The following is a 53016-nucleotide window of genomic DNA, read 5'->3' on the forward strand; positions in this document are numbered from 1 at the left end:
GGCAGCGCGGAACGCCCTCTTGAACATGTAAACGAGTCGAGGCCGGCCGGGCCGACCCCACCCGGCCCGCCATGCGGGCCACCCCTCCCCTCAAGGGGGAGGGATAGTCGAGCTAGCTCGACTTCGGCTCGGCGTCGTTGATCTCGACGGTGAAGGACCCGTCCTTGATCGCCTTTTCCTTCTCGGCGACCTTGGCCTTGACGTCGTCGGGCACCTTGCTCTCGAAGGTACCGAGAGGCGCCAGCGACGAGCCGCCGGCCTTCATGAAGGAATAGACGCCGTAGTCGTCGGCCTTGAAGGTGCCGGCCTTGACCTCGGCGATCGCCTTGTCAAGCGTCGGCTCGAAGTGCCACAGCGCCGACGCGACGACCGTTTCAGGATAGTCGGCCTGGGTGTCGATGACGTTGCCGATGGCGAGCACCTTCTTTTCCTTGGCCGCGTCGGACACCCCGAAACGCTCGGCGTAGAGCAGGTCAGCACCACCGTCGATCTGGGCGAAGGCGGTCTCCTTGGCCTTGGGCGGATCGAACCACGAGCCGATGAAGGCGACCTGGAACTTGGCATCGGGGGCCACTTCCTTCACGCCTGCCATGAAGGCGTTCATCAGGCGGTTGACCTCGGGGATCGGATAGCCGCCTACCATGCCGATGTTCTTCGACTTGGTCATGGCGCCGGCAACGAGGCCGGAGAGGTAGGAGGCGTCCTGGATGTAGTTGTCGAAGACCGAGAAATTCGGCACCGCCGCGTCGGGCTTGAAGCTCGAACCCATCAGGAAGGCGACGTCGGGATAGTCCTTGGCGACCGCGCGGGCGGCGTCCTCGACGCCGAAGACCTCGCCGAGGATCAGCTTGTGGCCGGCCTCGCAATATTCGCGCATGACCCGCTCATAGTCGTTGTTGGCGGTGTTTTCCGAATAGACATATTCGATGTCGCCACGGTCCTTGGCGGCGTTGGCCGCCTTGTGGATGCGGCTGACCCATTGCTGCTCGACCGGAACGGTGTAGACGGCCGCGACCTTGATCGGATCGGCGGCGAACAGACGGCCGGGGATGCCCACGGCCGCGACCGCAGCGGAGGCGCCGGCGGCCCTGATCAGGGTGCGTCTGGAAATGCCTGAACTGTTGGAATTGCTGTGCATTCGATCCACCTCTGGCTGGTTTTGGTCTTCTTTGGCGAAGGCGCGTTTTTTATCGTTTGGTCAACGGTATGCGAAATACGAAATCCCGGCAATCCGTAGGCGGTCTGCTGTCCACCGTCTCCTTGCGCGCCGCGACGACCGGTCCGTACATTTGCGGCACATGCACCGTTTCCCTTCGCCCGCAGGTGCTTTATATAGGCCCGCACGGGGGGCCGCGCCTCAAGGGACCCATTGATTTGTTTGGATTTTTTCGTCCGACGCAGAATCATCGCCTGATCTGGCGATTGCTGCGCGAGTCGTTCCGCCAGCATGCCCTCGGCTACGGTATCGCCATCATCGCCATGCTCGTGGTCGCCGGCATGACGGCGGCCAGCGCCTGGATCATGCAGGACATCACCAACGAGTTCGTCATCGGCAAGGACATCAACCGCGTCTACATGATCGCGGCGATGGTGGCGGGGATATTCATCCTCAAGGGCGTGGCGACCTTCGTCCAGGCCTTCTTCCTGAGCCGTGTCGGCAACTCAATCATCGCCGACCGCCAGCGCAAGATCTACGACCGCATCCTGGCCCAAGGCATCGCCTTCTACCATTCGATCCCGTCGTCGGACCTGATCACCCGCGTCACCCACAATGCACAGGCAGCGCGGACGGTGCTCGACGTCATCGTCACCTCCTTCGTGCGCGACCTGTTTTCGCTGATCGGCCTGGTTGCGGTGATGGTCTACCAGCAGCCTGTGCTGTCTCTGGTCGCCTTCATCGTCGGCCCGATCGCCATCTTCGGCGTCAACCAGATACTGCGCCGCGTGCGCAAGATCATGGAGGCGGAATTCATGTCGCTGGCCCAGATCGTGCAGGTGATGCAGGAAACGACGGTCGGCGTGCGCATCGTCAAATCCTTCAATCTCGAATCCCTGATGCGCAGCCGCATGCATCGTGCCGTCTCCGACGTCGAGCGGCGCGCCAACACCATCGCCGCGCTCGAAGCCGGCACCAGCCCGATCATGGAAACGCTGGCCGGCCTGGCCATCGCCGGGGTGGTGCTGGTCAGCGGCTATCTCGTCGTGCAGGGAGGGCAGACGCCTGGCAGCATCATGTCGTTCATCACGGCGCTGCTCCTGGCCTACGAGCCGGCCAAGCGGCTGGCACGGTTCCGCGTATCGCTGGAGGCCGGCCTGGTCGGCGTGCGCATGATGTTCGAACTGTCCGACCGGCCGCTGACGATTACCGAAAAGCCCGGCGCGGAGGCACTGTTGCCCGGACCGGGCAAGATCGAACTCAGGAATCTCAGCTTTTCCTATGCCGACGGCGAGCCGGTGCTGCGCAATCTCGACATGATCTTCCCGCCGGGCAAGATGACTGCGCTCGTCGGCCCGTCAGGCAGCGGCAAGTCGACGATCATGAACCTGATCATGCGCATGTACGATCCCGACAGCGGCGAGGTGCTGTTCGACGGACAGGACATATCGCACGCGACGCTGCATTCGGTGCGCGACCGCATCGCCTATGTCAGCCAGGACACCTTCCTGTTCACCGGCACGATCATGCACAACATCCGGCTCGGCCGCGAAGGCGCCAGCGACGAAGAAGTGATAGCAGCCGCCAAGGCCGCCAACGCGCACGACTTCATCATGGCGCTGAAGAACGGCTACGCCACCCAGGTCGGCGAGAACGGCGCGCTGCTTTCAGGCGGCCAGAAGCAGCGCCTGTCGATTGCCCGCGCCATCCTGCGCGATGCCAACGTGCTGTTGCTGGATGAAGCCACCAGCGCGCTCGACGCCGAATCCGAGGCGCTGTTCCGCGACGCGCTGGAAAAGCTGTCGGCGGGCCGCACGACGATTGCGATCGCGCATCGCCTGTCGACGGTCCACCAGGCCGACAACATCGTGGTGATGCAGGACGGCAAGGTCGCCGAACAGGGCCGCCATGCCGACCTTCTGGACGCCGGCGGGCTCTATCGCAGGCTCTACGAATTCCAGCTGATGCGCTGAGCGGCTCAAGGCCGCGCCCGCTTGCGGACGCGGCTTCGCGCTTGCCCGCCTGCCCGGGCTCAATCGATGCGGATGAAGACGCCCTTGGTGTTGAGATATTCGCCAAGGTGCTCGCCGCCGCCCTCGCGGCCGTAGCCGCTCATCTTGTAGCCGCCGAAGGGCACCGCCGGGTCGATGGCGTGATAGGTGTTGACCCACACCGACCCGGCCTGGAGCCGGCGCGACAGCTGGTGCGCGGTGGCCAGATCGCGCGTGAAGACACCGGCGGCCAGGCCATAGGGCGTGTCGTTGGCGCGTCTCACCGCCTCGTCCAGCGTGTCGAACGGCAGGGCCGAGATGACCGGGCCGAATATCTCCTCACGCGCGATGCGCATGGTGTCGGAGACCCCGGCAAAAACCGTCGGGGCAATGAAGTTGCCGGCTGCAAAAGCGCCATCCGACAGCCTGGTGCCGCCGGCAACGAGCCGAGCCCCCTCCTCCGACCCGGCGCGCAGATAGCCCTCGACGCGGTCGAGCTGGCGTTGCGAAATCAACGGGCCGATTTCCGTTTCAGGATCGATGCCGTTGCCGATGCGCAAGCTCGCGGCGTAGGCGGACAGGCGCTCGACGAATTCGTCATGGATCGAGCGCGCCACGAACAGGCGCGAGCCGGCGATGCAGATCTGGCCGGAATTGGCGAAGACCGACATGGCGGCGACCGGTACGGCGCGCTCCAGATCGGCATCGGCGCAGACGATGACCGGCGACTTGCCGCCGAGTTCGAGCGACACGCGCTTGAGATTGCCGGCCGATGCCCGGACGATGCTCTGGCCGGTCAAGGTCGAGCCGGTGAAGACGATCTTGTCGACGCCCATGTGCTCTGCCAGCGGCGCCCCGGCCTCCGCTCCGGTGCCGGTGACCACATTGACGACGCCGTCGGGCACCCCGGCCTCAGCCATCAGCTCGGCGATCAGCAGCGGCGTAAGCGGCGCCTCTTCCGACGGCTTCAGCACAACCGTGCAGCCGGTCGCCAGCGCAGGGCCGATCTTCCAGACCGAAGCGGCGGTCGGTGCATTCCACGGGATGATGGCGCCGACGACGCCGACCGGCTCCTTGCGCGTGAACGACACGATGTCGCCGGGCAACGAGTTCTCGATGGTCTCGCCATGCAGGGCGGTGGCCATGCCGGCGTAGTAGCGCAGCATGCCTAGGACGCGGTTGGCATTGCCCCGCGCCCTGGCGATGGGCAGCCCCATGTCGGTGGTGTCGGAGATGCAGATCTCCTCCCAATGGCGCTCGAACAGGTCGGCGATGCGCAGCAAAAGCTTCTGGCGTTCATGCGGCTTGAAGCGGCTCCACGGCCCGACGAAGGCATTGCGGGCGGCAGCGACTGCACGCTCGATGTCCTGCCGGCCGCCGCGCGGGACGGTGGCGATAACCTCGCCGGTGGCAGGGTTGCGCGTTTCGAAGGTCTGGCCGGAAGCGGCATCCACCCACAGGCCGCCGATGAACATCGGCCGACGGCGGCCATCGATGGGCTGGCGGATGGGGACGACGGTCATGGCTATGCTCCTCGCCGCGCGGTCACGGCGTGGCGCCGCTGCCTGGTCAGCGCGGCAAGGCTAGGCCGGACAGGCCACGCCATTCAAGCCATTGCGATGAGGCCAGCGGCCGATCGTCAGACCGTTCCAGTGCGTTCGAAATCGCCGGTAGTGCGGTCCATGACCCACAACTCGCCCGCCGAGATGTCGAACCAGGCGCCGAAGATTTCCAGCCGGCCCTTCTGCTCGAGTATCTGGACGCACGGAAAGGTGCGCAGATTGGCGATCGAATAGCGGATGGAGATGCGTTCCAGGGCCGTCTGCCGCTCGGACTTGGTCATCATGTCGTTGCCGGAGACCGTCTCGGCGGCGGGGCCGACGAGGCTCATCCACTTGCCGATGAAATCGCCGGGCGAAAGCGGCGTGGCATTGGGGTCGAGGGCAGCGCGGATGCCACCGCAGCGGCCATGGCCCATGACGACGATGTTCTTGACCTTGAGCGCCTGCACGGCGAATTCGAGCGCCGCCGAGGTGGAATGGAACTCGCCATCGGGCGAATAGGGCGGCACGAGATTGGCGACGTTGCGGAGCACGAACAGTTCGCCCGGGCCGGCGTCGAAGATGGTTTCAGGGGCCGCGCGGGAATCGCAACAGGCGATGACCAGCGTTTCGGGCGACTGGCCTTCGCGCGCCAGCGACTTGTAATGCTCGGTTTCGGCCGCGTAACGACCGTTCATGAAGTTGCGATAACCGGTGAGCAGCGCATCAGGCAAATTCGACATGGACTTGCCCATAAACGGAAATTGCCGTTGCGGCAAATGCAAATGAGCAGGTGCTACTACGTCACCGACCTCCTGTAACGTTGCCGCTCCCGCCGCTCAACCACAGGACGCAGAGCGAGGTGCTTTACGCCGGACGAGGTTGAGCTATGCTGCGGTCAACCCGCCCGGAAGCGCCTTCCCAGGCAAGGCACGCATGCCCCGTCCGGCAGCCGACACCAGCGGCGACGCCTAATCAACACGGCAAAGGAGAGTGAAATGCGCCTGCTCCTTTTCATCCTTTCGACCGCCAGCCTGCTGGCGGCAACCGGCGCCGGACCGATGCCCGTCTCGCCCGCGCAGGCCCAGGAATGCTCGGGCGAAAACTGCCCGCCGCCTAGCGGTCAGGGCAGCGGACGGGACTGCGAAAGCAAGAAGGAAAACACGGTCAGCTGACGCCACGGGCAGCAGGCATGTCATCGCCAGACCGGCAACACCGGCCCCTGCAAGGGCCGGCGTCGGCGCAGGCCAGCTACCCGCACCCGGGAGCGATAAAGCTCGGCATCACACGAAGACCAGGCTGAGCCAGGGGAACACCATCAGCACGATGGTGACCAGCAGCATCATGGCGGCAAAGGGCAGCGTGCCAATGAAGATGTCGTTCAATGTCGCCATGCCCGGAGGCAATGTGCCTTTGACGACATAGACCGACAAGCCGAATGGCGGCGTCAAAAGTCCGATCTCGACGGCGATCGTGGTGACGATGCCGAACCAGACAAGGTCGCCGCCAAGCGACGACACCACCGGCAGCATCAGCGGCAGCAGGATCAGCATGATCGAGACCGAGTCGAGGAACATGCCGAGCACGATCACGATCAACAGGTAGATCGCCAGGAACGCGGCCAGCCCGAAGCCGGCGGCGATGATCCATTCGGCAACGCCCTGGGGAATGTTGGTGAGCGTCAGCAAGCGGCTGTACAGGTTGGCCGCAACGATGAGGACGAGGACGGATGCCGAAATCTGGGCTGCCTCGACGAGGATCCGGGAGAATTTCTTCCAGTCGAGCGCGCCCTTGAGGACGGCTATGACCAGCCCGCCGGCAGCGCCGATCGCGCCCGACTCGGTCGGCGTGAAGAAGCCGGTGTAGATGCCGCCCAGGACGACGGCGATCAGGACCATAATCGGCATCATCTTCGACGAAAAATCCCGGAAGCTGACGCTGTCGTCCAGTTCGGCCGGCGATGCGCTGGCCTGCTGTCCGGCCGCGAAAATGAAGCTCGGCGAGAAGCGGGCCATACCCATGATGAGCCCGGCAAAGGCAACTGCCAGGAGCAACCCCGGCAACACGGCGGCAATGAACAGCTTGCCGACGGAGACTTCGGCAATGAGGCCGTAGACGATCAGCAGAAGGCTCGGCGGGATGAGCATGCCGAGAACCGAGCTTCCCGCGACGACGCCGACGGAGAACCGGGTCGAATAGCCATGCAGCATCATCTGCGGGGTGGCGACACGGGTGAACACGGCTGCCGATGCGATCGAGCTGCCGGTGATCGCTGCAAAGACGGCATTGGCAAAGACGGTGGCGATGCCGAGGCCACCTTTCAGCCGCCGCGCCAGACGGGCTGCGACTGCAAAGGCGTCGCGGCCGACATTGGCGATGTCCACGAACAGCCCCATCAGGATGAACAGCGGGATGACGCCGAAGCTGTAGGAGTTGATCGAGCCGGCCGCCGCGAGCACGAGCGAACGCGAGGCGATCTCGGGGTTGCCGCGCACCGCCCAGATGCCGATGAACGAAAGCAGGATCAAGCCCGTGGCGATGTGCACGCCGGCGAGAACCAGCAGCAGCATGCCGCCGATGGCGACGAAGCCCACGGTGATCGGCGACAGACCCGAACTGACCACGAGGTAGCCACCGGCCACCAGCACCGCGATGAAGGCCAATGCGGCGAACAGGCTGAGGGGATGCTGCCTGTCGCCGCGAACCTGCCAGAGCCGGATGGTCGAGGCGGTGGTCATCAGCCCGAACTGCAGCCCTGCCAGGCAGGCGCCGATGAAGATCGTTGCCAGGAAAGGCCAGACCGGCGCCGTGAACACGCCAACCGCGCCAAAGAACTCGGCCGTGCGCCAGGCCTCGGCCAGCTTGGGCCACAGGCCCGAGGCGATCTCGTAGAACACCCAGGTGCCGGCGAGGTTGAAGAAGCCTTCCAGCACCGCACCGGCGCGCGGATAGCGCTCCAGCACCGGTGCGTAGAGGAAATCAGCGCGCAGGAACCGGCCGGCGCGGATGGCGCTGGTGACGGCAAGGAAGACATAGCTCGGTACCGAATAGGCCACGATCTCCGGCACGCCCTGCAGCGGCTGGTTGAACAGCGACCGCATGACAATGTCGGCGCAGATCACGGCCATGATCACGAAGATCCAGATCGAACTGGTGGTCGCGAGCAGGTCCGAGCCAATTCTCAGGAACCGGTCCGGGACGTTGAGGAGCGGCGGGTGGTCGGACGATGTGGCGTCCGCAACATTGGAATTGGTGGTCATGGTGTGATCCGATTTGGGTCTGCGCGCGGCCGCATGAATTCTGGTTGTTGCCGTTTCAAGCGACCCGGCATCCCGTGCCTGTCGTTGCTGGCGGCCAGCTCGACGACATGAAGCATCGTGGGCATGGCCCACGATGCTTTCCTCGAATGATCAGAGTTCCTGATCCCAGTTGCGCAGCGGCTTGGCACCGCGTTCGCGCATTTCGTCCATGAACCGGACGACGATGTCGCGGGCCGGCAGCCCCGCCTTTTCGGCCGTCTCCACCCAGGTCTTGGAAAGAGCCGCCAGGCTGTCCACCCAGAGCTGGCGGTCCTGCGCCGGCAGCGGCTTGATCTGCGCGCCTTCCTTGGCCATGTCGGCAAGGGACTGGTCGTATCTTGCCATGACCTGCTTGGCGTGCACGTCGCTGTATTCGCGGCCGAGCTTGGTGAGCACGGCCTGGACATCCTTGGGAAGGGCGTTCCAGCTGTCCTGGTTCACCGCCAGGCCGCCAACGGTCGTCACGCCGATGTCGACGAGGGTGATGTGGGGCGCCACCTCGTGCAGCTTCAGCGAGAAGGAGCCGGTGGGCATGATGATGGCCCCGTCGGCGACACCGGACTGGATCTGCTGGTAGAAGCTCGGCAGGCCGCCGGCTACGAGCACGGCGCCCGTGCCTTCCAGCCAGGGGCCGAGCGAGGAGTTGCCGACGATCTTCTTGCCCTTGAGGTCGGCAAGGCTGTTCACCGGGAACTTGGTGAAGATGTGATAGGTGTCGTTGACGCTGGCGCCGAGGAACACCAGGTTGTGCCTGGTCCACTCCGCCTTCATTTCGGGAACGGTGTCGTTGAGTTCGTTCAGGACGTCGACCGCGATCGCCGGGTCGCTGGTCACGAAGGGCGTCGCAAAGGTGATGTTCTGCAGCGGCATCTTGGCCGGTTCCCACAGGGAGCCGACCCAGCCCATGTCGGCCATGCCACTCTCGATCGCCTCGAGCGAATCGTTGAAATCGTAGAGCGCACCGCCGAAGGCTTCCGTCCATTCGATGCGGTAGTTGGAACCCTGCTCCTCGAGCAGGCGGTTCGAATTGTCGACGACGTGGCTCTTCAGGGCCCCGACCCAGGCGACCGACGTCGGATGGCTCGATGCCATCGTCAGCCGAACCGTTTCGACCGCTTGCGCGGATGCAGCAAACATGCCGAGCGCAAGGCCCAGCGAGCAGGCTATCATCTTCTTCATATTGCCCTCCCAGCAATCAAAGACATTTCATCGGCTGCGATCCAGGATCAGACGGAACATCGATCCAACTACCTGATTTCGCAGTATCTATTATCGGCGGCGCGGCTGCGCTTGTTGCCAATTGACATCAAGCCGGCGATCGTCTCCTCCAAGACCCCGCCAGCACCCAGGCGCGTTCACTTCGGGAATACTGCGAGAACCTCGATTTCGATGCGCGCGCCCGGCGTCGACAGCGAGTTGACGCAAATCGTCGTGCTTGCCGGGGACCAATCGCCGAGAAATTCCTTGAGCGTGGCGCTTAGAACCTCGATCTCGCGCATGTCGGTCAGGAACTTGGTGATCTTCACGACATCGGTCCAGGTCAGCCCTTCATGCTCGAGGATGCCCTGGATGGTGTGCATGGCACGCCGGGCCTGCTCGCGGATGTCATTGGGGTGGTCGTGCTCGCTCCAGTCGTGGGGATGCTTGTGGTACAGCGGCGATGGGGTTGCGCCCGACACGAACAGCAGGTCGCCCGGTGCCTCGACACGAATTGCCGGCGCGTAGGGCATGTCCTTGACCCTGCTCGGATCCGTGTGAATTTCTCCGATATTGGGGTTCGTCGGAGATGTCCTGTAAGGTTTCGTTCTGCTCATTTCTTCCTTGATCCTTCAGCAAGCTGAAAGATTAGCTTCGCAACAACTGAACGCAGGAAATAGAGAGGTTCGTCCGGTTTTGGTGGACTTTCGACCTGCTTCATTGACCTTCCCGTCAGCTCGCCCCGGAAGGCCACGCGCCGCAAATGCCCGTGACCGATGTTTGGTGCGCCGAAGGATCGGTGTTCGCTGCTCAATGCCGGTTGATTTTGCCTGCGCCGTTGTCGAGGATGACGTCGTGGCCCCCGCTTCCCAGCGGATCGGGTCGGAAGCTGCCGCATTGGAAATGAGCATGGACGAACACGTCGTCGACAACCCAGCCATGAGCCGATACGAACTGGCAATCGGCGACGAGGTGGCCGCGGCCTACTACCGGATCGAGGACGGCCGGGTGGTGCTGGTCCACACCGAGGTGCCGCACCAGTTCACGGGACAGGGCATCGGCTCCAGGCTGGCCAAAGGCGTGTTCGAAACCATCAAGGCCAGCGGTCGCCGGGCCATCGCCAAATGCCCGTTCATGGCCGCCTATGCCAGCCGCCACCCTGAATACATGGCGCTGCTGGATGGCTGATCTTTCGAACTCCGTCATCTTGCGGGCGGAGAGCCAGCCAGCTTCGGCCGGCGATCCGAGGCAGGGCCGCTGAATCGCATTCTTCACCTTCGAACCGCGTCCGGGGCAGGCCACTCATGATCAAGGGCATCGCGCTTCTGCTGCTGTTCCAGTTGCTGGGGGAAAGCATCGTCTTCACCACGGGGCTGCCCCTGCCCGGGCCGGTGGTGGGGCTGGTGCTGCTGTTCGTGGCGATGCAGACATGCAAGATGCTCGGCCTCGGGCTGTTCGCCGAGGCGGAGACGGCAGCCGACGGCTTCCTCGCCAATCTAGGCCTGCTGTTCGTGCCGGCCGGCGTCGGCATTGTCGCGCTGTGGAGCCAGTTGCAGAGCCAGGTCGGGGCGATCCTATTGGTGCTGGTGGCGTCCGCCGTCCTCACCCTCGCCATCACCGTGTGGACGTTCGTCATCGTCCGCCGGCTTGTCGGGCGGGAATAGCCCGATGAAGCACCCCATCGAACTCTGGGTCTACCTGTCTGCCTCGCCGCTGCTGTGGCTGACCCTGACCCTGTTTGCCTGGATCGCGGCGACCACCATCTCGGTGCGGCTGAAGCGCCACCCGCTGGCCAATCCGGTGCTGATCACCATCGCGCTGTTGTCGACGACGTTGTGGCTGTTCGACGTGCCGTACGAGACGTTTTTCGAAGGCGCGCAGTTCATCCATTTCCTGCTCGGCCCCGCCACCGTGGCCATCGCCATCCCGCTGTACCGCCAATGGCAGAAGGTGCGGCAGGCGCTGATCCCGATGGCGGCAGCGCTGGTCGTCGGTTCCTTCTCGGCCGTACTGTCGATCGTGCTGATGGGCAAGTGGGCGGGGTTGTCGCAGGACGTGCTGGTCTCGTTCCTGCCGAAGTCGGCCACCGCCGGCGTGGCCATGGCGATCTCGTCGTCGCTGGGCGGCAACCCGTCGCTGACCGCGGTGCTGGTCGTGCTGACCGGCATCGTCGGCGCGCTCGTGGTGACGCCGCTGATGAATGCCATGCGGATCAAGGACTATGCCGCGCGCGGCTTTGCCGTCGGGCTGACCTCGCACGGCATCGGCACCGCCCGCGCCTTCGACGTCGACGAGACGGCGGGGCTGTTTGCCGGCATCGCGATGGCGCTGAACGCCATCGCGACGTCGCTGATCGTGCCCCTGCTGGTCAGGCTGGTGCTGTGACTAGACGGCCGGCGGCTCCTCGCCCGGCGCCAGCGTCATGACGTCGGCCCAATCGGGATGCTTGCGATACTGCGCCCGCACATAGGGGCAAAGCGGCAGGATCTTGAAGCCGTTCTTGCGCGCGTCCTCGATCAGGAACGTCACCAGGGCCGCGGCCGCACCGGTTCCGCGCATCGATTCGGGCGCACCGGTGTGGTCGGCGCTGATCAGCCCGGGCCCGCGCTTGGTGAAGGTGATTTCGGCCTCGCCTTCGACGCCGGCGATGCGGGCGACGTAGCGGCCGTGCCGCTGGCCGCGCTCTTCCCTGGAGATTTCGATCTCAGACATGTGTTTCCTCTGCTTTCACATCATGGAACCCGGGCACGATCCGTTTTGGGATCAGGCCACCGGTTCGGCCGACAGCATCCGTTCCATCTCGGCGCGACCAAACGTGGCGCCGAAGATCGGGGTGCCGGTTCCGAAGGTGCGGCTGGCCATGAGCGGGCCGGCGTCGACGGCATCGTAGCCGAGACGCTCGACGAAGGCAGAAACGATGCCGCGCGCCGCTGCGTCGTTTCCGGCGACGGCCAGCGCGCGCCGGTCTGGATCGCCCGCAGGGCGTGCCTCTTCCTCGATCTCATGGTAGCCCATGTGGTTGAAGCTACGCACCAGCGATGCTGCTGACAAGAAGTCCTGGACGACCTCGCTGCTCGACCGCACGCCTTCGAACTCGGCGATTGAGCCATCGGTCGGGGCCCAGTAGTTCATGATGTCGACCACCACCTTGCCGGCCAGGAGCTCGGGCTTGAGGCTGCGGTATTTCGACAGCGGCAGTGCCAGCAGCACGATGTCGCTGTCGGCAATCGCGGCTTCCGCCGTCACGGCCTTGGCCCCGGGCGCCATGATCTCGAGCAGCAGCTCGATCTCGGCGGGCGGCCGACCCGTTGCGACACGGACCTCGTAGCCGGCAGCTATCGCCAGCCGCGCCAGCGCAGTGCCGACGCGGCCGGCGCCGAGAATGCCTATGGCAGGCGTCTCAGGCGACATTTTTGGTCAACTCCTTCGGCTCGTTGGTGCCGAGTTCGGCATCGACGAGCGGCTTCACCTTGGTGCCGAGCAGTTCGATGGAGCGCAGGAATTCCCTGTGCGGCATCTGGCCGACATCGGTCTGGAAGAACTGCCTCATGTGGCCGATGCTCTTGTGCAGGCTCACGATGCGTTCGGCGATCTCCTCGGGTCCGCCGGCAAACAGCGCGCCGGCACCGCTGGCTTCCTTGTCGAAATGGGCGCGCGGCGGCGGCGCAAAACCGCGGATCTTGCCGAGCTGTTCCATGACGCGATGCCAGTGGGTCCAGAAGAACTCCTTGGCCTGTGCCGCATCCTCGCCGACGAAGCCGGGGCTGGCGACGGCGACCTTGATCTTGTCCTCGGCTATGCCGGCCTGTGCGGCGGCACGCCTGTAGAGATCGGCCAGGGGCGCGAACCGGTTGGCCTGGCCGCCGATGATCGCATAGGAGACCGGCAGGCCGAGCAGGCCGGCACGCACCGACGAATGCGGGTTGCCGCCGGTGGCGAGCCAGATCGGCAGCGAACCGGCGTCGGGGCGCGGCACCACCAGCGCCTCGTTCAGTGCCGGGCGGAACTTACCGCTCCAGGTGATCGATTCGCTCTCGTTGATCTGCAGCAGCAGGTCGAGCTTCTCGGCATAGAGTTCGTCATAATCGTTCAGGCTGTGGCCGAACAACGGGAAGGATTCGGTCGACGAACCGCGGCCGGCGGTGATTTCGGCACGGCCATTGGACAGCGCATCGAGCGTGGCAAACTGCTGGTAGACACGGACGGGGTCGTCGGTGCTGAGCACCGTGACCGCGCTGCCGAGCTTGATGGTCTTGGTGGTGGAAGCTGCCGCACCCAGGATGACAGTCGCAGCGGATGCCGGCATTTCGCGGGTGTGATGCTCACCGATGCCGAAAAAGTCCAACCCCACCTGGTCGGCGAGCTGGATGGCCTCGAGAAGATTGCGCGTGGCATCAGCGGTCGAGCCGAGCTTGCCGGTCGAGGCGTCCGCCTGCACGTCGCCAAAGCTGTAAACGCCCAGTTCCATGTCTTCGCTCCTTTGTCGGCGGCGCCCTTGTCGCTCGCCCTGCCAGTTAGTATATTTCCGTAACCTGGCCTAATATTGTTACTGGATAGAGAGGCGCAAGGAGGCACACCGATGTTACCTGAACCCAACGGCCTGCTGGAGATCTGCCGGCCCGTCCGCCACATCCTCGCGCGCGTCGGCGACAAATGGAGCGTGCTCATCGTCATGGCGCTGCGCGACGGTCCGCGCCGCTTCAACGAGATCAAGCGCGCCATCGGCACCATCTCGCAGCGCATGCTGACATTGACGCTCAAGGGCATGGAGCGCGATGGCCTGGTGCACCGCACCGTCACGCCGTCGAACCCGCCCCGCGTCGACTACGAACTCACCGAACTGGGGCATTCCCTGCGCGGCCCCATCGAGGAACTCGGGCGCTGGGCGATCGACAACGAGAGACGTGTTGCGGAAGCGCAGCTGTGGTTCGACGGCCGCGACAAGGCGGCGTGAGCACGCACTTCGTAGACGACAGCGCGGCTGACCGGCCGCGAGGTGGGGGACCCCGCGGCCAGCCCGCTCGCTACCTGGTGCCTTCCTTGAGGTCGAGGAGCTGCCATTCCCAGCGCAGTCCCTGTCCGAACCCGCCACCATGCTCGGCAAAGAGCTTGGCGACCCCGTCGGCGGTCGGGCGTGCCCAGTCGCGCTGCAGTTCCGACACGTAGGCGATGGTGGTCAGCGGCTGGGCGCCGGCCTGCACCATGCGCTGTACGCCGCGTTCGTGGCTTTCGCTGGTGCCGCCGCCGGACGCGTCGGTAACGATGTAGACCTCGTAGCCGTCGCCGAGCGCGTCGATGACGGGCATGCTCAAGCAGACTTCAGTCCACAACCCGGCCATCACGAGCTTCTTCTTGCCAGTCTTCCTGATCCAGTCGAGCACGCGCGGATCGTCCCAGGAGTTGAGGCCGGTGCGGTCGATAGGGGTCTGCTCGGGGAAGACCGCCTGCACTTCCTCGAAAAGCGCCTGGCGTTCGGCGAACGCCGTGGTCAGAAGCGTCGGCACTTCAAACAGCCTGGCCGCCTTGGCGAGGAAGGTGGTGTTATTGACGATGGTTTCGTTGGGGTGCGAACGAAGCGCCAGCAATTGCAGGTACTGGTGGTCGATCAGCAGCAACGCATGATCGTCGGGGGTGAGCAGGGAACTTTTGGCCATGATGGTATCTCCTCTGGCTTGTTGACGGCCGGAATGTCGGCGCACTGAGAAGATGATGGCGGAACGATCTTGCCGGTAGCCGTAGAAAACGGCACAGTTCGTTCCATCAGTGGAACACTGCCATGCAAGATCTCAACGACCTCTACTACTTCGCGCGCATCGTCGAGCATGGCGGGTTTGCCGCTGCAGGCCGTGCGCTCGGCGTACCCAAGTCGACGCTCAGCCGGCGCATCACACATCTCGAGGAAAGGCTGGGCAGCCGCCTGCTGCAGCGCTCGACCCGGCATTTCGGCGTGACGGAGATCGGCGAGACCTTCTACCGACATTGCGTGGCGATGATCGCCGAAGCCGAAGCCGCGCAGGAAGCCGTCGACCACAGCCGCGCCGAACCTCGCGGCACGATCAGGGTCACCTGCCCGGTCTCGCTGATGATGAGCCGGGTGGCCCCGATGGTGTCACGATACCTGACGGCAAACCCCATGGTTTGCGTGCAGCTCTCGGCAACCAATCGCCGCGTCGACGTCATCGAGGAAGGGATCGACGTCGCGCTCCGCGTCCGTTTCCCACCGCTCGACAGCGAAGGCCTGGTGATGCGGCGCCTGGCGGAAAGCCGCCAGATACTCGTCGCCAGCCCTGCCTTGCTCGACAGGCTCGGCCGGCCCGGTGCGCCCTCCGAGCTTGCCCGTATTCCCGGAATGGACCTCATCCGATCGCCGCCAAGGCACGCCTGGGATCTCGTGGACGACAGCGGCAGGTCCAGCGCCGTCGCATTCGATCCGCGCTATGTCGCCGACGACATGTACGCGCTGCGGCAGGCAGCGGAAGATGGGGTCGGCATGGTTCAGTTGGCCGACTACATCGTCGCAGCCGGGATCGCCGCCGGCACGCTTGAAGTGGTCCTGCCGGACTGGACCCTGCCGAGCGGTGTCGTCCACGCGGTGTTCCCGTCGCGCCGCGGGCTTTCTCCCGCGGTGCGCAGCTTCATCGATTTCCTGGCCGTGGAGTTCCGCGAGGCCGCCTGACGCCGCGGCGCCTCACGAGGCGACCGGCTCCCTCGCCAGATCGATATCAGGCCAAGAGGGATCAAGCAGGAACGTAGGTCAACCTGAGCACATCCTCGCCGATCCGATCATGCGTCATGAGGCGGAGCGGCGGCCGGGGTCCGGCAAAATATGGCTTGCCGTAACCGAGCACGACGGGATGCAGGTAAATTCGATACTCATCGATCAGGCCAAGTTCGGTGAGGCTTCGCGCCAGGTCCGGGCCGGCAACTTCGAACTCTCCATCGCGCTCGGCCTTCAACGCGCGGATCGTGCCCTCGAGATCTTCCTCGACAAGCGTGGCATTGGGGCCTAGCGACTTCAACGAGCGCGAGACGACCCATTTCTGCTGGTTCCGCCACGCCGCCGCGAAGGCATGTCGCTCTGCATCCCATTCAGGGTGATCGTCGTCCCAGTACCGCATGATTTCATACATTCGGCGACCGTACACACTGCCCGCCTGCCCCTGGGCCTCCTCGATGAAGTGGCGGAAGAGCGTGGGGCTTGGCCCAAACGCCATGTGATCGACGTAGCCGTCCAGGGACTGGTTCATTCCGAACACGAGCTTGGCCATGACCACTTCCTTTCCGTGAACGGCATATGCGCGGGTCTGATTGCAATGTGCAATCGGTTCGAGGCTAGATCGACTGGTCTTGGATCGCAATCGGTTTTTGGCTGCGCGTGAACGGGCGTCCGCCGCATGCGGTCAGTCGCCGCCTCCAAGTGTGTTCACGACCGCACGCACAGCGGGCGAAAGCGGCGCGCCGGCCGCGTAATAAAGGTGGAACCGGGATAGGTTGGCGACCAGTCCGCCAGCACCGGCAAGGCCGTCGATTTGGGGAGAGAATGGCGCGCTGCACCGGGCGGCTGAGAACCATATCTGCTCCCTCGCCCTCTGGGGCCTGAGCGGCCGGTCGCGACGGATCCGGGTCAAGCCTGGCGTATGCGGCCGATCTCAACCTCGGCACAAGCCCTGGACGGGTCGCGCCGGGCCTGGTCGATCAGGTCGATATCGGCAAGGGCATCCGCCAATGTCCGCTGGCCCAGCAATTGCAGCACGACGTCGTCGATATCGTGCCCGAGCCGCTCGAAATAATTGTCGAAGTTCCAGCTTATGAGGCATCGAGCAGCCAACAGGGGGACTTCTTCTGTAAGAAACACCGCGCAGCCACGACTATTGGTTGTGTGAATGCAGCGGACCGGAAAGGCACTATGCTTGACCAGACAAAAAAGCAGGATCTTTACCAAAGCCTGGCGAGCCAGCATGGCGGCATGATTGCGCGCCTCGCCGCTGCCTATGAGAAAAATGCCGCGGCCCGCCAGGACCTGGAGCAGGATATTCACTTGCACCTCTGGCGCAGCCTCGATGTCTTTGCCGGCCAGTGCAGCCTGATCACCTGGACCTACCGGGTCGCCCACAATGTCTGCGCCCAGCATGTGGGCCAGGCCATGCGCCGGCGACCGGCCCAGGGCTGGGTCGATATCGACCAGGTGGAACCCGTCGATGGCCGCTTGACCCCCGAGGAGGCCACCGGCACGGCGCTGACGCTGGAGCGGCTCTACACCCTGATCGACCGTCTTCGTCCTGCCGATCGGCAGGTTGTGCTGCTCTATCTCGAAGACATCGACGCGGCCGGAATAGCCGAAATTACCGGACTGTCGGCCGGCGCCGTCGCCACCCGCATCCACCGCATCAAGGCGCTCCTAGCGCAAGGTTTCAAAGCGGAGGTCCTGGCATGACGCCGACGCCCCAATCCCAGTCCCCCGACCCGAAAAACCTCTGGAAGGAACAGGATATGCAGCCCCAGACCATGACACCGCAAATGCTCGAAAGCCGCTCCCTCGAATTCGAAGACCGTATCCGCACCCGCAACAAGCGCGAATACGTCATCGGCAGCATCGTCGCTGTGGTCACGGTCGCTTTCGGCACATGGATGCTGCTGAGCGTTGCCGCCGCCCCGTCCAGCCTGATGACCGGCATCGGCTTCATCCTCCTGGGCCTTGGCGCGGCAGCGGCGATCTTTCAGCTCCGCCGCCGCGCTGGCGGCCAGGCTTTCATCGATGGCAGCTCCAACACATCGGCCGCCTACCGGGCCGAACTGGTGCGCCAGCGTGACGCGCTTCGCTCCATTTTCTCCTGGTATGTCGCCCCCTTCCTGCCTGGCTTGCTGCTCATCTATGGCGCCGGCTTCTTCGAACCCGATGGGATCGAATGGGGCACCCTGATTCCGGGCTTTCTGACCGTCGCATTCGGCATCTGGCTCGTCCGCGCCAATCACAAGGCAGCCGACGGGCTGGATCAGGAAATTAAGGGGCTGGACGCAAGAGGCTGAAGCAGGCCGAGGCGGCCGAGATAAGCGAGGCGCCTCAACCACAGGCAACGGGATCAACGGCTCCAAGGCCATTCTGGCCCCGAGCGCCGCAGCGGGCAGACCAAGACCACCCTCCGTTCTCACATCTTCTTGGAAAATGGCGCGCCCGAAAGGATTCGAACCTCTGACCCCCAGATTCGTAGTCTGGTGCTCTATCCAGCTGAGCTACGGGCGCGCAACGGGCCAAAATTGAAAAATGGCCGGGACGCTTCGGTCAATCGACCGCAGCGACCGGCGCTACCTAACGGCTGGTTCTGCGAATTGCAAGCCGCCGCCAGATTTTTTCTGGGCAACCGGCGGACATGCCCTGTCCCGTCTCTAGCGGAACGGCAGTTCGCCCGTCCGTCTGGCGGACAAAGTCCTTCCCGCTCCAAAGATGCCGCAGGAGGAGCGCACCTCACAAGGGAGCCTGGGTGCGCCGGCTACTTGAGCGGGATCAGCCCGGCGTCCGTCGACTTGAAGCCGCAGGCGTCGAAGTAGAAGGGCCTGAGATGCGGGTCGAAATCCACATGAAGCCATTCGCATCCAGTCTGCTTCGCACGCCCGACTGCTTCCTCGATCAGCGCCCTGGCGATGCCCTGGCGCTGGAATGCCGGCGTCACCATCGTGTCCAGAATGAAGGCATGGACGCCACCGTCCCAGGCGACGTTCACGAACCCGATCAGCTTGCCTGCCCGCCGGGCACAGACCCAGCCAAGACTGTACCGGTTGACCTGCGTCCACCAATCGTCCTCGAACATCCGATGTTCAAAGCATTCGGCATGGAGAGCATTGACTTCAGCGTTCTCGAACGCCCCTCGCCATTCGGCAATGCTGCCAGCCGGGTCCGTTCCTGTCGATGACTGTTCCATGCACGCCGTTACATCAGGCGCCTCGCCCAGCGTCAACTTTGCAAGTCCTTGAAAAATGAATGGCGCGCCGTCGCAGGCGCGGCGGTCATCACGTCCCCGGTCGGCGCGGGCATCCTGCCGGATTAGCATCGTGGGGCCGATTGCGTTGATCATTCCAACGGCGTCGCCAGCCCGCCGTCGTGTCCGGCGATCCAAAGAATGGGCTCGGAGTAACTGATCGCCGACCCCTCAAACCGGAAGAGATCACGGGTTCAGGTCACTCCAACTGTCAACCTGCGGACAAACTGACATCACCGCCCTGATCCATCATCTCGCTGCCGATACGCTCGGCCAGGCTGCGAGCAACTCGCGGGTATAGGCGTCCTGCGGCGAGCCGAACAATGATCCAACCTCGCCGGCCTCGACCACCTTGCCCGCCTGCATGACCGCGGCGTTTTCGGCAATCAGCCGCACGATCGCCAGATTGTGGCTGATGATCACGAGCGTGATATTCTGCGACCGCCTGATGTCCTGCAGGAGGTTGAGCAGATCGCCCTGGACGGAAACATCGAGGCCGGCGGTCGGCTCGTCTGCGATCAGGATCGAGGGCTTCATCAGCAGCGCCCGTGCGATCGCCACCCGCCGCGCCTGGCCGCCGCTGATCTCGTGCGGATATTTGTCGACAACGCCGGGCGGCAGGCCGAGCCGGTTCAGGATGACGTGCAGCCGCTCATGCGTTGCCGCCAGCGGCTCCCGCAGCACCGTGCCGACCTCGTTCATCAGCGTGCGGATGCGGCTGCGCGGCGACAGCGATGCGGCCGGGTCCTGGAAGATCGGCTGGATGAAGCCGGCGCGTTCTTTCAGCGCTGCGCGGCCATGCAGCAGCGGCTTGCCGAGAATGCGTATCTCGCCCCGGTCGAGCTTCTGCAGGCCAAGAACGGCGCGCATCAGCGTCGTCTTGCCGGAGCCGGATTCGCCGACAATGCCGAAACATGAGCCGTTGGGAATGGCAAGCGACACACCGTCGAGTGCCGCGGTCTCGCCAAATCGCAACTGCGCCTGGCTGATCGAGATCGCGTCGGTCATGGCGTCTGCAGCCGCAGGCAACGGGCACTGTGCCCGGCATGATTGCCGATCGGATAATCGCCCGGATCGATGACGGCGCAATCCTCGAACGAGACATCGCAGCGCCCATTGAAGATGCAGCCGGGCGGCCGCTGGCGCGGATCCGGCAATTCGCCGGCAATCACCGTGAAGCGGTTCTCGGAGGCATCGGCATGGCGCTCGCAGTCGATAGGCACCTCGCAGTCGAACAGCATGCGTGTGTAGGGATGGCCGGGCTGGCGCTGCACCTCCTTCACCGTGCCGCTTTCCAGCCTCTCGCCGGCATAAAGCACCGAAATTGCGTCGCAATACTCGGTGACCAGCCCGAGGCTGTGCGTGATCAAAAGCACCGCGCAGCCGATGCGGTCGCGCAGACCGATGATCTCTCGCATGATCTGCGCCTCGACGGTGACGTCGAGCGCGGTGGTCGGCTCGTCGGCGATCAGCAGCGCCGGTTCGGACAGCAGCGCCATGGCGATCACAACGCGCTGGCGCATGCCGCCGGACAGTTCATGCGGATACTGGTTCATCCGCCGTTGCGGGTTGCTGAGCTTGACCTTGGCGAGCGCGTCCTGTGCCATTGCAACGCGGGTCTTGCGGTCGCTGCCGGGTGTGCGCCGGCGCAGCACTTCGCAAAGCTGCGTGCCGATGGTGAACACCGGGTTGAGCGACAGCATCGGATCCTGGAAAATCATCGCCATGCCGCGGCCACGCAGATCAGCGGTCGCGTTGCGCTTCGTCAGGTCGAAACTCTTGCCTTCGATCGTCGCCGTGCCTGACGTCACCCTGGCGTTGTTGGCAAGCAGGCCCATCAGAGCGAAAGCGACTGTCGATTTGCCGCTGCCGGATTCCCCGACCAGCCCGAGCATTTGGCCCTTCTGGATGTCCAGCGACACGCCGCGCAACGCGTGAGCGGTGCCCTGCGGCAGGCTGTAGTCGACCGATAAATCGCGCAGCGAAATCGCCATCAGCGCACCCCCGCCGTCTTCGGATCGATGACGCGCCGCAGCGCTTCTCCGAGCAAGGTCGCGCCCAGCGTGGCGATGGCCAGCACAAGGGCCGAGGCGACCGTTGGCCACCATGACTGGTTGATCGAGATGAAGCCGTCCTTGATCAGCGTGCCAAGCGAGGATTTCGGCGGTTGCACGCCAAAGCCGAGGAAGGAAAGCGAAGCCTCAAAGGCGATCACCACCGGGAGGTTCATGCTGGCCAGCACGATGATCGGTCCGGCGACATTGGGCAGATAATGCCTGACAACGATGGTGACGGGATGAACGGCCAGCATGCGCTCGGCCTCGATGAAGCTCAGGTTGCGCAAGGTCTGCGCACGGGCGCGCGCCATGCGCCCGAATTGCGGGATGAAGACGACGGTGACCAGAAGCACGAAGGTGGCCGAACCCTTGCCATAAAGGGCGATCAGCGCGAAGGCCAGGATCAGCGGCGGGAAGGCGTTGACGATGTCGAACACCGCCGTCACCGCCCGGTCGACCCAGCCGCCTGCGATGCCGGCGACAATGCCAATCAGCGAGCCGATGACTGACGAGATGACGACGATCATCACGGCCAGCGTCAGTGCATAGCGCGTGCCGGCCGAGGTGCGCGCCAACAGATCGCGGCCAAGATTGTCGGTGCCGAGCAGATGCGCCAGCCCAGGCGCCGCGAAGCGGGCCTTGACGTCGATGACGTTCGGGTCGGGGCTGACCAGCGGTCCGGCCAGTGCGAACACCAGGATGAGACACGTGAAGGCCAACCCAAGCCGGCCCTCACGCTCCGAGCAGATGCCTTTTAGCGTCGCAACCAACCCACTCATCCGCGCCCTGCCGCAATACGAGGATCAAGCAGCGCGTTGATCATGTCGACCACGAGATTGGCGACGATGTAAAAGGCAACGATGAACACCACGCAGGCTTGCACGACGGGAAAGTTGCGTTGCGCGATCGAATTGAAGATCAGGCTGCCGATGCCCGGCCGGGCGAAGATGATCTCGACGACCACCGAACTGCCGATGAGATCACCAAGGCCGATGCCGAGGATCGACACGACAGGCACCAGCGCAAGCTTCAGCGCGTACAGCCCGACGATGCGGTACTCCGAAACGCCATAGGCGCGCAGCGTGCGCACATGCAGTTCGGCAAGCGTGTCGAGCAGGGCGGCGCGGACCAGCCGCGAGATGTAGCCGACCCAGCCGAGCGCCAGCGCCACGCTGGGCAGGATCAGATGCCGCAAGCGGTCCACAAGATCGCCCGGGTCGCCCGCGCCCGCCACCGGCAGCCAGTGCAGGCCGATGGCGAAGATGAGGAACAGGATCACCGACACCACCAGCGTCGGTGTGGTGATCAAGGAGATCGACAGCAACGCCAGGCCATTGTCGAGCCACGAACCCGGCCTCAGCGCCGCGATGACGCCGATCGGAATGCCGACCACCAGTGCCAGCGCAAGGGCGCTGAAGGCCAGTGCAAGCGTGTTGGGGATGACATCAAGCACGATATCCAGAATCGGCCGGTGCGAGACGACATCCTCGCCAAAATCGCCGGTCGCAGCGCGGCTGGTGAACAGCCAGAGCTGTTCGAGCATGCTGCGGTCGAGGCCCATATCATGGGTTATCTGGGCACGCAGCTCCGGCGTCGCTCGTGGGCCGAGCATCACCGAGGTGAAGTCTCCCGGCACCAGGCGCACCATCAGGAACAGGAGCAGCGTGGCGCCGGCGATGGTCAGTACCACCGACGCCAGACGGCCCGCGATGAAAGCGGCGGTCCGTTGCGATCTGCTCATGAACGCTTTCCCCCCGATCCGCCACATCTCATCATCCGGTCACCCCTCCCAGGTCCACCGATCGATCTCAGGCTTTGTCAAAAAATTCGAACTGCCAATCCTTGCCACTGGGCAGGAACATCGGCTTCAGCCAGGCCGTGTTGACGAAGAAGTTGCGGCCATGCGTGATCCAGATGCAGGAGGCCGATTCATCGAGCAGCTTCTGCATGCTGATATAGATCGCCTCGCGCTTGGCCTTATCCAGCGTCTCCAGCCCCTCCTGGTGGAGCTTGTCGAATTCCGGGCTGTTCCAGCCCTGCCAGTTCCACAGGCCGATCTGACTGGCGAGAAACCATTGCGTCTGGAAGCTCGGGTCGAACTTGGACGTGTAGGGGATGAGCGTCAGTTCGAGATCCTTGCTGGCATTGTCGGCGCCGAGCGCCCAGTAAGCGCCGGAATCCATCGCGTTGATGGTAAGCGCGATGCCAACTTCGGCCAGGTTCGCCTGCGCGATCTGCGCCACCGCAAGCGAGGTCGCGTCGTTGAGGCAGGTAAAGGTGAAGGTCAGATCCGTCTTGCCGCTCTCGGCGAGCAGCGCCTGCGCCTTGGCGAGATCCCTCGTGTAGAGCGGCGCATCGGCCCAGTTGCCAAGCAGGCCGGGGGCGAGCAGCGTCCTGGCGCGCGAGGTGGCGCCGGAATAGGCGCCCTGGATGATGGCATCGACATCGATCGCCCAGCGGATCGCCTGGCGTACCCTAGGGTCAGCGAGATCGCCTTTTTGCACATTGATACCGATCCAGGTGTAGTCGATGCCGGGACGGTCGATCACGCTGGTGTCCGGCAAGCCCTTGGCGGTGTCGAGCTGGTCGGCATCGAAAGCCGTGAAATCGAGCTCCTTGGCCTGGTAGGACAGGAAAGATGTCTTGTGCTCGGGGATGATCTTGCCGGTGATCTCCTGGAAATGCGCCTTGTACGGACCCTTGTAGTCGGCGTTGGCGGCGAGCACGAACTGCTCCTTCGGGCGCCACTCCTTGAGAACCATCGGTCCGGAGCCGATCAGCGTGGTGGCGATCTTGTCGCCCAGCTGTTCGACGGCCTTCCTGGACAGGATTGCACCCGACGCGTCGCAGATGCCGATCAGCCAGAGCGCTGCCGAAGGATGCTTGAGGATCAGCTTGCCGGTGTATTTTCCGGTGACCTCGACGGATTTGAGCGCCTCCATGTCGTCGGCATAAGCAAGCTTCTTGCCATTGCTGTCGCCGTTGATGTAGCGGTCGAACGAATATTTGACGTCGTCCGCGGTCATCTCGCCGAAACCGCCGGTGAACATCTGGCCGGGGTTGAGCTCGAACTCGAACTCGGTGTCGGATACCTGCTTGATCTCCTTGGCCGCGTCGTTGGTCCAGCTTGTCTTGCCAGGTTCGAACCGCACCAGCGTCTGGCAGACCGAGCGGATGATGTTGCCTTCGGTGGTGCCGACGCGGTTGCCGGGATCGAGATTGCCGATATCGGCGTCGAGCGCGATGATGGGGTTGGTCCTGCCGGCCGCCCGCGCGTGGCGGGCGAAGGGCAGGATCGCCAGGGCCGACGAGCCGGCCAGGAACGTTCTGCGGTCGAGTTTCATGCGCATTTTCCCCCCTCTTGTTATTTACATGCAGTCGCGTGGAATAACCTCGTCGTAGATGCGTTCAGCGAAGATCGTGCCCCGCTCATAGGCCTTGACCCAGCCACGGGCGTAGAAATTGTCGCGGTCGCAGCTGATGGTGATTTCGCAATCGAGGCGTGCGTTCCAATCCGGACGCGTCAGCTCCTCATGGCAGGTGACCTGCGTCACACAACTCGCCGGGTCGTTGTCGGTGATCCCATAGATCTTGCGGCGCCAGGAGGTGATCTCGGTGCCGATGTCCTCGAGGACGAAGCGGCCGTCGTCGGACATCGCCGTCAGCTCTGTGCGTTCTGTCGGCAGGTCGGTCGTCAGCGAGCGCAGCTGGCGCGCCGGCTCCTTGACTGTCACCGGACCGGGCTCGGCCCACAGCGCCTCCTCGAAGGCCACCGGCGCCAGGCCGTCCTCGCTGGCAAGGACAGCGAGCTCGAGCCGGCAACCCTTCGGATCGAAGGTCAGCATGGTGCGCTCTGGCGACGGCCAGGCCATCGGCCAATAGGACGAGGAAATCGCCACCCGCAGCCGATGTCCGGCGGGGATGATCTGCGCCACCGGCTTGAAGTCGAGCTCGACGTCCTCGAACTGGCCCGGCGTCAAAGGCGTCGGGAACTCGTGGCTGTGGCGATGCGCCAGATTGAGCAGCGCAAAGGTGATGAAGGTGGACGTGCCATCGGGGGCGACGTCGTTCAGCCTGATGCAGAGCTGCGCCTGCGGCTTGTCCGATGCAACACGCAGCCTGATTTTCGAGATGCCGGCAAGCGGCAGGTCGGCATCCATCGCCGCGCTGTCGAAGCACAACGAACCGCCATCGTCGGCACGCTGGTCGCGCGCGCCTTCGGCCGAAATGCGGCCTTGGCCGTAGGGGCACCATTCCTGCGCCTGGACGCCGGTGGCGAGCGGCGAGGAAATGGCGAGCGTTGTCCCGCCCGCGCCTTGCGTTTCGCCGAGACTGCCGTCACCGTTCAGCCAGTATACTTTGGCGCCGATCTGCCTGGCCGGCCATTGCGGGAAACCCAGCCAGCGGCCCGGCCGGACCTCGATATGCGAATGCGGCCTGGCGTAATCCATCAGATAGAGGCGCATGTCCGGGTCGCTGTCGGCGCCATTGTCGATGCCCTTCAGCCAGTGGTCGAACCAGCGGATGCATTCCTGCAGATAACCGATGGCCGGGCCCGGCACGCCGGCGTTGGGCTCCTTGTGGCCCCAGGGACCGCAAAGCCCCTTGGCCGGCGCATCGAGGTTCTCGACCAGATTGAAAATGGTCTGCGTATATCCGTCGAGATAGCCACCGACCGCCAGCACCGCGCACTCGATCGCGGAGAAGTCCTCGCAGACCGAGCCCTGCTTCCAGAATGCATCGCGGCGCTGGTGCTTCAGCCATTCCGCGGCATGGTTCTTGTGGTCGGCGAGCCGGTTTTTCCACATGTCGCGCCAGCGATCCTCGCCGACGACGGCCGGGTCCGGCGGCAGCGCCGAATAGCTGAACAAAGCTCCGCCCCAGCCGAAATTATCGTTGATGAGCAGGCCGCCATTGTAATGCGCGTCGCAGGCATAGCGGTCGTCGGTCGAACACGCCGTGATGACCGCCTTCAGCTGCGGCGGACGGCGCGCGGCGACCTGCAGGCCGCTGAAGCCGCCCCAACTGATACCGATCATGCCGGCAACGCCGGTGCACCAGGGCTGCGCGCAGAGATGCGCCAGGATCTCCAGTCCGTCATCCTGCTCGCGCTCGACATATTCGTCGTCGAGCAAGCCATCTGAATCACCGCTGCCGGAAATGTCGACGCGGGCGCAGGCATAGCCATGGCCGGCGAAGAAAAGATGCATTTCGTCGTCACCGGTGCGCGTGCCGTCGCGGCGGCGATACGGTATGTATTCGAGGATCACCGGGACGGGAGTGTGTTCGTCTTCCGGCAGGAACAGGCGGGCCGCCAGCCTGCGGCCGTCGGCAAGCGGAATCCAGTGGGTTTCGACTGTTCTGACCCCGGAAATGACGACGCTGGGCATAGGAACTCCGGCTTGGATTGAACGACAATATGATATATTGAATGACCAATCAATATACAAAAGAGAAGGCTTTGCAATGGCGAAACGATCCATCAAGGCGATGCGCCGCGACGAGCTGGTCGACGCCGCGATCGCCGTCGTCGGCGAGCAGGGCATGCCCGGCGCCACCATGGCGATGATCGCCCGGCGCGCCGGCATGTCGGCCGGACTGGTCAACCACTATTTCGGCAGCAAGGAAGAACTCATGGCCTTGGCCATGCGCAATCTGTCGAACCTGTTTCGTCAGGATATACTCAAGCTCGCGCCCACCAACCCGTCGCCGGCGCAACGGTTGAAGGCCATCGTCGACGGCTCCTTCGCGCCACAGCATCTCGGCGTGCCCAAGCGCGCCGTGACCTGGATGCAGTTCATGATCGCAGCGCAGACCGAGCCGCGCATCAGGCATCTCTACCGCCTGACAGGCTCCCGCTTCGTCTCCAACATCCGGTATGCGGTCAAGCGACTGGTTCCACCCGACCAGGTCGATGACATCGTCGATGGCATCGCAGCACTGATCGACGGCTTCTTCTGGCAGAACGCAGGCGAATATATCGAAGAGGACCTGGAACGGGCGCGCAGGATCTGCTGGCGCCACATCTGCTTGCTGATACCCAGCATCGAGCTGTAAGGCGTCCCGCAGGGCCATCCAGGGGGAGCACCCTTCGATCTCAACCGGAGTTCAGCAGCTGCCATGAGTGGGGTGCCGCCGGGCGCATCCTGCGGCGGCTTGATCCGTCGGTCGCTGCGACGCCGCTCGCCCGGCGCATGAAAGGCGCTGTTTTCCGAAAGGGAAGACGGCTGCCATGAGCTGCCGCCTGGGTGCCGCTTCCCAGTTATTGCCGACGCCCTCGCCGAGCTTGCTGACCATGACAGTCCGGCATGCGGCACTGTTGGCGCTCGACGCCATCGGCTAGCTGCTTTCAGAACGCCAGGTTTCGAGACACGATGGCGCTTCCGTTCTTTGCGCGGGCCAGGTCTCGGCGGTCATGGCGTACTGTGGAAGGAAATCGGCAGTATTTGGCGCGCCCGAAAGGATTCGAACCTCTGACCCCCAGATTCGTAGTCTGGTGCTCTATCCAGCTGAGCTACGGGCGCGCAACGGGCCATTGGATGGCCGGGACGCTCCGGTCTATCGACCGCAGCGATTGGCGCTACCTAAAGGCTGGCATGACGAAATGCAAGCCGCTGCCGGCAAAGTTTTTTGGCATCAGGCCGGCCGGCGCAAACCGTTGCGCGCCTCGTCGAGGCGGACCGGCTGGTCGGGGATGGTGACGGCAAAGACGGTGCGGCCGCCATTGCTCTCGACCAGCTCGAGCGAGCCGCCATGCGCGCGCACCAGCTCGTAGGCAATGGCGAGGCCGAGCCCGGTGCCGCCGCTTCTCGCCGAGCCGCGGAAGGCGGCAAAGAGGTTTTCGCGTGCCTTCTGCGGCAGGCCGGGGCCGGTGTCGGCGACGAGGATGCGGCTGACACTGCCCTCGCGCTCGGCATAGACGGTCAGGCGATTGACGATGGCGCTGTCGGCCACGCCGGCCATGGCCTGGACGGCATTGCGGCAGAGGTTGGTCAGCACCCGGAACAGCTGGTCGGGGTCGGCGTCGATCTCGAAGTCGGTGTCGACCGCGTTGAAGAACTCGATGCCCGAGTCGGGCTCGAGGCCGAGCAGGCCATGGACGTCGTCGACCAGCTGGCTGAGCCGCAGGCGGCGGCGCGCCGGGGGCAGCTCCTGGGCGCGGCCATAGGACAGCACATTCTCGGAATAGGCGACGGCGCGGTCGAGAGTGCGCAGCAGCTTCGGCGCAAAGGCCTGGACCGCCGGATCCTTCACCTGCCGCAATCGATCGGACATCAGTTGTGCCGAGGCCAGGATGTTGCGCATGTCATGGTTGATCTTCGACACCGCCAGGCCGAGGTCGGCAAGGTGTTTCTGTTCGTTCAGCATCTTCTGCAGGTGCTGCTGCATCGCCGCCAGCTCGCGTTCGGCGACGCCGATTTCGTCGCCGCGCGCCCCGGTGGGTACAATGACGCCGGCCGGGCTGTCGGGCGCATCGGAAAAGGTCAGCATCGAGCGCGTCATGGCGCGGATCGGGCCGATCATGATGCGGTCGATGGCGGCGTAGACCAGGGCTGCCGTACACAGCGAAATCAAAAGCGAGACGAAGACGATGTAGCGCGCATTGGCCAGCATGGCGCGATGCAGCCGATAGTCAGGGATGACGAGCTCGAATTCCTTCTGGCTCTCGCCGACGGTTCCGAACACGCGCAGCATACGGTTGCCGCCAAACAGCAAGGTGTCGATCGCCGCCGGCATCGAGCTCAGCACGTCCTCCTTGGTGATGTCGATATGCTCGTCGACCTGGGGCGGCATGTCGGTGACCACCAAGAGCCTGGAGACGCCGCCGTCGCGCACCGCGATCGCCTTGGCGCCGATCGCCATCAGCACGTCGTTCTGGGCGGCACGTGACAATGACGTGGGATCGCCCTGGACCAGGATGGCCGCAACCGCAGCGGCGGTCGCCAGACGCTCCTCGAGCCAGCGCAGGCGGTAGGAGGCGATCGAAGGCAGGAAGAACAGGACTTCGGCAAAGAGCACGAAGGCAATTGTCAAGAGCAGCAGCTTGGACGAGAGGCCGCGCGAAAGCGGAACCGAACGGTCCGCTGGTTTTCCGGCATAGGCGCCGGTATCGGCTGCTTCAGTCATGCTGATCTTTGCTGCAAGTCCACCCTGGGAGCGTAGGGCTCGGCCACTGAGGGCGCGAAACGCCTTGCATCCCTTTCCGGCAAAGATAGGCTATTGCAGCGCAGTTGCAAATTCCGCAGTGCAAAAGACAGTCTGTAACCGCGGCGTGGGCGGGCCATCTGGCGGCCCCCGACGGGGTGACGGCAACCGGTGGTGGCAACGGCACCGGCGGATTGACTTCGGGACACCTTCTTTCTATAAGCCCGCACACGCTCGGGACCCGCTTCCGTCGCGGTTTTTGATCGCGTCGAGGCAAGCCGAGCCAAGCTCCTGTTACAAAGTGACAGAATCAAGAAGGGCCGCACCCCGCGGTATTAAAACAAATGAAGCGTACCTATCAGCCGTCCAAACTCGTCCGTAAGCGCCGTCACGGTTTCCGTGCCCGCATGGCCACCAAGGGTGGTCGTGGCGTCGTCGCCGCCCGCCGCAACCGCGGCCGCAAGCGGCTCTCCGCCTAAGCCGTGGGCGGGAACCTTGCCCGCTGACGGCAAGCCAGAGGGGTCTGCTCCGCATGGACGCGGCCCCGAACGGCTTCTGAAAAGAAAACAGTTCCTGGCCGTCCGCCGCGGTGACAAGCGGCGCGGGCGGTTTTTTCTCGTCGAGGTCCTGGATCGCGACGACACGGCCGGGCCGCGGGTCGGCTATACCGTCACCAAGAAGGTCGGCAACGCGGTTGTCCGCAATCGTGTCAAACGGCGCATTCGCGAAGCCGTTCGTACACATGCCGCAGGTGACATGGCCGCCGGCAAAGACTATGTGATCGTCGGGCGCGAAGATGTGCTCACCGCCCCGTTCGGCCAGATCACGGCCGAACTCTCTCGGCGCATTCGCGGAACGCGATAAGGGCTTTCGATGGAAAACAACCGTAATTTCTTCATCACCATCGCCTTGTCGGTGCTGATCCTGACGCTCTGGCAGGTGTTCTACATGAACCCCCGCATCGAAACGCAGCGCGAGACCGCGCGGATCGAGGCCGAGCGCGTGGCGCAGGAGCAGAAGGCCGCGCAGCCCGCCGGCACGACGCCCGGCACTGGCACGCCTGCCGCGCCGCAGGCCGGCATTCCCGGCGCGCCGACGACGCAGGCCGCCATTGCCGACCGCGCCCAGGCGATCGCCGCCACGGGCCGCATCGCCATCGACACGCCGAGCCTGAAGGGTTCGATCAACCTGACCGGCGCGCGCATCGACGACATCAGCCTCAAGCACTACCGCGTGACGGTCGAGCCGAATTCGCCGGTCATCGAGTTGCTGAACCCGCAGGCGCTGCCGTCCGGCTTCTACGGCGAGATCGGCTTCGTCGGCAGCGAGGCAACGGGTGCGGTGCCGGGTCCCGACACCGTCTGGACCGCCGAAGGCGCCCAGACGCTGACGCCGGCAACACCGGTGACGCTGACCTACACCAATGACAAGAACCTGACCTTCAAGCGCACCATCGCGGTCGACGAGAACTACATGTTCACGGTGACCGATACGGTGACGAATGCCGGCGGCGCCGACGTCGCGCTGTCCAACTACGGACGCCTGACCCGCTTCGACAAGCCGCTGCATGCCTCGACCTACGTGCTGCACGAAGGCCTGATCGGCGTGACCGGCACCGAAGGCCTGCAGGAAATCAGCTACAGCACGATCGAGGACGACAAGCAGGTCCTGCCCGGCAAGTCGACCGACGGCTGGCTCGGCATCACCGACAAGTACTGGGCCGCGTCGCTGGTTCCTTCGGGCAAGCAGCCGTTCCAGCCGCGCTTCTCCTATTTCGACGACGGCCGTCCGCGCTACCAGGCCGACTACCTCACCGACCCGATCACGGTCGCGGCCGGCCAGTCGGCTACGGTCGAAACGCTGGTCTTCGCCGGCGCCAAGGAAGTGGCCAAGATCAACGCCTACGAGACGGATCGCCAGATCCGCCAGTTCGAGCTCCTGATCGACTGGGGCTGGTTCTACTTCATCACCAAGCCGATGTTCTGGCTGATCGACAACCTCTACAAGCTGCTCGGCAATTTCGGCCTGGCGATCCTCGCCACCACCGTCATCGTCAAGGCCATCTTCTTCCCGCTCGCCAACAAGTCGTACAAGTCGATGGCGAACATGAAGATGGTGCAGCCGAAGATGCTGGAAATCCGCGAGAAGTACGCGGACGACAAGATGAAGCAGCAACAGGCGATGATGGAGCTGTACAAGACCGAGAAGATCAATCCGCTCGCCGGCTGCTGGCCGGTGCTGATCCAGATCCCGGTGTTCTTCGCGCTCTACAAGGTGCTCTACGTCACCATCGAAATGCGCCACGCGCCGTTCTTCGGCTGGATCCACGATCTGGCGGCGCCCGATCCGACGTCGATCTTCAACCTGTTCGGCCTGCTGCCATGGGGCGTGCCCGCCTTCCTGATGATCGGCGTATGGCCGCTGATCATGGGCGTGACCATGTTCCTGCAGATGCGCATGAACCCGACGCCTCCGGATCCGACCCAGGCGATGATCTTCACCTGGATGCCGATCCTGTTCACCTTCATGCTGGCGTCGTTCCCGGCGGGCCTCGTCATCTACTGGGCGTGGAACAACTCGCTGTCGATCCTGCAGCAGGGCGTGATCATGAAGCGCCAAGGCGCCAAGATCGAGCTGTGGGACAACCTCATGGCGCTGTTCAAGAAGAAACCGACACCGGCCGAATAGGCCGGATGCTGGCGATGCAACAAAAGGCCCCGGAATTTCCGGGGCCTTTTTCTTTGCAGGGTCGGCGATGCCGCTGAAACTCTTTCGACGGATGCCGCGTATCTCGAAGATGCCTGCAGGCGCGAGCTTGCGGGGTGGCGGTGTCTGACCTCCCCCCGGTCAGCAACGAACCGTCTCGGCAAGGCCGGGGTCCCGCTGTCCCTTGCGGGACCCCGGTTGCCGCGAGAAATCGCAACCAAGAATTCAAGTATTCCCGCAATGATCGGGTGAAGAAGGTATGGCGCGGCGATGTCATCGCGCTGCACCGCGCTATACTGTCATCTTATCCGCATCAATATGGACGCCGAGCCATGCTGGGACCGAACCCCTCGATCAAGCACCCGATGCCGATGCACAAGCGCGTCGGCTTCCTGAAGGCCCTTGTCGACGCCGAGAACATCGAGGTCGGCGACTTCACCTACTATGACGATCCCGAAGGGCCGGACCTCTTCCAGACCAAATGCGTGCTGCACCACTACCCCTTCATCGGCGACAAGCTGATCATCGGCAAGTTCTGCGCCATCGCCGAGGGCGCGCGCTTCATCATGAACGGCGCCAACCATGCCATGTCCGGCTTCTCGACTTACCCGTTCAACATCTTCGGCCATGGCTGGGACGAGGGTTTCGACGTCGCCACCTGGCAGCAGGAGGTGCGCGGCGACACGGTGATCGGCAATGACGTTTGGATCGGCATGGAAGCGGTGATCCTGCCGGGCGTCCATATCGGCCACGGCGCGATCATTGCTGCGAAATCGGTTGTCAGCAGGCACGTACCGCCTTATGCGATCGTAGCCGGCAATCCTTCGGTCGCGGTCAAGAAGCGGTTCGACGACAAGACCATCGAACGGCTGCTTGCGATTGCCTGGTGGGATTGGCCGGTGGACAAGATAGGCCGCAACCTCAACGCCATTCGCGGCTCCGATATTTCTCTGCTGGAGGCAGCGGTTTGAACGACCAGACAAGACCCGCAGCACCGGTGGACGCCGAGCTGTTCAAGCGCCCGTGGATCTTCATCCGCGGCGTGCCCGCCATGAAGTTCCTGCCGCCGGAGGGGCCACCCGAGATCGCCTTTGCCGGCCGCTCGAATGTCGGCAAGTCGTCGCTGATCAACGGCCTGGTGCGGCAGAGCGGGCTGGCGCGCACGTCGAACACGCCGGGGCGCACGCAGGAGCTCAACTATTTCGTGCCCGACGGCTATTCCGGCGCAGCGGGCGACCTGCCGCCGATGGCGCTGGTCGACATGCCGGGCTACGGCTATGCCCAGGCCCCCAAGGAACAGGTCGACGCCTGGACCAGGCTGGTGTTCGACTATCTGCGCGGCCGGGTGACGCTCAAGCGCGTCTACCTGCTGATCGATTCCCGCCACGGCATCAAGAAGAACGACGAGGAAGTGCTGACCTTGCTCGACAAGGCGGCGATCTCCTACCAGATCATCCTGACCAAGACCGACAAGATCAAGGCTGCCGGCGTGCCGAGGCTGATCGAGGAGACGCTTCTCAAGATCAAGAAGCGGGCAGCGGCGTTCCCTGTGGTGCTGGCCACGTCTTCGGAAAAGAACGAAGGCATGGACGAACTGCGCGAGGCAATCGCCCTGGTGGTCAACGGCGGCTAGGCCGTCGCCGGCCTGAAGCCCAGCGCCAGGCCGTTGATGCAGTGGCGCTTGCCGGTCGGCGGCGGGCCGTCGTCGAAGATGTGGCCGAAATGGCCGCCGCAGCGGCGGCAATGCACTTCGGTGCGGGTCATCAGCAGAGAGCTGTCGGCCTTGGTGCCGACGGCATCGGGCAGCGCTTGCCAGAAGCTCGGCCATCCGGTGCCGGAATCGAACTTGGTGTCCGAGGCATAGGCAGCGAGATCGCAGCCGGCGCAATGGAACGTGCCCTTGCGGTGCTCATCGAGCAGCGGGCTGGTCCATGGCCGCTCGGTGTCTTCCCGGCGCAACACGGCAAACTGGGCATCGGAAAGGACGGCACGCCATTGCGCATCCGTCCTGGTGATCTCGAAGCTCTCGGCCAATGCCGGGCCGGCCACGGTCAATCGCCTGGAAACGGCGAAACCGGCAACTACGGCCATCGCAGCACTGCCCAGCAGGAACGAACGGCGGTCCATGGCACTCCTCCTGCCCGACCTTAGGCCGGTGCCGCATCACGGCGAAATCAACAGGGCTTGAGGGGCCGAAGCCGAAGAGCCCGCGGGTCAAAAAAACATGCCCCGCAACGGTGACCGTTGCGGGGCGCATCGTCGATTGCGCGAGAGATAGCGAAGTTCCGCGCGACAAAGCCTGGCTCACATCTTGGGCAGCAGCACCTTGTCGATGACATGGATGACGCCATTCGACTGTTCGACATTGGCGATGGTGACGTTGGCGACGTTGCCGTTCTCGTCCTCGACCGTGACCTTGTCGCCGTCATACTTGGCGGTCCAGGTGCAGCCGCCGACGGTCTTGACCGGGTGGGCGCCCTTGTCGTCGTCGACCATCTTCTTGATGTCGGCCGCCATCGCCTTGGCGGCGACGACGTGGCAGGTCAGGATCTTGGTCAGTTGATCCTTGTTCTCGGGCTTGAGCAGGTTCTCGACGGTGCCGGCCGGCAAGGCGGCGAAGGCCTCGTTGGTCGGCGCTAAGACCGTGAACGGCCCCTTGCCCTGCAGCGTCTCGACCAGGCCGGCAGCCTTGACCGCAGCGACGAGCGTGGTGTGATCCTTCGAGTTGACCGCGTTCTCGACGATGTTCTTGTCGGCAAACATCGCCGCACCGCCAACCATCGGGTTCTCGGCATGGGCCATCGTTGCGAGAGCAGAGAAAGCGCCGGCAAGCAAAGCGAGAGATATCTTACGCATATCGTAACTCCTTGGGGTTGTTTCCCTAGATGGAAAGGCACAAGGAATTACGGTCCGGGTCTCCAACAGTTTCACAAAAAGACAGAAATATCTGAATAAAATCAGTATGTTATTTATCGAAACCTTGTAGATACGGAGATGGGCGCGGATAAGTTTCGGCCGCTCCGGTTTTCCGCGACGTTTTTCAGATTTCCCGGAGATCGCCGGCCGCAACGACAGGGCCGGTGGGCTGGCCGGTCGGCGAACCGCCGGTCGGTTCCAGACTGACTGCCAGCACGGCGCCGGCTGCCAGCTTGTCGCGCATGTCTTCCTTGACCGGCATCTTCATCGTGGCGCCGACCGGAATGACGCCCATCGACACGGGCGGGTTGCTGCCTTCGATCATCCAGAGCTCGAAGTCCTTGCCGCTGCCGCGCTCGCCGGCGACATGGGACAGGCCGACCTCGCCGGTGGCGGCGTCGTACATGACCATGTACTTGACGTCGCTGCCGTCGGCGGCAAGCGATGCCACCATGCGCTCCTGCGGCACGTCGACCGGCGGGTTGAGCATGGGCACGGCAACATAGATCGCCAGCGCGGCCACGGCAGCGGTTGCGAGGCCGCGCCAGAAGGCAAGGCTCGACCACAGCCCGGCAGGCTGCCCGGAGGTGGAGCGCGCGGTTGTGGAGAACAATCTCGCGTCGATCGCCTGCTTGACCGAGGCCGGCGCCTCGACCTCGGGATAGGCCGCACCCAGCGGGGCGAACCGCACCTCCCATTCGTCGACGAGGCGGGCGAAGCCAGGCTCGCCGTCGATGCGGACACTGGCCTGGCGGCGCTCGTCGGCAGGCAAGACACCGAGAACGTATTCGGCGGCGACGATGTCGTCGCCTCCACGTTCCGGTCCATTGTCTTCCGCAAGCGTCATCTTTCCAGACATTCCCTAAGCTTCAACAGACTGCGTCGCAGCCATGTCCGCATGGTGTTGAGCGGCACGCCGTGGCGTTCCGCGAGTTCGGCATAGCTCTCGCCCTTGAGATAGGCGCCGCGGACTGCGGCCGCCCGGTCCTTCTCCAGTTCCTCGAGGCAGCCGTGGATGCGCCCGGCTTCGTCGCCCGCCACCGCGGCCGCCTCCGGTCCCGGCGCGGGATCGGCAATTTCAAGCGCCTCGTCGATGGCGAGGGGTGCCTGGCGCCGCGCCCGGATACGATCGATCGCATGGTTGCGCGCGATTGCCACAAGCCACGAGATGGGGCTGAGGTCGGAGGCGGCAAACCGGTCGGCCTTCGTCCAGATCTTGACGAAGACCTCCTGCAGCGCTTCCTCGGCTTCCGCCCTGTCGTTCAATACACGCAGGCAGACGCCGAAAAGTTTCGAGCTCGTCTGCCGGTAGAGCAGATCGAAGGCACCGCGGTCCTTCATCGAGGTCCGCACGATAAGTTTGGTGATGTCCTGCGGCGTCATTGTCGTCACGTTACGTTGCGGCAGGCGAATTGCAACCGCTGTTTAGATCGCACCGCCCCCTGCAACCGATTTCGAAGCGCGGGAGGCACGGCGCGACAGTCTGGCCAGGGCCATCGAACCATTTGCCCCCTGCCCGGTTTCCGGCTAAGACCGCGCCGACCTTTTCCACCGATCCGGGACCATGCCGATGACGACGAACGTCGCCGCCACCGCCGAAATGCAGGCAGCCCTGCTTTCAGCAGCCCTGCCCTACATGCAGCGCTACGAAAACAAGACCGTCGTCGTGAAATATGGCGGCCACGCGATGGGCGACGTGACGCTCGGCCGCGCCTTTGCCCGCGACATCGCTTTACTGAAGCAGTCGGGCGTCAACCCGATCGTCGTGCATGGCGGCGGCCCGCAGATCGGCGCCATGCTCAACAAGATGGGCATCGAATCGAAGTTCGAGGGCGGCCTGCGCGTCACCGACCAGAAGACCGTCGAGATCGTCGAGATGGTGCTGGCCGGCTCGATCAACAAGGAGATCGTCGCGCTCATCAACGCCGAGGGCGAGTGGGCCATCGGCCTGTGCGGCAAGGACGGCAACATGGTCTTCGCCGAAAAGGCCAAGAAGACCATGATCGACCCCGATTCGAACATCGAAAGGGTGCTCGATCTCGGCTTTGTCGGCGAGCCGGTCGAAGTCGACCGCACGCTGCTTGATCTTTTGGCCCGCTCCGAGATGATCCCGGTGCTGGCGCCCGTCGCCCCGGGACGCGATGGCCACACCTACAACATCAACGCCGACACCTTCGCCGGTGCCATAGCGGGTGCAGTCAAGGCATCGCGGCTGCTGTTCCTGACCGACGTGCCGGGCGTGCTCGACAAGGACAAGAGGCTGATCGACGAGCTGACGGTCTCCGATGCCAAGGCGCTGATCAAGGACGGCACGATCTCTGGCGGCATGATCCCCAAGGTCGAGACCTGCATCGAGGCGATCGAGCGCGGCGTCGAAGGCGTCGTCATCCTCAACGGCAAGACGCCGCATTCGGTGCTGCTCGAACTGTTCACCGAGCACGGTGCGGGCACGCTGATCGTTCCGTAGGCGGAGGAAAACTGCTGCTCCAGTGGGCAAAGACAGGCCGGCTTCTGCCGGCCTTGCCGTTTGTCAGCCACGCCCCAGTGTTCACGAAGCATTGACCCGGCCCGGCTTTCATTTTCCCCGCGTTGACGCACACTGATTTCCGGGTCCCTCGGACATCGAACCATGCTGGCTGCGCTGGCGCTGATGCTGTGCACGAGTTGCGAACTGCCTGCCACACCGGTCATCGGCGTAGATGCCAGAACGGTGGACGTCGAACTGGTGCTGGCCGTCGATGTTTCGAGCTCGATGGACGCAGGCGAGTTCGCCCTCCAGCGCGCCGGCTACGTCAAGGCGCTGCGCCACCCCGACTTCATCAATGCCGTCCTGTCGGGATCGAAAGGCCGCATAGCGGTGACCTATTTCGAATGGGCGGGAACCGTCCAGCAGGAATCAGTCATACCGTGGCAGGTCATCGACAGCCGCGACAGCGCCGAAGCCTTCGCAGCCAAGCTTGCCATCATGCCGATCGAAGGCTCCGGCGGCACCTCGATCTCGAATGCCGTGGCGTTCGGCGCAAGGCTGCTGCAGCACAACGACTTCAGTGGCGAAAAGAAGGTCATCGACATCTCGGGCGACGGACCGAACAACACCGGGGCGCCGGTGGAGATCGCCCGCAACAACGCGGTTGCGAAAGGCATCATCATCAACGGCCTGCCGATCCTCGTGCGGCCGACGGGAAGCCTCGAAGACATCGACCGCTACTACGCCGAATGCGTGACCGGCGGTCCGGGTTCATTCGTCCTGCCCATCCGCCTCGCGACCGAGTTCATCACCGCGATCCGCCGCAAGCTGATTCTCGAAGTCAGCGGCGTCACCGATGCACCCGAGATGCTGAACATCCAGGCGACGGAACCCGTCAACTGCCTCGTCGGCGAGCGCTACCGACTCGTCTATCCCGAACAGTAGCCACTGCCCTACCCCCTGAGATGCCCGAGCGGCACGTGGCCGGGACCCTTAATGTTCTGCAGCACCAGTTGGGTGTGGACGTCGCGTACGCCCGACAGACGCATCAGCCGGTGCATGACGAAGGCGTTGAGGTCGTCGACACTGGGCACCATGACGTGGAGCAGGAAGTCGTAGTCGCCGGTCATCGTCCAGCAGGCCGAGACCTCGTCCATACGCTGCACGGCAGCGATGAACTTCTCCGGCGAATCGTCGCTGTGACTGACCAGCCTGACCTGGACGAAGACCTCGACCATGAGGCCAACCGCCCGACGGCCGATACGGGCTGTAAAACCCTTGATGACGCCGGCTTCCTGCAGCGCCTCGAAGCGCCGGGCGCAAGGCGTGTTGGAGAGACCGATCTCCTGCGCGATTTCCGAGACCGGCTTGCGCCCGTCGCGCTGGAGAATGTCGAGCATCTTGATCTCAAACTCGTCGAACTGAGGCATTTTCACTCCCCATGCGATATTTGCAGGGCAACATACCTCAATTCTCATACTCATGCGTGCAAAGAAGTGAATTCCGCTCAAACGCCGCGGTTATGATTCTGCATCGAAACCATGTTCTCGGGAGGTTCAGACCATGGGCATCAGCGTTCAGGACTACGCGCAGGAATGTGCGGCCCAGGGGTTGCGCGGCGACTACACGGTCTGCCGCCCCGATTTCACCGTCGAGCAGAAATACGACTACAGTGCCGCCAAGCAGGACGTCTGGCGCACATTGTGCGACCGCCAGACCAGGCTGACCCAGCGGCTGGCGCACAAATCCTATCTCGACGGCATGTCGGCGCTCGACCTCGTCGACCGCATCCCGGACTTCCACGACGTCAGCGAGAAGCTGCGCAAGCTCTCCGGCTGGGAAATCGTCGCGGTGCCCGGGCTGATCCCGGCACAGCCGTTCTTCGACCATCTCGCCAATCGCCGCTTTCCCGTCACCAACTGGCTGAGGACGCGCGAAGAGCTCGACTACATCGTCGAACCCGACATGTTCCACGATTTCTTCGGCCACGTGCCGGTGCTGAGCCAGCCGGTGTTCGGCGACTTCATGCAGATGTATGGCGAGAAAGCCGGCGACCTGATCGCGCTGGGCGGCGACGAAATGACCACCCGGCTCTACTGGTACACGGCCGAATACGGCCTGATGCAGGAGGCCGGCCAGCCGCTGAAGGCATTCGGCGCCGGCCTGATGTCTTCCTTCACCGAACTGCAGTTCGCCGTCGAAAGCGCCGATGCCCACCAGGTGCCGTTCGACATCGAGACGGTGATGCGTACGACCTACGAAATCGACAAGTTCCAGCGCGCCTATTTCGTGCTGCCGTCGTTCGACGTGCTCCGGGACGCGTTCCAGAACTCCGACCTGGCCGGCATCATCAAGCGCTGGAAGGACGAGCCGCCGCTCGACCCGGCGACAATCTAGGGAGGCTAGCCGACGGCCAGCAGCACCAGGATGCCGCCGACGATCAGCACGCAACCGGCGATCTCCAGCCGGTTGATGCGCTCGCGGAAGAAGAAGACGCTCGAGGCAAAGGTAAACAGCATCTCGATCTGGGCCAGCGACTTGACGATCGCCGCCTGCTGCAGCGTCATTGCCATGAACCAGCCGAAGGAGGCCGAGGCGCCGACAAGGCCGGTGAACAATGCCGGCCGCCACGCCTTGGCGATGCGCGGCAGCTCATCGCGCTCCCTCCAGACGATCCAGGCCAGCATGAGCAGCGTCTGGAAGACGATGACGACGGCGAGCGTGACAGCTGCCTGCATCATGAAATTCGGCCCGCCGAGCGCCAGCGACGCGGCGCGATAGGCGACCGCCGAGATGCCGAAGCAGGTGCCTGAGGCAAGGCCGATCAGCGCGTTGCGGCTGAGCACCGAGGTCACCAGCGTGCGGGCGGTGAAGGCGGTATGCGCGACCGAGATCAGCATGACGCCGAAGACGCTGATGGCGATGGCGGCGATGGCGCCGGCCGTTGCCCTCTCGCCGAGGAACAGCAGGCCGAACAGCGCCGCCTGCGCCGGCTCGGTACGCGAATAGGCGGTGCCGACGGCGAAGTTGCGGAACGAAAACAGGTGGATCAACAGGAAGGTCGCGGCGATCTGGCCGACGCCGCCGAGCACGGCCCAGGCAAAGAACGTCCCGTTCAAGGCCGGCAGCTCGTAGCCGACGACGAAATGCAGCACCCCGACGAAGGCGAGCGCGAAGGGAAAACCGAAACCGAAGCGGACGAAGGTGGCACCGGTGGTGCCCATCACGCCCTTCAGGTGCTTCTGCACCACCGACCGCAGATTCTGCAGGAAGGCGGCGGCAATGGTGATGGGTATCCAGAGTTCCATGGAAATGTCCGGCGGGACGGCAGGAGGCGCCGCCCGTCCCCTCTAGAAGCGGGAAAGGCCGCGTGCAACCGTACGCGGCCTCAAAAACCTTGTGCCAGGCAGGATCAGGCCGCTTCGGGGACGCCCGTGTCGAAGATCGCGCGGTTGCGGCCACGGCGCTTGGCCTCGTAGAGGCGCTTGTCGGCGCTCTTCATCAACTCCGAGACGTTGGCCTCGGATTTACAGGTGGTGCCGCCGATGCTGACGGTCAGCGGCACGGAACGCTCGTCGTTCGGCTGGAAGCGCAGCGCTTCGACCTCGCTGCGGATACGCTCGGCCACCAGCTTGGCCTCGTCGTTGGTGGCGCCCACCAGGAAGGCGCCGAATTCCTCGCCGCCGATGCGCCCGAGGATGTCGCCGCTGCGCACGCCGCGGGTGATCGCGGCGGCGATCTGCAGCAGCGCCTGGTCGCCGGTCAGGTGACCGAAGCTGTCGTTGATCTGCTTGAAATGGTCGGCATCGATGATCAGCAGAGCGCCGCGATCGGTCTTGCGCCTGGACCCGTCGAGCGCCGCGAAGAAGTTCTCGCGGTTGAGCATGCCGGTCATCTCGTCGCGGCTCGCCTTTTCCGACAGGCGCTTGTGCGCGGCGGCAAGCTGGGCGTGGGCACGCGTCAGCTCGGCATGGGCGACCTTCAGCTTTTCACGCTGCCAGAAGGTGTGAAAAGAGAACGGGAAAGCAATCAGGACGGGACACAGCACCGGCAACACATAAGCGGCAGTATCGACAATACCGCCAGTGAGCCGAATGACCGTCAGGACGAGTGCCATCGTAACCACGATGCACAATAGTGTGACGAAACCGGATTTTAAAAGCGCACTCTTCAATTTCTGCTCCCTGCCGACAGCTGGAATGCCAGCATCAACTGAAGGTCATCTTTCCCAGGTAGTTAAAATTCGACTTACCCCGCGTAATTTCGCCATCGTCCAACGCGAACGTGAGCAGCCGCGGACGCTTCCAAATTTCCTGAACCATGCCATAAGGGCGTCATGACCGATATTCCCGATCCCGCCCGCTTCGACCACGTCACCGACTGGGTGTTCGACCTCGACAACACGCTCTATCCGCATCACTCGAATCTATTCTCCCAGATCGACGTGAAGATGACAGGCTATGTCGCGGAGCTGCTGACCTTGTCGCGCGAGGACGCGCGCAAGCTGCAGAAGGAGCTCTATCTCGAATACGGCACGACGCTGAACGGCCTGATGCAGCGCCATGGCATCGATCCCGACGCGTTCCTCGAGCATGTCCACGACATCGACTATTCTTGGCTGGTGCCGGATCCGGTTCTGGGGGCGGCGATTCGCCAGCTGCCGGGGCGCAAGTTCATCTTCACCAACGGCAATCGCAGCCATGCCGAGCGCACCGCCCGCCAGCTCGGCATCCTCGACCATTTCGACGACATCTTCGACATCGTCGCCGCGGGGCTTACGCCCAAGCCGGCACGCCAGCCCTATGAGACCTTCGCAGCCCTGCACAAGGTGACGGGCGCCAACGCGGTGATGTTCGAGGACCTGGCGCGCAACCTTTCGGTGCCGAAGTCGCTCGGCATGACCACGGTGCTGATCGTGCCACGCAATTTCGAGCCGACCTTCTCGGAAATCTGGGAGAGCGACCCCACCCACGAGGACGACGTCGACTACGTCACCGACGATCTCGCAACCTTCCTGACGACGATCGTCGAGGCCAACGCCGCTTGAGCCGTTTCACCTCCGTCGAGGCGCGGATCGATGCGGCGGCACATGCCGTGCTCGACCGCCTGCCGGCAGGCGGGTTCTATGGTGCGCTGGTCGAGTTCCTGGTCTTCGGGCTGAAGCAGGCCTGGGCCTGCCTGTTCGGCGGCGCCATGCTGGCGCTGATCATGGCCACCCGCCTGTGGTGGCCGACCGACGCCGGGCTGTCGCGCTACGACTTCCTGTTCCTCGCTGCCGTCGCTATCCAGGCCGCCATGCTGGCACTGCGCCTGGAGAAGCCGTCCGAAGCCAGGGTCATCCTGATCTTCCACGTCGTCGGCACGGCGATGGAGGTGTTCAAGACCTACGCCGGCTCATGGAGCTATCCGGAAGACAGCTTCTTCCGCATCGGTGCAGTGCCGCTGTTCTCCGGCTTCATGTATGCGGCGGTCGGCTCGTATCTCGCCCGCGTCAGCCGCATCTTCGACATGCGCTACAGCGGCTATCCGCCGCTCTGGGCGACGGTGCTGTTGTGCGCGGCGATCTACGTCAACTTCTTCGCCCACCATTTTACCGTCGACATCCGCTACGGGCTGTTTGCGGCCACCGCGCTGCTCTACCTCACGACGGTGGTGCATTACCGCGTCTTCCGCTTCCGCCACCGCATGCCGCTGCTGCTCGGCTTCCTGCTGGTCTCGCTGTTCATCTGGTTCGCCGAAAACATCGGCACCTGGTCGCGCGCCTGGATCTATCCCGGCCAGCATGACGGCTGGACGCCGGTCTCGATCCAGAAGCTCGGCTCCTGGTACCTGCTGATGATCATTTCCTTTGTGCTGGTGACGCTTGTCCACCGGCCGCGGCCGATGGACGACGCCAAGCCAGGTTCAAAGGCTGTAGAACTTGGCGATGATGTCCCAGGCTTCGTCGGCGGTGTCGACGAAGTCGATGATGTCCTGGTCGCCCGGCGTGATGGTGCCCTGGTCGGCGAGGAAATCGAGGTCGATCGCCCGCTCCCAAAATGACTTGCCGAACAGGATGACCGGCACCCGCTCCATGCGTCCGGTCTGGATCAGCGTCAGCGTCTCGAAGAACTCGTCCATCGTACCGAAGCCGCCGGGGAACACGGCGACTGCCTTGGCGCGCATGACGAAATGCATCTTGCGGATGGCGAAGTAGTGGAAGTTGAAGCACAGCTCCGGCGTCACATAGGCATTGGGCGCTTGCTCGTGCGGCAACACGATGTTGAGGCCGATGGACGGTGCGCCGACGTCGTCGGCGCCGCGGTTTCCGGCTTCCATCACGCCCGGGCCGCCGCCGGTGACGACGACGAACTCGCGGTAATAGGACGCAGCGGAGTGCTGCGAGCACAGGCGGGCAAATTTGCGCGCCTCGTCGTAATATTTGCTGTTGGCCTCGAGGTTCTTGCGCTGCGTTTCGTTCTTGGCCGCCCAGGCCTCGCCGCCCGGCTCGGGAATGCGGGCGCCGCCGAATAGGATGACCGTCGAGCGGATGCCGCGTTCGGCCAGGATCATCTCGGTCTTGAGCAGTTCGAGCTGCAGCCGCACCGGGCGCAGGTCGCGCTGGGTCATGAAATCTTCGTCGTTCCAGGCCAGCCGGTAGGTCGAGGCGCGCGTCTGCGGCGTGTCGGGCACGCTCTTGGCCCGCTCCAGATCCTCATCGGAGTGCGGCAGCGGCGTCCAGCCAGCCTTTTCCATAGGATTCATAATCTACTCAGCCCCAAATTACGTTGCCCGCGACATTCCGCGGCGTCACCGCGATTGACCCCTTCACAAGCCTGAAATAGGGTCCGCGCGATTTTATGCCAGCTTAGAAGCCTTAACCTTAACGGTACGTAACGGAGATGTTCATGTCGAAGCCCGATCTCGCCAGCCTCGAAAAGACAATCGACAAGGCATTCGAGGAACGTGACGGCATTTCGACGTCGACGCGCGGTGAAGTCCGCGAGGCAATCGAGACGGCGCTTGACCTTCTGGACAAGGGCGCGGCCCGCGTCGCGCAGCGCCGGGACGACGGCAAATGGCTGGTCAACCAGTGGCTCAAGAAGGCGGTGCTGCTGTCGTTCCGCCTGAACCCGATGGAACTCATCTCGGGTGCGCCCGGCGGCGCTTCTTGGTGGGACAAGGTGCCGTCCAAGTTCGACGGCTGGGGTTCGGTCGACTTCGAGAAGGCCGGCTTCCGCGCCGTGCCGTCTGCGGTCGTGCGCAAGTCGGCCTATGTCGCTCCGGGGGCCGTGCTGATGCCGTCCTTCGTCAATGTCGGCGCCTATGTCGACAGCGGCACGATGGTCGACACCTGGGCCTCGGTCGGCTCCTGCGCCCAGATCGGCAAGAACGTGCACCTGTCCGGCGGCGTCGGCATCGGCGGCGTGCTCGAGCCGATGCAGGCCGGCCCGACCATCATCGAGGACAATTGCTTCATCGGCGCGCGTTCGGAAGTGGTCGAGGGCTGCATCGTGCGCGAAGGCTCGGTGCTCGGCATGGGCGTGTTCATCGGCCAGTCGACCAAGATCGTCGACCGCGCCACGGGTGAAGTGTTCTATGGCGAAGTGCCGGCCAATTCGGTGGTCGTGGCAGGTTCGCTGCCCGGCAAGCCGCTGCCCAACGGCGACGCCGGCCCGAGCCTCTACTGCGCCGTCATCGTCAAGCGCGTCGATGCCCGGACCCGCTCGAAGACGTCGATCAACGAACTGCTCAGGGATTGATCCTTCAGCAGAATTTTTTCCCGGGCATTTGAGCAGATCGCTCGAATGCCCGACCAACAGAACGGACCAGATTCACTTTGCCCGACAAATCCCAGCTTTTCTGGTTGTTCTTCCGATTCTCGGGCCGCGTGAACCGCGCGGCCTACGTGCTCGGCTTTCTGTTCATGCTGGTGACGATGTCGTTCCCGCTCTACCAGTTCATGCGCGTGCACCCCGAAAGCGGCGCGGCCCAGGTCTGGTCGATGCTGTTCGGAATGACCTTCCTCATCTTCCTGTGGGCGCACATCGCCTTCAGCGTCAAACGCCTGCACGATTTCGACAAGCCAGGTCTCTTTGCCGTGGCGCTGTTCATCCCGGTGGTCTCGATCTTCGCCTTCATCGCGCTCTGCTTCTTTCCCGGCACGCCGGGCCCGAACCAGTTCGGCTACCAGACCAACGCGCCGCGATAACCTCGCTTTGGCAAAAACGGCGCCGCCTGTCGCCCGTGACCGGACGACGCTGTCGCGAAGCTTAACTCCGCGTTCACCGGAGCAACCGAACGTCGTGACAGGACCGGGCGATTCAATTATCGCTGTCGCCATGAAACTGCCTACAGATCCCGCCGAGAACCTCGCCGCCCTCATTCGCTGCCCGTCGGTCACGCCGGCCGAAGGCGGTGCGCTTACGGCGCTCGAAGCCATGCTGAAGCCGCTCGGCTTCGCCGTCGACCGCCCGACCTTCTCCGACGCCGGCACGCCCGACATCGAGAACCTCTATGCCCGCCGTTCCGGCAACGGGCCGCATCTGATGTTCGCCGGCCACACCGACGTCGTGCCGGTCGGCGACGAGGCCGCCTGGACCCACCCGCCCTTCTCGGCGGCCATCGCCAATGGCGAGATGTATGGCCGCGGCGCGGTCGACATGAAAGGCGGCATCGCCTGTTTCGTGGCGGCTGTGGCACGCCATGTCGAGGCCAATGGCGGCCCCAAGGGTTCGGTGTCGCTGCTGATCACGGGCGACGAGGAAGGCCCGGCGATCAACGGCACCGTCAAGCTGCTGGCATGGGCCGCCGCACGCGGCGAGAAATGGGACGCTTCGCTGGTCGGCGAACCGACCAACCCGGATGCGCTGGGCGACATGATCAAGATCGGCCGCCGCGGCTCGGTCTCCGGCGTCGTCACGGTCAATGGCCGGCAGGGCCACGCCGCCTATCCGCACCTCGCCGACAACCCGGTGCGCGGGCTGATGACGCTGGTCGACGCGCTGCTCAACCCTTCCTTCGACAAGGGCACCAAGGATTTCCAGCCGTCGAACCTCGAGGTCACCACCTTCGACGTCGGCAACCCCGCCACCAACGTCATTCCGGCCAAGGCAACGGCCGCGTTCAACATCCGCTTCAACGACACCTGGACGGTCGAAACGCTGCAGTCGGAGATCCACAATCGCCTGGACAAGGCGAGCGGGCGAAAGAAATACCGCAAGGGCCGCAAGGAGCCGGTCGACTTCGAACTGACCTGGCGCGACACGCCCAGCCATGTCTTCCTGACCCGCGACGACAAGCTGGTCGAAGCGCTCGCCGGCTCGATCAAGGCGGTCACCGGCCACAAGCCGAAACTGTCGACCACCGGCGGCACGTCGGATGCGCGGTTCATCAAGGATTATTGCCCGGTCGTCGAATTCGGGCTGGTCGGCAAGACCATGCACATGGTCGACGAGCGCGTGCCGCTTGCCGAACTCGAAATGCTGACACAGGTCTACCAGCGTTTCCTGGAAGACTGGTTCGGATGACGGCTTAGGGCGCTATGTTGGGCAGCGGCGAAATCCAGCAATATTTGTCAGGCGCATGGCGGCTGATGCTGGGCAAGGCAGACGGCCTGCGCCAGCTCGACCTCAGCGCCGACGGCTTCTGGAATTCGTTCTTCGCCATCCTGATCGCGGTGCCTGCCCTGATCGTCGGATGGGTCGGCGTTTCCGACGAACTGACGCTGCAGTCGGCCGCATTCGCAGGCCGCTTCGGCATCGTCGTCCGGCTGGCACTGGTCGACATCGGCGCCTGGGTGCTGCCGCTGATCGTCTTTGCCCTGGTGGCGCGCCGCGTCGGGATCGGCGACCGTTTCGTGCACTATGTCGTGGCCAGCAACTGGGCTTCGGCGATCATCGCCTGGCTGATGCTGCCCGCAGCACTGCTGCGGACGGTGATGCCGGCGGCGCAAAGCGCGACCTCGATGCTGTCGCTGGCGCTGTTCGTGCTGTCGATGGTGCTCAGCTGGCGGATGACCAATGCGGCCATAGGCAAGGGGCCTGCCGTCGGCTCGGCGGTCTTTGCCGGCATGTTCCTGGTGTCACTGCTCGTTCTGTTTTCGCTGCAGGCGATGTTCGGCATTTCCGTGCAGAACTGAGATCTCAGCGCCGCGCGGCGGTCGCGGCAACCAGCATCAGGGCCGCCGCCACCAGTGCTGAAACTGCAAAGCCATAAGCCGAGTAGAGCGGGCCGAAGGCGGTCGTGCCGACGAACACGGCAAGATAGGTGACGGCGCTGTTCAGCCCCATGATGGTGCCGCGCTGGCCCGGATCGAGCGCCGACAGGCGCATCACCAGAACGTTGAGCCCGAAATGGTTGATCAGCCCCCACAGCGCCATGGCGGCGATCAGCCCACCGAAACTGCCTGAAATCGCTGCCAGCAGCAGATAGACCCCGCCAGCGGCGACATAGGCGATGGGCATGACCCGTCGGGCGCCGAGCCGGTCGACGACGCCGTCCAGCAATGCAGCCGCGCCGAAGCCGATGCCGTAGGACACCGCCGCCAGGCCGTTGGCGCTGACCGGGCGGCCCAGCGCCTCGTGCAGATGGTCGCCGAGATAGCCGTAGACGCCGTAGAACGCCGTCATGAAGGCACCGCAGGCGATCAACAGCGGCACGATGCCGGGCGTGCGCAGGGCTTCCAGCGGCGCGGGAGCCACATGGCCGTTCGGCCTGTCGGCCAGCGACACGGCCGACACGCCGATGGCCACGGCAATGGCGAGCATGGCAACGATCGCGAAGACGGCGCGCCAGTGCAGCAGGTCGGCGATGACGGCCGACATCGAGACGCCCGCGACCATCGACAGCGTCCAGCCGGTCAGCACCACGCCGATGGTGCCGCTTTCGCGGCCGGGCGGGGCGATGGCGGCGGCACTTGCATAGATCGCCGGCAAGGCGATGCCGGCCGCAACGCCTGCAACCAGCTGTGCAGCGATCAACACCGGGATCGTCGGCGCCAGCGCACTGGCGGCAAGGGCGAGCGCCAAGAGGCCCAGCGCCCATTGCAGCATGCGCCGGGCGCCGAAGCGGTCGATGTAGCGGGCAAGGAACAGCGCGCTCGCCGCCGTGCCGAGGCCGAAGGCCGATGCGGCCGCCATGACGAACGGAACCGAGGTGCCGAAGCCGCGCGCGACTTCCGGCGCGATCGGCCCCAGCACCAGCGAGTTGGAGCCGATGACGGCGATACAGGCGGTCAGCAGGTAGGCGGCACCGGGAATGCGGGCAGCGGGTTCGGCGACGCCAGGAAATGATTGATCAAGGTTCGACATCGTCGCATATTCGCCGAATGATGTTCAGCTTCAACGGAGAATTTCCGGATGGATCAAGAAACAGACGGCGTTCGGCAGAACCGCCAGCCGGAGCGCGCGATCGATGCCGCGGACCGAAGGCTGTTAGGCGTCCTGGTCGAGGATGCGACGGTCTCCTACGCCGAACTGGGCGAGAAGGCCGGCCTTTCGGCACCGGCGGCGCATGAGCGGGTGAAACGCCTGCGCCGGTCGGGCGCCATCCGCCAGACAGTGGCGATGGCCGACCCGAAGGCCATCGGCAAGCCGCTGCTGGCCTTCGTCCATGTCGACACGAGGGGCTGGGGCAAGACGCCGGAGCTGATGGCGGTTTCCGCCTTTCCGGAGGTCGAGGAGATCCACACCGTCGCCGGCGATGCCTGCATCCTGCTCAAGGTCCGGACCGAGGATACGCGCGCCTTGGAGGGGCTGCTGGCCCGCCTCTACGACACCCCCGGCGTGACTTCGACGCGCAGCTATGTGGTGCTGTCGACCTATCTCGAACGGCCGGTACAGCCTGACATCACCCAGGACTGGCCAGCGCCGAAGCATCTGGCGAACCCGCTCTACTAGAGCCCGTCTAGTAGTCCACGCCGGTGAGATAGAGACCGTCCGGCGGCGCCACCTGTCCGCAGGCGGCGCGATTGCGCGCCTCGAGTGCCGCGCTGAGATCGTCGGCCGTCCAGCCGCCCTCGCCGACCCGCTTCAGGCTGCCGACCATCGAGCGGACCTGGTTGTGAAGGAACGAGCGCGCCGACGTCGTGACCTCGATCGTGTCGCCAGACCGCCTCACGTCGAGCCGGTCGAGCGTGCGGACCGGACTGTTGGCCTGGCACTGGGTCGAGCGGAAGGTGGTAAAATCGTGCCGGCCGAGCAGGACCTTGGCAGCTTCGGCCATCGCCTCGTGGTCGAGGCGCTTGGGAACCCACCAGACCTTGCCGCGCTCCAGCGCGGCCGGCGCCCGCCGGTTGAGGATGCGGTAGATGTAATGGCGCCCGGTGGCCGAGAAACGGGCGTCGAAATCGTCCGGCACCTGACGGGCGGCGAGCACCGCCACGGTCTCACCGGCGGCCTGCATATGCGCGTTGACGGCATCGCGCACCTTGTCGTCGGCCCATGCCCTGGTGAGGTCGGCATGGGCGACCTGGGCGGTCGCGTGCACGCCGGCATCGGTGCGGCCGGCGCCGCGCAGCGAGATTTCATCGCCCGAAAACTTCAGGATCGCCTGCTCGATCGCCGCCTGCACTGTGTGCAGGCCAGCCTGGCGCTGCCAACCGGCATAGGCGCGACCGTCATATTCGATATCGAGGCGATAGCGCGGCATGTGCTGGCGAACTCCGGCCGCCTCAGGCAGCCAGAGCCGTACCGAAGGCCGAGGCGTAGACCAGCTTGCCGGTCTCGGGCGCATCGCCCCAGGCCAGCGCCTGCAGCGCCTCGCACTGGTAGTCGCTTTCGAACTTGGCCGCGCGCTCGTTGCTGTAGCCGAAACGGCCGTAATAGGCCGGGTCGCCAAGCACCACGGCGAGCGTCTCTCCGCCATCCCTGAGCCGGATGTGGGCTTCGCGAATCAGCGCGCCACCGATGCCGGTGCCGTGGAAATCAGGTTCGACAGCCAGCGGCGCGAGCGCCACGGCCGGAACCGTCCTGGCACCGTTCTGCACGTAGAGGCGCGAAAACAGGATGTGGCCGACCACCTGGTCGTCTTCCTCGGCCACCAGTTCGACGACGGCGTCGCCACCGGCGACCAGCGCATCGACGAGGCCGGCTTCGGCCTGCTGCCCGAAGGCGTGTTCCTCGACGAGGCGGATCGCCTCGCGGTCGCGGGGCGTAGCCGCCCGGATCGACATCATGCTCATGACAACTTCATTCCTTTTTCGATCTTGGCACCGCGCAGGAATTCATCCGCGGTGACGGGTTTTCCTCCCGCCCTTTGTACCTCGACCAGCCTGACGGCGGCTTCGCCGCAGGCAATCTCCAACCGGTCGTCGAGAACCGTTCCCGGCTCTCCCTGTCCGGCGGCACGTTGGGAGCGCAACACTTTCAAGCGCTCGGTCCGTCCGCCGATCTCGAATTCGCACCAGGCGCCGGGAAATGGCGACAGGCCGCGGATATTGTTGTCGACCGCCATCGCCGGCAAGGTCCAATCGATCCGCGTCTCCGCTTTATCGATTTTTTTGGCGTAGGTCACGCCTTCGCTAGCCTGGGGCACCGTTTCCAGCCTGCCCGCTTCGAGTTCCGCCAGCGCGTCCACCATCAGCGACGCACCCACCGCCATCAGACGATCGTGCAATTCGCCTGCGGTCATGTCGGGTCCGATCGCGACTTTTTCAAGTCGAGCGACCGGTCCAGTGTCCAATCCCTCTTCCATCCGCATGACCATCATGCCGGTTTCCGCGTCGCCGGCCATGATCGCGCGCTGGATCGGTGCCGCCCCCCGCCAGCGCGGCAGAAGCGAGGCATGGCCATTGTAGCAGCCGAGCCGGGTGCCCTCGAGGATGGCCTTCGGCAACAACAGGCCATAGGCCACGACGACGGCGACATCGGCATCGAGCCCGGCAAATGCCGCCTGCTCGGCCTCACCTTTCAGCGACAACGGCGTGCGCACGTCGATGCCCAGGCGCTCGGCCTCGCGCTGCACCGGCGACGGCGTCAGTTCCAACCCGCGGCGGCCGGCGGCGCGCGGCGGCTGCGAATAGACGGCCACGACCTGATGGCCGGCCTCGGCGATGGCGCGCAGCGTCGGCACGGAAAAATCCGGAGTTCCCATGAAGATGACGCGAAGGCTCATATGGATATGCAGTCCAGCACAAGATGCCCGGCCGGCAACGGCCGACCGTTCAGGCCATCGCTTCAAACGGGTTTACGAGCCCGAGGTCAAGCCCGTCGAAGTCGCGGACGTTGCGTGTGGCGAGCGTTGCGCCATGAACGATGCAGATGGCGGCGATCATCGCGTCCTGGACGGAGATGACGTGGCCCGACGCCTCGCGCAGGGCTCTTATCCTGCCGGTCAGCGCTGGCGATCTCCCGTCGAAGTCGAGGATGCGACCTCGAAACAGCTCTTGCAGCCCTGCGAGTGTCGTCAGATATCGGTCTGATCCGCTGCGAACCAGGTAACGTTCCGCGCCATAGGCCAGCTCCATGACCACCGGCCCGCACAAAAACAGCTCCTGCTGCTGTTGACGACCGAACCACTGCGTCAACGCGGCGTTGGGGTTCGGTTTATCGGCCTCCGAGATGACGTTGGTGTCGAGGACGATCATCGTTCGTCGTCGGCATCGAGGCCAAAACTGACGGGCCTGCCGAAGTCGCGTTTTCGCTTCGCTTCGATCTCGTCCATCGCCTTGGCGAACTCGCCATCAGGCGAGCCGTCGCTCCCAAAGAGCGCGCGCAGGCTTTCCCAGGCCGAACCCTGCGGCGACGCATCGCTGCCACGCTCGGCCAGCAAACCCTTCTGCAACAGATCGACTGCCTTGTCGGACAGGCTTTGGCCACGCGCCTTGGCGGCCTCGGCGATCTCGAGCTTGACGGCTTCCGGAATGTTCCTGATCAGCAGGTCGCCCATAAGCGCCTCCATCGGTTGATATCAATGATATCAGACCGTGGCGACGCCAGCAAACGGGCGGGAATTACCCCACCATGCGGCTCGGCGGACGGTCCTTGGCGAGCTTCTTGAACTTGCGCAGGACCATGTCGCGCTTGAGCTTGGAGATATAGTCGATGAACAGGACGCCATCGAGATGGTCGATCTCGTGCTGGAGGCAGGTGGCAAGCAGGCCGTCGGCCTCGACTTCCTGCTCCTTGCCGTTCTCGTCGAGATACTTGACCCGCACCGTCGAAGGCCGCTCGACCTCGGCATAATAATCGGGGATCGACAGGCAGCCTTCCTCGTAGACCGAGCGTTCGTCGCCGCGCGAAACCACCTGCGGGTTGATGATCGTCATCGGCGCCGGCTCCTCGCCCTCCTTGGCAAGGTCGATCACCAGCATGCGCAGCGGCTCGCCGACCTGGATGGCGGCGAGGCCGATGCCCGGCGCGTCATACATGGTGTCGAGCATGTCGCGCGCGAAATTGCGCACGCCGTCGTCGATGCGCTCCACGGGCCTGGAAACCTCGCGCAGCAGGGGGTCGGGAAGGATGATGAGCGGCTTGATGGTCATGTGCCTCAACTAAGATGTCGGGATAAAACCGTCAACCGGGGCCATGCGGCAATGTTCCTGTTTTGATCTGACCCAATGGAGCGAATCGGTTATGGTGCCGGCCA

At 64.3% G+C, this 53016-nt stretch carries 60 protein-coding genes, 2 tRNA genes and 1 pseudogene (1 of these 63 only partly in view); 26 read left to right on the top strand and 37 right to left on the bottom strand.

The window, feature by feature from the left end; translation table 11 throughout:
• Positions 1-112: 112 nt before the first annotated feature.
• Positions 113-1138, bottom strand: a complete 1026-nt coding sequence (locus ASC75_RS22010) for a BMP family protein (RefSeq protein WP_055980494.1) — start codon at positions 1136-1138, stop codon at positions 113-115.
• A gap of 236 nt (positions 1139-1374) precedes the next feature.
• Here ASC75_RS22010 and ASC75_RS22015 point away from each other — a divergent pair, with 236 nt between their 5' ends.
• Positions 1375-3129, top strand: coding sequence for an ABC transporter ATP-binding protein (locus ASC75_RS22015; protein WP_055980496.1), 1755 nt, complete (start codon positions 1375-1377; stop codon positions 3127-3129).
• Positions 3130-3188: 59 nt separating this feature from the next.
• On the opposite strand, the gene ASC75_RS22020 is transcribed toward ASC75_RS22015, so the two are convergent.
• The gene (locus tag ASC75_RS22020; protein WP_055980499.1) at positions 3189-4670 is read right to left on the bottom strand and encodes an aldehyde dehydrogenase family protein; all 1482 of its coding nucleotides are present in this window, start codon (positions 4668-4670) and stop codon (positions 3189-3191) included.
• Positions 4671-4786: 116 nt separating this feature from the next.
• Positions 4787-5431: a carbonic anhydrase gene (locus tag ASC75_RS22025; RefSeq protein WP_055981000.1), complete on the bottom strand. Its 645-nt coding sequence runs from the start codon at positions 5429-5431 to the stop codon at positions 4787-4789.
• Between the two features lie 255 nt (positions 5432-5686).
• On the opposite strand from ASC75_RS22025, the gene ASC75_RS26225 reads away from it, so the two are divergent.
• Positions 5687-5863 carry a hypothetical protein gene (locus tag ASC75_RS26225; protein WP_156381353.1) on the top strand — a complete coding sequence of 59 codons (177 nt, stop codon included), beginning with the start codon at positions 5687-5689 and terminating at the stop codon, positions 5861-5863.
• 108 nt (positions 5864-5971) lie between these two features.
• On the opposite strand, the gene ASC75_RS22030 is transcribed toward ASC75_RS26225, so the two are convergent.
• The 3 genes from ASC75_RS22030 to ASC75_RS22040 all read right to left on the bottom strand — a co-directional run bounded on the left by ASC75_RS22030 (position 5972) and on the right by ASC75_RS22040 (position 9717).
• Entirely contained in the window at positions 5972-7948 is a 1977-nt protein-coding gene (locus ASC75_RS22030) for a TRAP transporter large permease subunit (protein ID WP_082496704.1), read from the bottom strand.
• Positions 7949-8098: 150 nt separating this feature from the next.
• Positions 8099-9166: a C4-dicarboxylate TRAP transporter substrate-binding protein gene (locus tag ASC75_RS22035; RefSeq protein WP_055980502.1), complete on the bottom strand. Its 1068-nt coding sequence runs from the start codon at positions 9164-9166 to the stop codon at positions 8099-8101.
• A 176-nt stretch (positions 9167-9342) separates the two neighbouring features.
• A complete protein-coding gene (locus tag ASC75_RS22040; protein WP_055980505.1) occupies positions 9343-9717 on the bottom strand; it encodes a RidA family protein in 375 nt (124 codons plus the stop codon).
• Positions 9718-10093: 376 nt separating this feature from the next.
• Here ASC75_RS22040 and ASC75_RS22045 point away from each other — a divergent pair, with 376 nt between their 5' ends.
• The 3 genes from ASC75_RS22045 (at position 10094) to ASC75_RS22055 (ending at position 11569) form a co-directional block, all read left to right on the top strand.
• Positions 10094-10372, top strand: a complete 279-nt coding sequence (locus tag ASC75_RS22045) for a GNAT family N-acetyltransferase (protein ID WP_082496720.1) — start codon at positions 10094-10096, stop codon at positions 10370-10372.
• A gap of 116 nt (positions 10373-10488) precedes the next feature.
• Positions 10489-10848: a CidA/LrgA family protein gene (locus tag ASC75_RS22050; RefSeq protein ID WP_055980508.1), complete on the top strand. Its 360-nt coding sequence runs from the start codon at positions 10489-10491 to the stop codon at positions 10846-10848.
• Positions 10849-10852: 4 nt separating this feature from the next.
• A complete protein-coding gene (locus ASC75_RS22055; protein WP_055980513.1) occupies positions 10853-11569 on the top strand; it encodes an LrgB family protein in 717 nt (238 codons plus the stop codon).
• On the opposite strand, the gene ASC75_RS22060 is transcribed toward ASC75_RS22055, so the two are convergent.
• From ASC75_RS22060 to ASC75_RS22070, 3 genes are read right to left on the bottom strand one after another with little or no spacing between them, the layout of a single operon-like run.
• Positions 11570-11896: a GNAT family N-acetyltransferase gene (locus ASC75_RS22060; RefSeq protein WP_055980516.1), complete on the bottom strand. Its 327-nt coding sequence runs from the start codon at positions 11894-11896 to the stop codon at positions 11570-11572.
• Positions 11897-11947: 51 nt separating this feature from the next.
• Positions 11948-12595 carry an NAD(P)-binding domain-containing protein gene (locus ASC75_RS22065; RefSeq protein WP_055980519.1) on the bottom strand — a complete coding sequence of 216 codons (648 nt, stop codon included), beginning with the start codon at positions 12593-12595 and terminating at the stop codon, positions 11948-11950.
• The gene (locus ASC75_RS22070) at positions 12585-13652 is read right to left on the bottom strand and encodes an LLM class flavin-dependent oxidoreductase (protein WP_055980520.1); all 1068 of its coding nucleotides are present in this window, start codon (positions 13650-13652) and stop codon (positions 12585-12587) included. Before ASC75_RS22070 ends, ASC75_RS22065 begins: the two co-directional genes overlap by 11 nt.
• A 111-nt stretch (positions 13653-13763) precedes the next feature.
• On the opposite strand from ASC75_RS22070, the gene ASC75_RS22075 reads away from it, so the two are divergent.
• Positions 13764-14138, top strand: coding sequence for a helix-turn-helix domain-containing protein (locus ASC75_RS22075; RefSeq protein WP_055980523.1), 375 nt, complete (start codon positions 13764-13766; stop codon positions 14136-14138).
• A gap of 70 nt (positions 14139-14208) precedes the next feature.
• On the opposite strand, the gene ASC75_RS22080 is transcribed toward ASC75_RS22075, so the two are convergent.
• Positions 14209-14838 (bottom strand): hydrolase, encoded by a 630-nt coding sequence (locus tag ASC75_RS22080; RefSeq protein WP_055980526.1) that lies wholly within the window; start codon positions 14836-14838, stop codon positions 14209-14211.
• A 122-nt stretch (positions 14839-14960) separates the two neighbouring features.
• Between ASC75_RS22080 and ASC75_RS22085 the strand changes: the two genes are divergently transcribed.
• Positions 14961-15860, top strand: coding sequence for a LysR substrate-binding domain-containing protein (locus ASC75_RS22085; protein WP_055980529.1), 900 nt, complete (start codon positions 14961-14963; stop codon positions 15858-15860).
• A gap of 61 nt (positions 15861-15921) precedes the next feature.
• On the opposite strand, the gene ASC75_RS22090 is transcribed toward ASC75_RS22085, so the two are convergent.
• Positions 15922-16452 (bottom strand): dihydrofolate reductase family protein, encoded by a 531-nt coding sequence (locus ASC75_RS22090; RefSeq protein ID WP_055981008.1) that lies wholly within the window; start codon positions 16450-16452, stop codon positions 15922-15924.
• Positions 16453-16808: 356 nt separating this feature from the next.
• Positions 16809-17222 (bottom strand): hypothetical protein, encoded by a 414-nt coding sequence (locus ASC75_RS26825; protein ID WP_244487920.1) that lies wholly within the window; start codon positions 17220-17222, stop codon positions 16809-16811.
• Here ASC75_RS26825 and ASC75_RS22100 point away from each other — a divergent pair.
• Entirely contained in the window at positions 17151-17618 is a 468-nt protein-coding gene (locus ASC75_RS22100; protein ID WP_055981010.1) for a sigma-70 family RNA polymerase sigma factor, read from the top strand. The genes ASC75_RS26825 and ASC75_RS22100 overlap by 72 nt on opposite strands.
• Positions 17615-18211, top strand: coding sequence for a hypothetical protein (locus tag ASC75_RS22105; RefSeq protein ID WP_156381355.1), 597 nt, complete (start codon positions 17615-17617; stop codon positions 18209-18211). Before ASC75_RS22100 ends, ASC75_RS22105 begins: the two co-directional genes overlap by 4 nt.
• Positions 18212-18348: 137 nt before the next feature.
• On the opposite strand, the gene ASC75_RS22110 is transcribed toward ASC75_RS22105, so the two are convergent.
• The 8 genes from ASC75_RS22110 to ASC75_RS22145 all read right to left on the bottom strand — a co-directional run bounded on the left by ASC75_RS22110 (position 18349) and on the right by ASC75_RS22145 (position 26605).
• Positions 18349-18425, bottom strand: a tRNA-Arg gene (locus ASC75_RS22110).
• Positions 18426-18672: 247 nt separating this feature from the next.
• Positions 18673-19254, bottom strand: a complete 582-nt coding sequence (locus tag ASC75_RS22115; RefSeq protein WP_348271304.1) for a GNAT family N-acetyltransferase — start codon at positions 19252-19254, stop codon at positions 18673-18675.
• Between the two features lie 153 nt (positions 19255-19407).
• On the bottom strand, positions 19408-20166 hold the full coding sequence (locus tag ASC75_RS22120; protein ID WP_156381356.1) for an ATP-binding cassette domain-containing protein: 759 nt from the start codon (positions 20164-20166) through the stop codon (positions 19408-19410).
• Positions 20163-21152 carry an ABC transporter ATP-binding protein gene (locus ASC75_RS22125; protein WP_055980549.1) on the bottom strand — a complete coding sequence of 330 codons (990 nt, stop codon included), beginning with the start codon at positions 21150-21152 and terminating at the stop codon, positions 20163-20165. The genes ASC75_RS22120 and ASC75_RS22125 overlap by 4 nt, the downstream gene beginning before the upstream one ends.
• A complete protein-coding gene (locus ASC75_RS22130) occupies positions 21152-21994 on the bottom strand; it encodes an ABC transporter permease (protein ID WP_055980552.1) in 843 nt (280 codons plus the stop codon). The genes ASC75_RS22125 and ASC75_RS22130 overlap by 1 nt, the downstream gene beginning before the upstream one ends.
• Positions 21991-22956 carry an ABC transporter permease gene (locus ASC75_RS22135; RefSeq protein WP_055980555.1) on the bottom strand — a complete coding sequence of 322 codons (966 nt, stop codon included), beginning with the start codon at positions 22954-22956 and terminating at the stop codon, positions 21991-21993. Before ASC75_RS22135 ends, ASC75_RS22130 begins: the two co-directional genes overlap by 4 nt.
• A 67-nt stretch (positions 22957-23023) precedes the next feature.
• Complete coding sequence (locus ASC75_RS22140) at positions 23024-24559, bottom strand: ABC transporter substrate-binding protein (RefSeq protein ID WP_055980558.1); 1536 nt, start codon at positions 24557-24559, stop codon at positions 23024-23026.
• A 24-nt stretch (positions 24560-24583) separates the two neighbouring features.
• Positions 24584-26605: a CocE/NonD family hydrolase gene (locus ASC75_RS22145; RefSeq protein ID WP_055980561.1), complete on the bottom strand. Its 2022-nt coding sequence runs from the start codon at positions 26603-26605 to the stop codon at positions 24584-24586.
• A 76-nt stretch (positions 26606-26681) separates the two neighbouring features.
• On the opposite strand from ASC75_RS22145, the gene betI reads away from it, so the two are divergent.
• Complete coding sequence (gene betI, locus ASC75_RS22150) at positions 26682-27272, top strand: transcriptional regulator BetI (RefSeq protein ID WP_055980564.1); 591 nt, start codon at positions 26682-26684, stop codon at positions 27270-27272.
• A 390-nt stretch (positions 27273-27662) separates the two neighbouring features.
• On the opposite strand, the gene ASC75_RS22155 is transcribed toward betI, so the two are convergent.
• Both ASC75_RS22155 and ASC75_RS22160 read right to left on the bottom strand, forming a co-directional pair.
• Positions 27663-27739, bottom strand: a tRNA-Arg gene (locus ASC75_RS22155).
• A 112-nt stretch (positions 27740-27851) separates the two neighbouring features.
• Positions 27852-29342 carry a HAMP domain-containing sensor histidine kinase gene (locus ASC75_RS22160; RefSeq protein WP_055980567.1) on the bottom strand — a complete coding sequence of 497 codons (1491 nt, stop codon included), beginning with the start codon at positions 29340-29342 and terminating at the stop codon, positions 27852-27854.
• 362 nt (positions 29343-29704) lie between these two features.
• Here ASC75_RS22160 and rpmH point away from each other — a divergent pair, with 362 nt between their 5' ends.
• The 5 genes from rpmH (at position 29705) to yihA (ending at position 33699) form a co-directional block, all read left to right on the top strand.
• A complete protein-coding gene (gene rpmH / locus ASC75_RS22165) occupies positions 29705-29839 on the top strand; it encodes a 50S ribosomal protein L34 (protein ID WP_008833937.1) in 135 nt (44 codons plus the stop codon).
• 16 nt (positions 29840-29855) lie between these two features.
• Positions 29856-30224, top strand: coding sequence for a ribonuclease P protein component (rnpA, locus tag ASC75_RS22170; protein ID WP_055980570.1), 369 nt, complete (start codon positions 29856-29858; stop codon positions 30222-30224).
• A gap of 9 nt (positions 30225-30233) precedes the next feature.
• Positions 30234-32048: a membrane protein insertase YidC gene (gene yidC, locus ASC75_RS22175; protein ID WP_055980574.1), complete on the top strand. Its 1815-nt coding sequence runs from the start codon at positions 30234-30236 to the stop codon at positions 32046-32048.
• Between the two features lie 350 nt (positions 32049-32398).
• The gene (locus ASC75_RS22180) at positions 32399-33037 is read left to right on the top strand and encodes a CatB-related O-acetyltransferase (protein WP_055981013.1); all 639 of its coding nucleotides are present in this window, start codon (positions 32399-32401) and stop codon (positions 33035-33037) included.
• Entirely contained in the window at positions 33034-33699 is a 666-nt protein-coding gene (gene yihA, locus ASC75_RS22185; protein ID WP_082496711.1) for a ribosome biogenesis GTP-binding protein YihA/YsxC, read from the top strand. Before ASC75_RS22180 ends, yihA begins: the two co-directional genes overlap by 4 nt.
• On the opposite strand, the gene msrB is transcribed toward yihA, so the two are convergent.
• The 4 genes from msrB to ASC75_RS22205 all read right to left on the bottom strand — a co-directional run bounded on the left by msrB (position 33696) and on the right by ASC75_RS22205 (position 36365).
• A complete protein-coding gene (gene msrB, locus ASC75_RS22190; RefSeq protein ID WP_055980580.1) occupies positions 33696-34193 on the bottom strand; it encodes a peptide-methionine (R)-S-oxide reductase MsrB in 498 nt (165 codons plus the stop codon). The genes yihA and msrB overlap by 4 nt on opposite strands.
• A gap of 177 nt (positions 34194-34370) precedes the next feature.
• The gene (locus ASC75_RS22195; RefSeq protein WP_055980584.1) at positions 34371-34922 is read right to left on the bottom strand and encodes a fasciclin domain-containing protein; all 552 of its coding nucleotides are present in this window, start codon (positions 34920-34922) and stop codon (positions 34371-34373) included.
• 184 nt (positions 34923-35106) lie between these two features.
• Complete coding sequence (locus tag ASC75_RS22200; protein ID WP_156381366.1) at positions 35107-35829, bottom strand: anti-sigma factor; 723 nt, start codon at positions 35827-35829, stop codon at positions 35107-35109.
• The gene (locus ASC75_RS22205) at positions 35826-36365 is read right to left on the bottom strand and encodes a sigma-70 family RNA polymerase sigma factor (RefSeq protein WP_055980590.1); all 540 of its coding nucleotides are present in this window, start codon (positions 36363-36365) and stop codon (positions 35826-35828) included. The genes ASC75_RS22200 and ASC75_RS22205 overlap by 4 nt, the downstream gene beginning before the upstream one ends.
• Before the next feature lie 181 nt (positions 36366-36546).
• Between ASC75_RS22205 and argB the strand changes: the two genes are divergently transcribed.
• Positions 36547-37449: an acetylglutamate kinase gene (gene argB / locus ASC75_RS22210; protein WP_184117402.1), complete on the top strand. Its 903-nt coding sequence runs from the start codon at positions 36547-36549 to the stop codon at positions 37447-37449.
• 162 nt (positions 37450-37611) lie between these two features.
• Positions 37612-38394, top strand: a complete 783-nt coding sequence (locus ASC75_RS22215; RefSeq protein WP_055980593.1) for a DUF1194 domain-containing protein — start codon at positions 37612-37614, stop codon at positions 38392-38394.
• An 8-nt stretch (positions 38395-38402) separates the two neighbouring features.
• Here the strand turns inward: ASC75_RS22215 and ASC75_RS22220 are convergent, their stop codons facing one another.
• Positions 38403-38879, bottom strand: a complete 477-nt coding sequence (locus ASC75_RS22220) for an Lrp/AsnC family transcriptional regulator (protein ID WP_055980596.1) — start codon at positions 38877-38879, stop codon at positions 38403-38405.
• A 133-nt stretch (positions 38880-39012) separates the two neighbouring features.
• Between ASC75_RS22220 and phhA the strand changes: the two genes are divergently transcribed.
• Entirely contained in the window at positions 39013-39846 is an 834-nt protein-coding gene (gene phhA / locus ASC75_RS22225) for a phenylalanine 4-monooxygenase (protein WP_055980598.1), read from the top strand.
• 5 nt (positions 39847-39851) lie between these two features.
• Here phhA and ASC75_RS22230 read toward each other — a convergent pair whose 3' ends face one another.
• Complete coding sequence (locus tag ASC75_RS22230) at positions 39852-40757, bottom strand: DMT family transporter (RefSeq protein ID WP_055980601.1); 906 nt, start codon at positions 40755-40757, stop codon at positions 39852-39854.
• A gap of 104 nt (positions 40758-40861) precedes the next feature.
• Entirely contained in the window at positions 40862-41566 is a 705-nt protein-coding gene (locus ASC75_RS22235; protein WP_156381358.1) for a GGDEF domain-containing protein, read from the bottom strand.
• A 219-nt stretch (positions 41567-41785) separates the two neighbouring features.
• On the opposite strand from ASC75_RS22235, the gene ASC75_RS22240 reads away from it, so the two are divergent.
• Together ASC75_RS22240 and ASC75_RS22245 are read left to right on the top strand one after the other, a co-directional pair.
• Entirely contained in the window at positions 41786-42496 is a 711-nt protein-coding gene (locus ASC75_RS22240; RefSeq protein WP_055980607.1) for a pyrimidine 5'-nucleotidase, read from the top strand.
• A pseudogene (locus ASC75_RS22245) lies at positions 42493-43332 on the top strand (DUF817 domain-containing protein); the annotation flags it as partial. The gene ASC75_RS22240 and the pseudogene ASC75_RS22245, both read left to right, overlap by 4 nt.
• Positions 43333-43353: 21 nt before the next feature.
• Here the strand turns inward: ASC75_RS22245 and ASC75_RS22250 are convergent.
• The gene (locus tag ASC75_RS22250) at positions 43354-44193 is read right to left on the bottom strand and encodes an LOG family protein (protein WP_156381359.1); all 840 of its coding nucleotides are present in this window, start codon (positions 44191-44193) and stop codon (positions 43354-43356) included.
• Between the two features lie 143 nt (positions 44194-44336).
• Between ASC75_RS22250 and dapD the strand changes: the two genes are divergently transcribed.
• The 4 genes from dapD (at position 44337) to ASC75_RS22270 (ending at position 47569) form a co-directional block, all read left to right on the top strand.
• Positions 44337-45191, top strand: coding sequence for a 2,3,4,5-tetrahydropyridine-2,6-dicarboxylate N-succinyltransferase (gene dapD / locus ASC75_RS22255; protein WP_055981024.1), 855 nt, complete (start codon positions 44337-44339; stop codon positions 45189-45191).
• Between the two features lie 77 nt (positions 45192-45268).
• Positions 45269-45640 carry a DUF805 domain-containing protein gene (locus ASC75_RS22260; protein WP_055980613.1) on the top strand — a complete coding sequence of 124 codons (372 nt, stop codon included), beginning with the start codon at positions 45269-45271 and terminating at the stop codon, positions 45638-45640.
• 130 nt (positions 45641-45770) lie between these two features.
• The gene (dapE, locus tag ASC75_RS22265; protein WP_055980616.1) at positions 45771-46958 is read left to right on the top strand and encodes a succinyl-diaminopimelate desuccinylase; all 1188 of its coding nucleotides are present in this window, start codon (positions 45771-45773) and stop codon (positions 46956-46958) included.
• 14 nt (positions 46959-46972) lie between these two features.
• Positions 46973-47569 (top strand): hypothetical protein, encoded by a 597-nt coding sequence (locus ASC75_RS22270; protein ID WP_055980619.1) that lies wholly within the window; start codon positions 46973-46975, stop codon positions 47567-47569.
• Positions 47570-47573: 4 nt separating this feature from the next.
• Here the strand turns inward: ASC75_RS22270 and ASC75_RS22275 are convergent, their stop codons facing one another.
• Positions 47574-48740, bottom strand: coding sequence for an MFS transporter (locus tag ASC75_RS22275; RefSeq protein ID WP_055980622.1), 1167 nt, complete (start codon positions 48738-48740; stop codon positions 47574-47576).
• 48 nt (positions 48741-48788) lie between these two features.
• Here ASC75_RS22275 and ASC75_RS22280 point away from each other — a divergent pair, with 48 nt between their 5' ends.
• Positions 48789-49328 (top strand): Lrp/AsnC family transcriptional regulator, encoded by a 540-nt coding sequence (locus tag ASC75_RS22280; RefSeq protein WP_055980625.1) that lies wholly within the window; start codon positions 48789-48791, stop codon positions 49326-49328.
• 7 nt (positions 49329-49335) lie between these two features.
• Here ASC75_RS22280 and truA read toward each other — a convergent pair whose 3' ends face one another.
• The 6 genes from truA to def form a co-directional block, all read right to left on the bottom strand.
• On the bottom strand, positions 49336-50079 hold the full coding sequence (gene truA / locus ASC75_RS22285) for a tRNA pseudouridine(38-40) synthase TruA (protein ID WP_055980628.1): 744 nt from the start codon (positions 50077-50079) through the stop codon (positions 49336-49338).
• A 22-nt stretch (positions 50080-50101) separates the two neighbouring features.
• Positions 50102-50611: an N-acetyltransferase gene (locus tag ASC75_RS22290; RefSeq protein WP_055980631.1), complete on the bottom strand. Its 510-nt coding sequence runs from the start codon at positions 50609-50611 to the stop codon at positions 50102-50104.
• Positions 50608-51543: a methionyl-tRNA formyltransferase gene (gene fmt / locus ASC75_RS22295; RefSeq protein WP_055980635.1), complete on the bottom strand. Its 936-nt coding sequence runs from the start codon at positions 51541-51543 to the stop codon at positions 50608-50610. The genes ASC75_RS22290 and fmt overlap by 4 nt, the downstream gene beginning before the upstream one ends.
• Before the next feature lie 49 nt (positions 51544-51592).
• A complete protein-coding gene (locus tag ASC75_RS22300; RefSeq protein WP_055980638.1) occupies positions 51593-52015 on the bottom strand; it encodes a type II toxin-antitoxin system VapC family toxin in 423 nt (140 codons plus the stop codon).
• Positions 52012-52317: a hypothetical protein gene (locus ASC75_RS22305; protein WP_055980642.1), complete on the bottom strand. Its 306-nt coding sequence runs from the start codon at positions 52315-52317 to the stop codon at positions 52012-52014. Before ASC75_RS22305 ends, ASC75_RS22300 begins: the two co-directional genes overlap by 4 nt.
• A 64-nt stretch (positions 52318-52381) precedes the next feature.
• The gene (gene def / locus ASC75_RS22310) at positions 52382-52912 is read right to left on the bottom strand and encodes a peptide deformylase (RefSeq protein WP_055980645.1); all 531 of its coding nucleotides are present in this window, start codon (positions 52910-52912) and stop codon (positions 52382-52384) included.
• A gap of 103 nt (positions 52913-53015) precedes the next feature.
• Between def and ASC75_RS22315 the strand changes: the two genes are divergently transcribed.
• Position 53016 carries a 1-nt sliver of a DNA recombination protein RmuC gene (locus tag ASC75_RS22315; RefSeq protein ID WP_055981027.1) on the top strand. The gene runs 1265 nt beyond the window's last position, so a 1-nt sliver of its 1266-nt coding sequence is all that appears in the window; its start codon straddles the right edge of the window (only 1 of its three bases is visible, at position 53016); the stop codon falls past the right edge of the window.

Origin of the sequence: Aminobacter sp. DSM 101952 (genome assembly GCF_001424795.1) — a bacterium.
Lineage (GTDB): Bacteria > Pseudomonadota > Alphaproteobacteria > Rhizobiales > Rhizobiaceae > Aminobacter > Aminobacter aganoensis.

Excerpts from the sequence above, each read along its gene's own strand:
- ASC75_RS22010 (WP_055980494.1), bottom strand. The coding sequence starts at position 1,138 with ATGCACAGCAATTCCAACAGTTCAGGCATTTCCAGACGCACCCTGATC.
- ASC75_RS22020 (WP_055980499.1), bottom strand. The coding sequence starts at position 4,670 with ATGACCGTCGTCCCCATCCGCCAGCCCATCGATGGCCGCCGTCGGCCG.
- ASC75_RS22025 (WP_055981000.1), bottom strand. The coding sequence starts at position 5,431 with ATGTCGAATTTGCCTGATGCGCTGCTCACCGGTTATCGCAACTTCATG.
- ASC75_RS26225 (WP_156381353.1), top strand. The coding sequence starts at position 5,687 with ATGCGCCTGCTCCTTTTCATCCTTTCGACCGCCAGCCTGCTGGCGGCA.
- ASC75_RS22030 (WP_082496704.1), bottom strand. The coding sequence starts at position 7,948 with ATGACCACCAATTCCAATGTTGCGGACGCCACATCGTCCGACCACCCG.
- ASC75_RS22035 (WP_055980502.1), bottom strand. The coding sequence starts at position 9,166 with ATGAAGAAGATGATAGCCTGCTCGCTGGGCCTTGCGCTCGGCATGTTT.
- ASC75_RS22040 (WP_055980505.1), bottom strand. The coding sequence starts at position 9,717 with ATGCCCTACGCGCCGGCAATTCGTGTCGAGGCACCGGGCGACCTGCTG.
- ASC75_RS22045 (WP_082496720.1), top strand. The coding sequence starts at position 10,094 with ATGGACGAACACGTCGTCGACAACCCAGCCATGAGCCGATACGAACTG.
- ASC75_RS22050 (WP_055980508.1), top strand. The coding sequence starts at position 10,489 with ATGATCAAGGGCATCGCGCTTCTGCTGCTGTTCCAGTTGCTGGGGGAA.
- ASC75_RS22055 (WP_055980513.1), top strand. The coding sequence starts at position 10,853 with ATGAAGCACCCCATCGAACTCTGGGTCTACCTGTCTGCCTCGCCGCTG.
- ASC75_RS22060 (WP_055980516.1), bottom strand. The coding sequence starts at position 11,896 with ATGTCTGAGATCGAAATCTCCAGGGAAGAGCGCGGCCAGCGGCACGGC.
- ASC75_RS22065 (WP_055980519.1), bottom strand. The coding sequence starts at position 12,595 with ATGTCGCCTGAGACGCCTGCCATAGGCATTCTCGGCGCCGGCCGCGTC.
- ASC75_RS22070 (WP_055980520.1), bottom strand. The coding sequence starts at position 13,652 with ATGGAACTGGGCGTTTACAGCTTTGGCGACGTGCAGGCGGACGCCTCG.
- ASC75_RS22075 (WP_055980523.1), top strand. The coding sequence starts at position 13,764 with ATGTTACCTGAACCCAACGGCCTGCTGGAGATCTGCCGGCCCGTCCGC.
- ASC75_RS22080 (WP_055980526.1), bottom strand. The coding sequence starts at position 14,838 with ATGGCCAAAAGTTCCCTGCTCACCCCCGACGATCATGCGTTGCTGCTG.
- ASC75_RS22085 (WP_055980529.1), top strand. The coding sequence starts at position 14,961 with ATGCAAGATCTCAACGACCTCTACTACTTCGCGCGCATCGTCGAGCAT.
- ASC75_RS22090 (WP_055981008.1), bottom strand. The coding sequence starts at position 16,452 with ATGGCCAAGCTCGTGTTCGGAATGAACCAGTCCCTGGACGGCTACGTC.
- ASC75_RS22100 (WP_055981010.1), top strand. The coding sequence starts at position 17,151 with ATGATTGCGCGCCTCGCCGCTGCCTATGAGAAAAATGCCGCGGCCCGC.
- ASC75_RS22105 (WP_156381355.1), top strand. The coding sequence starts at position 17,615 with ATGACGCCGACGCCCCAATCCCAGTCCCCCGACCCGAAAAACCTCTGG.
- ASC75_RS22115 (WP_348271304.1), bottom strand. The coding sequence starts at position 19,254 with ATGATCAACGCAATCGGCCCCACGATGCTAATCCGGCAGGATGCCCGC.
- ASC75_RS22120 (WP_156381356.1), bottom strand. The coding sequence starts at position 20,166 with ATGACCGACGCGATCTCGATCAGCCAGGCGCAGTTGCGATTTGGCGAG.
- ASC75_RS22125 (WP_055980549.1), bottom strand. The coding sequence starts at position 21,152 with ATGGCGATTTCGCTGCGCGATTTATCGGTCGACTACAGCCTGCCGCAG.
- ASC75_RS22130 (WP_055980552.1), bottom strand. The coding sequence starts at position 21,994 with ATGAGTGGGTTGGTTGCGACGCTAAAAGGCATCTGCTCGGAGCGTGAG.
- ASC75_RS22135 (WP_055980555.1), bottom strand. The coding sequence starts at position 22,956 with ATGAGCAGATCGCAACGGACCGCCGCTTTCATCGCGGGCCGTCTGGCG.
- ASC75_RS22140 (WP_055980558.1), bottom strand. The coding sequence starts at position 24,559 with ATGAAACTCGACCGCAGAACGTTCCTGGCCGGCTCGTCGGCCCTGGCG.
- ASC75_RS22145 (WP_055980561.1), bottom strand. The coding sequence starts at position 26,605 with ATGCCCAGCGTCGTCATTTCCGGGGTCAGAACAGTCGAAACCCACTGG.
- betI (WP_055980564.1), top strand. The coding sequence starts at position 26,682 with ATGGCGAAACGATCCATCAAGGCGATGCGCCGCGACGAGCTGGTCGAC.
- ASC75_RS22160 (WP_055980567.1), bottom strand. The coding sequence starts at position 29,342 with ATGACTGAAGCAGCCGATACCGGCGCCTATGCCGGAAAACCAGCGGAC.
- rpmH (WP_008833937.1), top strand. The coding sequence starts at position 29,705 with ATGAAGCGTACCTATCAGCCGTCCAAACTCGTCCGTAAGCGCCGTCAC.
- yidC (WP_055980574.1), top strand. The coding sequence starts at position 30,234 with ATGGAAAACAACCGTAATTTCTTCATCACCATCGCCTTGTCGGTGCTG.
- ASC75_RS22180 (WP_055981013.1), top strand. The coding sequence starts at position 32,399 with ATGCTGGGACCGAACCCCTCGATCAAGCACCCGATGCCGATGCACAAG.
- msrB (WP_055980580.1), bottom strand. The coding sequence starts at position 34,193 with ATGGACCGCCGTTCGTTCCTGCTGGGCAGTGCTGCGATGGCCGTAGTT.
- ASC75_RS22195 (WP_055980584.1), bottom strand. The coding sequence starts at position 34,922 with ATGCGTAAGATATCTCTCGCTTTGCTTGCCGGCGCTTTCTCTGCTCTC.
- ASC75_RS22200 (WP_156381366.1), bottom strand. The coding sequence starts at position 35,829 with ATGACGCTTGCGGAAGACAATGGACCGGAACGTGGAGGCGACGACATC.
- ASC75_RS22205 (WP_055980590.1), bottom strand. The coding sequence starts at position 36,365 with ATGACGCCGCAGGACATCACCAAACTTATCGTGCGGACCTCGATGAAG.
- argB (WP_184117402.1), top strand. The coding sequence starts at position 36,547 with ATGCCGATGACGACGAACGTCGCCGCCACCGCCGAAATGCAGGCAGCC.
- ASC75_RS22215 (WP_055980593.1), top strand. The coding sequence starts at position 37,612 with ATGCTGGCTGCGCTGGCGCTGATGCTGTGCACGAGTTGCGAACTGCCT.
- ASC75_RS22220 (WP_055980596.1), bottom strand. The coding sequence starts at position 38,879 with ATGCCTCAGTTCGACGAGTTTGAGATCAAGATGCTCGACATTCTCCAG.
- phhA (WP_055980598.1), top strand. The coding sequence starts at position 39,013 with ATGGGCATCAGCGTTCAGGACTACGCGCAGGAATGTGCGGCCCAGGGG.
- ASC75_RS22230 (WP_055980601.1), bottom strand. The coding sequence starts at position 40,757 with ATGGAACTCTGGATACCCATCACCATTGCCGCCGCCTTCCTGCAGAAT.
- ASC75_RS22235 (WP_156381358.1), bottom strand. The coding sequence starts at position 41,566 with ATGGCACTCGTCCTGACGGTCATTCGGCTCACTGGCGGTATTGTCGAT.
- ASC75_RS22240 (WP_055980607.1), top strand. The coding sequence starts at position 41,786 with ATGACCGATATTCCCGATCCCGCCCGCTTCGACCACGTCACCGACTGG.
- ASC75_RS22250 (WP_156381359.1), bottom strand. The coding sequence starts at position 44,193 with ATGAATCCTATGGAAAAGGCTGGCTGGACGCCGCTGCCGCACTCCGAT.
- dapD (WP_055981024.1), top strand. The coding sequence starts at position 44,337 with ATGTCGAAGCCCGATCTCGCCAGCCTCGAAAAGACAATCGACAAGGCA.
- dapE (WP_055980616.1), top strand. The coding sequence starts at position 45,771 with ATGAAACTGCCTACAGATCCCGCCGAGAACCTCGCCGCCCTCATTCGC.
- ASC75_RS22270 (WP_055980619.1), top strand. The coding sequence starts at position 46,973 with ATGTTGGGCAGCGGCGAAATCCAGCAATATTTGTCAGGCGCATGGCGG.
- ASC75_RS22275 (WP_055980622.1), bottom strand. The coding sequence starts at position 48,740 with ATGTCGAACCTTGATCAATCATTTCCTGGCGTCGCCGAACCCGCTGCC.
- ASC75_RS22280 (WP_055980625.1), top strand. The coding sequence starts at position 48,789 with ATGGATCAAGAAACAGACGGCGTTCGGCAGAACCGCCAGCCGGAGCGC.
- truA (WP_055980628.1), bottom strand. The coding sequence starts at position 50,079 with ATGCCGCGCTATCGCCTCGATATCGAATATGACGGTCGCGCCTATGCC.
- ASC75_RS22290 (WP_055980631.1), bottom strand. The coding sequence starts at position 50,611 with ATGAGCATGATGTCGATCCGGGCGGCTACGCCCCGCGACCGCGAGGCG.
- fmt (WP_055980635.1), bottom strand. The coding sequence starts at position 51,543 with ATGAGCCTTCGCGTCATCTTCATGGGAACTCCGGATTTTTCCGTGCCG.
- ASC75_RS22300 (WP_055980638.1), bottom strand. The coding sequence starts at position 52,015 with ATGATCGTCCTCGACACCAACGTCATCTCGGAGGCCGATAAACCGAAC.
- ASC75_RS22305 (WP_055980642.1), bottom strand. The coding sequence starts at position 52,317 with ATGGGCGACCTGCTGATCAGGAACATTCCGGAAGCCGTCAAGCTCGAG.
- def (WP_055980645.1), bottom strand. The coding sequence starts at position 52,912 with ATGACCATCAAGCCGCTCATCATCCTTCCCGACCCCCTGCTGCGCGAG.